The sequence below is a fragment of the Elusimicrobiota bacterium genome (genome assembly GCA_028718185.1).
In the GTDB taxonomy this organism is placed as follows: Bacteria; Elusimicrobiota; UBA8919; order UBA8919; family UBA8919; genus JAQUMH01.
Genome location: JAQUMH010000008.1, coordinates 1 through 57,671, shown reverse-complemented (window position 1 = coordinate 57,671; position 57,671 = coordinate 1). Strand labels below are relative to the sequence as shown.

Below are 57,671 nucleotides of genomic sequence, written 5' to 3'. Positions count from 1 at the left end.
GTCGGATAAAATTGATTTTAACCGTTCTATTGTTTTTATAAGGTCAAGGTATTCTGCATCAATTTTTTCCCGTTCCAGTCCGGTCAGTTGTACAAGTTTCATATCCAAAATCGCCTGTGCCTGGATTTTTGATAATTTAAACTCTTCCATCAGGTGGGTTCTTGCAGTATCGGCATCTTTTGATTCTCTTATTAATTTTACGATTTTATTAAGATTGTCTAACGCGATTTTAAGTCCTTCTAATATATGTGCTCGAGCTTCAGCTTTGGCAAGTTCAAATTTTGTGCGGCGAACAATTATTATTTTCCTGTGTTCAATATACTGGTAAAGCATTTCTTTTATATTGAGTACTTTAGGACGGTTGTTGATAAGCGACAGCATTATCACGCCAAAAGACGATTCCATCTGGGTATGTTTGAAGAGCTGGTTCAGGACAACCTGCGGGTTGCCGTCACGCTTTACTTCAATTACTAAACGCATACCTTCCCTGTCGGATTCGTCTCTTATGTCGGATATATCTTCAATTTTTTTATCTTTTACAAGGTCGGCTATTGTTTCTATAAGTACTGCTTTATTTACCTGGTATGGAAGTTCATTGACAATTATTGCCGTCTTCCCGCTTTTTATATCCTCTATTTCTGCTACTGCCCTGATTCTTATTGAACCCCGCCCTGTTGCAAAATAATCCTTTATTCCCTGCTTACCGAAAATAATACCGCCTGTCGGGAAATCCGGTCCTTTTATAATTTTGGAAAGTTCCGGAATATCTATTTCAGGATTTTCAATAACTGCGGATATACCATCACAGACTTCTGTTAGATTATGCGGCGGAATATTTGTTGCCATACCAACCGCAATACCGGATGAGCCGTTTAATAAAAGATTTGGAAGTCTGGCTGGCAATAGAAGCGGTTCTGTAAGCGAACCGTCATAATTAGGTCCGAAATCAACTGTATTTTTATCAAGATCGCCAAGCAGTTCTTCTGCAATCGGAGCGAGCCGGACTTCCGTATAACGCATTGCAGCCGGCGGGTCCCCGTCAACACTACCAAAATTTCCCTGACCTTCTACAAGCGGGTAACGGAGCGAGAAATACTGCGCCATTCTGACCATCGCATCATATACTGACATGTCCCCGTGCGGGTGATATTTACCTAAACAGTCTCCAACGACGCGGGCTGATTTCTTGTATGCTGTGTTATGTTTCAAACCCATTTCTTTCATCGTATAAAGTATACGACGATGAACGGGTTTTAAGCCATCTCTGACATCAGGCAAAGCACGACCGACAATAACGGACATCGAGTAATCAATATAAGATGTTTTCATCTCATCTTCAATATTGCGCGAGACTACCCTGTCCATATTAATCTGCTGCGGTATCGGTTCTGGTTTTTCCTGTTTTGGTTTCTCTGGTTTCTCTTTTTCTTCGTCTTTTTCTTTCTCAGCCATAAATTAAAGTCCCTTTTTTAAAAATTAAGTCAGCCTATAAATTGTGGCGGTCAACGACAATTTATTCGGCACCGCAAGGTGGTGCAGCTACAATAATCTGTCGCATAGCAATCCTGCCTCGTGACAAGGCGGGCGCCCGCTACGAACTATGCTTGCCCGCCATCGGTTTAGTGGCGGGACCTACCTACTATCTACTATCCCCTATTACCTGTCCTTAAATATCCAGATTCTTTACTTCGTGGGCGTGCTGTTCTATGAACAAACGGCGCGGTTCTACTTTGTCGCCCATTAGAGTTGTAAATATCTTATCGGCTTCTATTGCGTCTTCCAATTTTACTTGTAAGAGTTTCCTGTTTTTTGGGTCCATCGTAGTTTCCCACAACTGTGAAGGGTTCATTTCTCCAAGTCCTTTATACCGTTGTATAGATGTCCCTTTCCTGCCCAGTTCCATTACCGTATCAATCAACTGCCTGAAATTTTTTACATCTATATCTTCATTATTTGAATTTATTCTATATAACGGTTTTCCTCCGCCGTTGCCATAATCATCCAACTCTACATTTTCTGATTCCAGCTTCTTGACTACAAGGTCTAATTTTACAAGTTCCCAAAGATCTTTTACTTCGGTTCCAAGTTCTTCCTCGCTAATTTCAAGCGGTAATTCGCCGGCTGTTGCAAGTTTTTCAGTCATTTTTTCTTTTTTCTTCTTTAAATATTCCGCTTTAAAGTTTTTCCACTCTTTATCAGTATAAATATATTCGGGTTTATCTTCTGTTTCAACTTTGTAAAGCGGCATTTTTTCTTTTTTCTTAAATGCCAGATAATCATCCCAGGTGACGCCTTTCCTTATTAGTTTTTTAATGAGTGTTTCAAATTCAATAAGATTTTTCAGTATTCCTGAAAGTTTTTTAGAATCATATTCCTTTGAAGCTTTGCCCTTTTCAAGTTTAAATATTTTTAAGTTACTAATCCCTTCTTCTAAAAGCATACTTTCAAGTTTTTCTTCTGTTTCAACATAAATCTCTTTTTTATTTTTTTTCACCTTAAAAAGCGGCGGCTGTGCAATAAACACGTTGCCGTTTTGAATAAGCTGGGTCATCTGGCGGTAGAAAAATGTTAAAAGCAGCGTTCTGATATGAGCTCCGTCAACATCGGCATCGGTCATAATGATTACCTTGTGATACCTGAGATTGCTTATATCAAAATCCTCCTGCCCGATTCCCGCGCCAAGTGCAGTAATAAGCGTTCTTATTTCGTCATTGGCTAGCATTTTGTTAATTCGTGATTTTTCAACATTTAAAATTTTTCCTTTTAACGGAAGTATCGCCTGAAACTTTCTGTCACGTCCCTGTTTTGCAGAACCGCCTGCGCTGTCTCCTTCAACTATATAAATCTCGCATTTTGCAGCGTCCCGTTCCTGGCAATCGGCAAGTTTCCCGGGTAAAGACCCGCTATCCAGTGCGCCTTTTCTTCTTGTAAGCTCTCTTGCCTTTCTCGCTGCTTCTCTCGCCTCGGCAGCGACAACTGCTTTCTCCGTAATTTTATTCGCGACAGTCGGATTCTCTTCCAGAAAAGTTGAAAGCGCGTCACCGACTATTGATTTCATAATTCCTTCAACTTCATTGTTTCCTAATTTAGTTTTTGTCTGTCCTTCAAACTGCGGGTCGGGAATTTTTACCGAAATAACAGCAGTCAGTCCTTCACGAACATCTTCACCGGAAAGCGATACGTTTTTATCCTTAATCAGTTCTTTATTTTTTATATAGTCATTTATGACCCTGGTTAACGCCGAGCGGAACCCGGCAAGATGCGTGCCGCCTTCGTGTGTATTTATGTTATTTGCAAACGAAATAACATTTTCTGAATAACTGTCGCTATACTGGACTGCGACTTCAGCCGTTATCCCGTCTTTTTCCTTCATAAAATATATGGGGTCGGCATGCAGCGGGCTTTTGTTCATATTAAGATATTTTACAAATTGGACAATCCCGCCTTCATAAAAAAAGGTATGTTCTTTGTCTTCTCTTTCATCTATAATGGTAATTCTTGTTCCGGCATTTAAAAATGCAAGTTCGCGTAACCGACTGGATAATGTATCAAACGAATATTCTCTGGTAATAGAAAAAATTTCTTTGTCCGGCTTAAATGTAATTTTTGTGCCGATATCATCACTATTGCCTTTGACTTTCAGCGGTGCATCTGTCTTGCCTCTTAAATATTTCTGGTAGTAAATTTTGCCGTTCCTGTAGACCTCTGCTTCAAGATATTCAGAAAGTGCATTAACAACAGAAACGCCTACACCATGAAGCCCACCGGAAACTTTATATGAATCATGGTCAAATTTTCCGCCTGCGTGCAATTTTGTCATCACAATTTCTAACGCTGACATATTTTTATACTTCGGGTGCGGTTCAACGGGAATGCCGCGCCCGTCATCTGTTACAGAAACGGAATTATCATCGTGAATAACTACTTCTATCGTTTTACAAAAACCCGCAAGCACTTCATCAATAGCATTGTCTACAACTTCATAAACAAGATGATGGAGCCCTTCTGCCCCTGTTGAGCCGATATACATTGCAGGTCTTTTGCGGACGGCATCCAATCCTTCTAAAACTTGAATGTTAGACGCGCCATACTGTTCTGAATCTTTTTCTTTTGACATACTAAATTTTACTCCTGTATAATTTTAAGATTTTTTATTTTTTCATCGCCTAAAAAAGAATTAATCGCTTTTATTATTTTTCTTCTCATTAACATAATTTCATTTTTTATTACCGGGGATTTTACTAATATAATTACCGTATCTTTTGAACATTTTATAAGTTGAGCGTGCCTGGAAATTTTTGGACCTACAAATCCATCAAAAAATACTCTTAACGCATATCCGTCCGGATTAAAAGAACTCTTACTTAAAAACTTATCAACGCAGGCAGATATATGAACTACTTTTCCTTTTCTCACAAAATCACCCTCACTCCTATCTACCGTTAGGCAGGTTCGTTCGGGAACGCAAATGGTCGCTAATCTAACTCGAATTATTTTATCGCAAATTAAGCAAAGCTTTGCTTTGCAGCTACAAACCGGTTGATATTGTAGCCGCGGAGCGTTAGCTCTGCTAAACATTGAAATTCCTGTACATCAAGTTAGGCTTGCCGAAGGTCTGGCGACTACTACAAAATTATAATTAAATTGTAGTTTCACGCTCTCGGCGTGATAACATTGAAATTCTTATGTGTCATTCCAGAGTGTTTTAATCGGGAATCTTTGATTATTTCTTTATTCCAGCCGCATGGGCATAATTATATATAGATAATTTGGATCGTTAGCTGGCCTTAAAACACCGGGACTGACAGGTGTTGTAAATTCAAATATAACTTCATCGCTTTCGGCAACTTTTAACATATCTACTACATAATTTGGATTGTATGCAACATTGAACGGCTCGCCTTTGTAATCCGTTTCTATTTCATCATTACCTTCGCCCCGTCCCTGTTCCATTGAATATAACAGGATTTTTCCTTTATTTACAGAATATTTAATTGATGAAGTTCTGCCTGATGAAATAAGTGAGATTCTGTCTGTTGCGTCCAGAAGTTCCTTTGTATTTATTTTAATACTTCCTTTTTTCTCTTTTGGTATTACCTGATCGTAATTCGGGAAATGCCCGTCAATAATCCGGGAACGTAATATTGTATCGCCAATTTTAAATCCGACCTGGTTGTCAAACGCACCTATCTCCATTTCTTCACTTGAGGTATTTGATATAATTTTTAAGAGTTCTTCTACCGCTTTTGACGGAATTATAAAAGTAAATGAAAGCTTTTTATCAACAACGTTGTCTTTTGATATAAATGCTAACCGTTTGCCGTCTGTGGCAATCATCATTACCTTTCCTTTCTCTACAACAAAACAAACGCCGTTTAAAACGTACCTTGTTTCATCGGTTGATATGGCGAATTTTGTTTTAGTAATGATCTCTTTTACGATTGCTGTGCTGATTTGAAATGTTTTCCCGCCTTCAAAATCAATTGCAACCGGAAACTCTGTTTTTGGAATACCAACAATTGTAAATTTTGTCTTTCCTGCTTTTATAAGAACCTTTCCCTGGTCTTCAATAGTAATTTCAATTTCTTTATTATCAACCTTTCTTATAATGTCTGCAATTAATTTACCCGGAAGCGTTATTCCGCCTTCTTTTAATACTTGTGCTTTAATTATTGTTTTTGCTGCTACTTCTAAATCTGTTGCTGCAAGTATAAGCTGACTATCTTTAGCATCAAAAAGCAAATTTGAAAGTAATGGCAGCGTACTTCTTTGTGATACTGCTCCTGAAACAATCCCTATTCCTTTTAATAATTCATCCTTCATACAAATAACTTTCATCTTTGTTCCTCCTTTTTATTTGTTTTATTATGTTATTAATTTATCATAATAACCATCATAAGGGCTGTTAATATGTTAGTTATTTTTTTATTTGGTGTTTTCCCTTCTATAATTACTGGTTTTCAGATATTTATTAATGTTAGTTAATAGGTTGATAACTTAAGAAGTTAGTCGCATAACCAAATAAAAGCAAATTTTTTTGTACTTACTAACTATATTTAAAAATTACTAACATTTATCGAATAAGTATTTATTAGCACCGCAAGGCGGTGCGGCTACGAGATTTAATTCTATTACGATATTCATTTTTACTTAATATTCCTGATATCCTGGATTATTTTAGCGATATCTGATGAAAAAATCGGATCCTTTATTATAGCTTTTTCTACTCTATCATATGAATAAAGAACTGTTGTGTGGTCTCTGCCGCCAAAAGATTCACCAATTTCAATTGTTGAAAGTTCAGTAAGTTTTCTTGCAAGATACATTGCTATTTGTCTTGGGTGTGCAATGGCGTCTGTTCTTTTTTTACTTTTCAAATCTTTTATATCTAATGAGAAATGTTTTGAAACGATTTTTTGTATTTTTTCTATTGTTATTGGAGCATCTTCAATAGGACCTTTTATAATATCTTTAAGTATGGCTTGTGTCTTGTCAATAGTAACTTGACTTCCGGTAAGGTATGCGTGCGCGACTATTTTTATTAGAGCACCTTCTAATTCCCGGATATTTGCTTTTATATTTGAAGCAATGAAAAGGATAACATCTTCAGGCACGTGAATCCGCTCGTCAACTACTTTGCTTTTTAATATAGCTATCCTTGTTTCTAAATCGGGCGGAAGTATATCTGCAACCAAACCCCACTCAAATCTGCTTTTAAGCCGGTCCTGGAGCGTAATAATTTCTTTTGGCGCAGAGTCGGCTGACAGAACAATTTGTTTGCCGGAATCGTAAAGTGCATTAAATGTATGATGAAAAACTTCCTGAATTTGTTCTCCTTTACCGAGGAATTGAATGTCATCAATAAGAAGAGCATCAAGTGAACGATATTTTTGGTGAAACTGGGGCATTGTGCGATTTGGAATTGAAGAAATCATTTCATTGGCAAATTTTTCACAAGTGATATAAAGTATTTTTGCATAGGGATTTTTTTGTTTCATTTTATGCCCTATTGCATGGAAAAGATGTGTTTTACCAAGACCAACACCGCCATATATAAAAAGAGGATTATATGCTTTTCCTGGGTCATCTGCTACTGCAAGTGCTGCTGCCTGGGCAAATTTATTTGAACTGCCTACAATGAATTTATCAAATGTATATTTAGGATTAAACTGGGTATCTGAAAAAATTGTTTCTTCCTGGGCAAGAGGTATCGGTTCAATAGTTTGCTCAGTTCTTTTTAAAAATTCGTCGAGATTTTGCATTACGGTATAATCAATTTTAATAGATGAGCCAAGTTGTTTAGAAAGTTCTTTTTCAATTTTTTCCTGGATATTTCCTTTGAGCCAATCCACGAAAAATTTATTAGGTACTTCAATTGTGAATGCGGTTTCGTTAACTGAAACCGGTTTGGCAGGTTTTACCCACAGCTCAAAAGATTTTTCAGGAAGAGTCTTCTTAATAACTTCCAGACAGTTTTCCCACAATTCTTGCGGAGATTTGCTCATTATTTATTCCTTAAATAAAGTTATTAACATAGTTACTAACAATTGTGCATAACTTATTAGTAGTTCTTTTAGGTGTTTAGTTTTACCATATTTTATCAGGGAGTCTTACTTTTTAGCGAAACAAATATGTTTTGTTTTTGTATTATATTAAATGTTCAACAAGAAGTCAAGAGAAAAAATTTTAATAAATAAAAAATTTTCTTGACAAATATATTTAATTTTTGTAAAATGATATTTATGAAACAACAAGCACTTGTTATAGTAAAACCAGATGGTCTAAAAAAATCTTTAACCGGAAGTATCCTCATAAAACTTTCGGAGGCAAAGCTTGAAATTATAGGAGCAAAAGTTGTAAGCCCGAGCAGAGAACTTGCCGAAAAACACTATGCCCACATGAAGGATAAACCGTTTTTTGGAGAACTTGTCCAGTACATTTGCGGGGAAATACACAAAACCAAAAGAGTATTAGTTCTTTTATATGAGGGAGAAAATGCTATTGGAAAACTACGAGAAATAGCAGGCGCTACAAATCCTGAAGAAGCCGAACCGACAACAATACGTGGAGCATACGGCCGGATAACAACAAAAGGCGTTTATGAGAACGTTTTACACGTTTCAAGTTCTGATGATGAAGCCGAGCGAGAAATAAAACTATGGTTTTCGCCTTCCGAAGTTGTAAATGAAATCTACCCTACCAAAGAAGTCGTAAAAGAAAAGATTAAAGTGAAAGAATGGGCATAAAAAGATAGAATCGTAGAGTCAAAATGTCGTGGGATAGCGGGATTGTGGGATAGCAGAGTTGTAGCATTTGACTTTGATGCATCAATAAAGATATTAATTACAAAACAAAATCAGAACAAGATTGTTTTTTAAAACAATCTTATTTTTTTTTGCCGAGTATTCTAAATACTTTTGTACTACAAGCGGGACAGACACCTTGTAACGCTCTTCTGCCGCCCTTCATTTCAATTTCTTTTGCATCCTTAATTTCCACCTGCTTCTTACATTTCATACATCTTCCTTCTGCCATTTGAGTACCCTCCTTATAAAATTGTGTAATGTGAAATGTGTTATGTGTTATGTGAAACAAGAAACAAGAAGTAAGATTAGAATATAATCTTGAATCTTAGATCTTTAATTCCTTCCATTAGCATCTGCAATTATAACAATTATTTTATTTTTTTACAAGCTTAGATTTTTGGTGTAAAATGTTAACTATACGATTTAAATCTTCCAAAGAGTAACAGGAGATTATAATTTTACCTTTTTTACCCCTGTATTTTATCTCAACTTTTGTTCCGAGAATCTTCTGTAAGTCTTCCTCAACTGTTGTTATGTTTGCATCTTTTTTCAAAGTACTTTTTTTTGATTTTTGCGAAATTTTTTCAACATCCCTAACAGTTAATTGCTGGGCTATAATTTTCTCTAATAATAACCGTTGTTTTAACGGGTCGTCAATTGACGCGATTGCTCTTGCATGACCTTCTGTAATTTTACCTTCAGAAATAGCGTCCTGAATCTGTTTTGGTAGCGAAAGAAGCCGTATTATATTTGCAACCGTAGAACGGGATTTGCCGAGAGTTTTCGCTAAATCCTCTTGAGTCAGGTTAAATTCAGCCATCAATCTTTTATAACCTTTTGCTTCTTCTACGGGGTTCAAATCTTTTCGTTGAAGGTTCTCAATTAATGAAAGGACAAAGCTTTCTTTTTCAGAAAGAGTTTTTATTATAGCCGGAATTTCAGAAAGTCCGGCAAGCATAGAAGCTCTCCACCGCCTTTCACCTGCAACCAGCTCGTATGTCCCGTCTTTTCGTTTTGCTGAAACAATTATCGGCTGGGCAAGACCATGTTCCATAATAGAATCTGCCAAATTTTTAAGACCTGCCTCATCAAACTTTTCTCTTGCCTGGTATCTGTTAGGTTTAATTTTGTTTACAGGTATTTTTAGAGTACCTTCACCTTCTGCTGATGTGGAAGAAGAAAGAGCATTGCCGATTTCCGGTATCAATGCTTCCAACCCTTTCCCTAATGCTTTCCTCATAAAGTTCCCCCATTGTATAACACGAAGCAAGAAAAAAGATGCAAGATACAAGATTTAAGAAGTAAGATTAGATTAAAATCTTCAATCTTGAATCTTAAATCATTTTTTTTCTTTTTCAGATTCTTTATCAATCATTTCCTTGGCAAGATTTAAGTACGCTTCTGTTCCCCGTGAATGTTTGTCATAAAGTATAACAGGCTTCCCGAATCCCGGTGCTTCTGCTAAGCGAACATTTCTGGGAATGATTGTTTTATAAACTTTATCACCAAAATATTTTTTGATTTCTTCTATTACCTGGCCCGAAAGATTTAACCGTGCATCATACATAGTTAATAAAACACCTTCAACATAAAGTTGGTGGTTCAATGTTTTTTTAATTGCTTCGACGAGTTTAAGCAGCTGACCAAGTCCTTCCAAAGCATAATATTCACATTGAATCGGTATAATTACGGAATTTGCGACACAGAACGCATTAACAGTTAATAATCCCAACGATGGCGGGCAGTCAATAATTATATAGTCATAAACACTCTGAAACTTAGATAAAGCGTTTTTCAGACGGGTTTCACGGGACAACATATTTACTAATTCCACTTCTGCACCAACCAGGTCTAATCCTGAAGGTACAATCTCGCACCATTCGACATCAGTCGGTAAAATGGTGTCTTCTAATAAGCTATCGTCAATTAGTACATTATATATGCTGGAGGTGACTTCATCTTTTTTAATACCAAACCCGCTTGTTGCATTTGCTTGCGGATCCAAATCAATAAGAAGAGTTTCATAGTTAAGTGAGGCAAGAGATGCAGATAGATTTATCGCAGTAGTAGTTTTTCCTACTCCACCTTTTTGATTAGCAATAGCAATTACTTTACTCATAATATTTTGATGGTAAAAATGACACTGTAACAGATTTTCTTACGGTTTTTAGTTTTCTGATGATTACGCCGGATGATTTGAACATCAATTTAGAAGCTTTGACTACATCAGTATGTGAATACTTGTCTGATAAATATACCACTTCTTTGATTCCTGATTGTATTATAGCTTTTGCGCATTCGTTACAAGGAAATAACGCGGTATAAAGAATGCATCCTAAAAGATTTCTACCTGTACTGTTAAGGATTGCATTGAGTTCCGCATGACATATATACGGATACTTTGTATCTAAAAATTTTCCGCCGTTGTTCCAGGGAAACTTATCGTCGGAACATCCGGCCGGGAACCCGTTATATCCTACGCCGACAATTTTTTTCTGGGAGTTTACTATACATGCCCCGACTTGTGTGTTTGGGTCTTTGCTTCTATTAGCAGAAAGCAAAGATACACCCATAAAATATTCATCCCAGGATATATAATCAGTTCTTTTAAGTGTTTTTTTAGACATTTGTTTTCCACCTGTCATACTTCATAAAGGCGTTATACATTATTTGCTTTTTGTTCGTACCGTTTACACCGATTGCCCTGTCATCCCCATAATCGGATAAAATGAACCCGCCATTTTTTGTACCCCATTTGGTAAGTAGTTCTTTAGCTTCTGCTTCAATTTCTTCATTTGATTTAAACGGCAGAGTGTGTTGTATATCACAAAGGGATGAGAAACAAATTTTACCGGCAAATTTTTTACCGATTTCGTTTATTCCGTTTGTGAGCGGCTGCTGCATATTTAATACGTTACATCCGATTTCAATTAGAGAAGGTATAAGATTATTTATTTTGCCGCAAGAATGCATCCAGACATCCCAACCCGCCGCTTTAGCCGCAGAAAAAATCTTTTTGTATCGCGGCTTGAAAAATTCATCCCATAATTCAACGCTTATAAAAGAATTCAGTTCGGTACCCCAATCATCGGTAAAAAAAAGACCATTTATTTTATTTGGGAACCTTTTAGATATATTTTCTATTATTCTTATGTCAAATTCCACAATTCTATCTGCAAGATGACTTATTTTTTCCTTTTCAAGGTAAAGGTCGGTAAGAGTGTTTTCAAATCCACGTAATGAATGTATGCGTTCAAACAAGAGCATAAAAATTTCAGTTTTTACATATTTACCGTCGGTATCTTTGAATTTATTTTCCATTCCTTCGTAGAATAGATTGTTATCCGGGTCCGGCCATTTGAAAGTTGACAACTTATCCCAGCTTAAAAGCGGATGACCGGTAACCAGCCCCATGTTTTTAACTTCAGTCCTGCTCCACTCGCAATTCCATTCATCAAATGTTGTGTTTATGTCACGATTGCCGGCTCCTGTCTGGTTCCAGTTTACGACTGCAGTATCGCTTATACCCATAGCGCTAAACTCTACCGGTAAACGTTCCGGGTTACGGAAATGAATGGCATTACTTACTAATTCTTTAGATGATTGCATAAAATAAACTCTCAATAATAGTTAATGAAAGCTTTATTGTATAAAAAGAGAAATGATATGTCAAGCGAAAAAAATGTTTCACGTGAAACATTTGTATCATTAGATTTTAATCTGCCTACCAGCAGGTAGGTCTGTGTAATCTTATTTGTAACCTGCTTCGCTCTCGCGAAAGCGAGGCGAGTAGGTGTAATCAGAGATTGTTGGGTATTTTTTGAACAACAATCTCAACAGGTTAAATCATAAACATTTTTTACATTTTTAATTTTTACTTTTAAAAAACCACCAATTATCTGTCTTTTTTTAAATATTATATTGCCATCTATTTCAGGAGCCTGAAATTCGGCATGACCGCATTTGTCAGAATCAACAAGGACATTAAATGGTTTTCCAATACGGGCTTTGTTTTTTATATAAGTAATTTTTTGCTGGACTTCCATCAATTTATTAAGCCGTGCTTCTTTTATTTTTTGCGGTATAGTATTTTTTAAATCAAAAGCTACGGTTCCTTTTTGAGGTGAATAGGCAAATCCTCCAAGCCAGTCAAATTCAAGAGATTTAATATCATTTAATAGTTTAGTAAATATTTTTTCTGTTTCTCCGGGAAAACCAACCATTATTGTTGTTCTCAATACTATATTTGGTATCTTTTTCCTTAATTTTTCAATTGTATTGAAAATTGTACCGGAAGAGGACCTTCCCATCTGTTTTAATATAGAATCATCTGTATGTTGGATTGGGATGTCAATATATTTGCAGATTTTTTCGTTTCCGGCAATTGTTGAGATTAACTCATCTGTGAAATGTGCAGGATGAGTGTAAAGCAGTCGAATCCATTGCAAACCGCTGATTTTCACCATCTTTTTCAATAGAGTGTGGAGACATCGCTTTTTGTAGATATCGGAACCATACATAGTTATATCTTGTGCGATTAGAATTACTTCTTTTCTTCCTGTGACGGCAGCATTTTCTGCATCTTTAAGAATATCTTCTATTTTCCGGCTTCTATAGTTCCCGCGAAGCGCCGGAATAATACAGTAATTACACCTGTTATTACAGCCTTCGGCAATTTTTATATAGGCGTAACTTTTAGGAGTTGAAAATATTTTTGGTTCATTGGATATAACGAATTTTGGTGTCCCTATTTTTACAAAAGAGGAGGAAGGTAAATCAAACGAATTAAGTGCATTAAGAATATTTGAAAAATCTGAACTACCAAGAAGCATATCTATTTTAGGGAATTTTTTTAGCAATGCATCTTTTTCAAGCTGGGGTAAACATCCACAAACTACAAGTTTTTGGTGCGGGGACTTTTGTTTAGAAATTTCCGAAATCGTAGAATATGCTTCTTCTCTTGCCGATTCAATAAAAGCGCAGGTGTTTATTATAATGATATCAGCTAAATTATAATTAGCCAGAAAGGCGCAACCATTTTTTGCCAAGATTCCTGCAATTGTTTCAGAATCGACAAGATTCTTGGGGCAACCAAAAGAAATTATATTAACTTTTCTCATTGTTTCACGTGAAACATTTCAATCCAGCTCTTTGAAATTGTGTTATGATTTGTTCATATATGGAAATGTAGTTGCACGCCCTTGGCGTGCCATATGCGGGCAGTCCAAGGGTTCGAAACTACAATTATAAAAAGTTTCTTTGTAAATAGTTTTATGTCTCTTCAACAAAAACTATTTATCATCTAACCAGGCAGATTCTAAATCAGCAATATTCTTAAACTCAGACTGGTATCCCCAGAAAAGCGCTTCATCAAAGTTTTCTGTTTCTTTTAATTTAGTTAAAAAGTTATAAAACTTTAATTTTGCCCGTTTTTCAAGTAAAAAGGTTACTAATGAATCTGCTTGAAGATACCATAAGCTTACTTTTGATGTTTCTGCTGACAAAATATCAAAAGCTAAAAACTCCTGCATTGATATTCTCTTTGATTTGTCAAATTGCGGCTTTTCTATATTACTTACCTTGTTTTCTTCATACATAGCAACCCCTTCATTTATCCATTTAGAAATATTTACAGCTTTGTTATCCATAAAGTCATTAAAAATGAGGTGTGCAATTTCATGTGACAGTATATATTTTAAATGGTTACCTTCAAAAGTGTATATTTTTCTATCCATTACAAATCCACCGGACCATTCCGGTCTTTTAGTAAATTCCTTATACATTTGGGCATCTTTGTATATGTAAATTGGGAACCTTTCCGGTGGTTTAAAATTGTAAAGATTAGTATCAGCGATTATTGTGCTAAAAATTGTCTCAACCTGCTGGGAAAGTTCTTTTAATAATGGTTCATTAGATGAATAAATTATAAAGTGTGTGGTATAAATTTGATTTAAGCCGTCAGGTATAGTTAATGAAACATCCGCATAAGGCGCATTATCTGACTTTAGTCTTTGTACTATAATAATTTGTTCTTTTATTGATTCAACTTCTTCTTCATATTTTCTTTCTATTTTCGCATTTTTTAAATCAATAAATCTTGAAACCGTCATTAGAAAAAACCATAAATATATACCTACTACCACACCTATGGTTAATAGCCAGTACGAGCGTTCAATCTCAAATCCGAAAAGTTTCATGGAAAGGAATTATATAATATAACTTGATTTTAAGCAAGAAAATTCTTATAATGACCTAATATGAGGAAATTTAAGGTCGGACTTGCTTTAGGTGGTGGCGGTGCAAGAGGGATTGCACACATCGGTGTTTTAAAAGTCCTCGAAAAGAATAAAATCGTACCGGATTTTGTGGCTGGGACTTCTATGGGAGCAATTGTTGGTGCAATGTACTGTTGTGGGATGTCTGTTGAGGAAATGGAGAAAAAAGTAGCAGATTTTTTAAATACAGATATCTATAAAAATTTAAAATTTGATAGTTTATCAAAGGGCGATTCAAAAGATTTTTTAAAGAACGCCTTAGGCATTATAAAGGAAAAGGCGATGTTTTTTTTATCGGGTATAAAAATGGCATTTTTAGAGAAATCTGCAATAGATAGTATGCTCGAGTATTTTTTACCGGATATTGATTTTGTTGATTTGAAGATTCCATTTGCTTGTGTCGCAACAGATATCGCAAAAGGAGAAGAAGTTGTCATAAAAGAAGGTTCCATATTGGAAGCCGTTTCCTGCAGCATGTCAATTCCCGGAATTATGCCGCCTGTAAAATATAAAAACCATATGCTTGTAGATGGTGGTGCTGTCCGGCTTGTTCCGACAAAAGTAGTAAAGGATATGGGTTGCGATTTTGCAATTGGAGTAGATGTAAGTATCGGATTACATTCAATTACAGAAAATGAATTAAAAAATGCGTCTGATATAAATTACCGCACAAATGATATAGTTCTTTGCACATTAAGGCAGCTTCAATTAAAAGATGCAGATTTTATATTGTTTCCGGATGTAAAAAATATAAAATGGTTTGAAGTAAAGCGATTTCAGGAATGTCTTCTTGCAGGTGAAAATGAATCAGTATCAAAAATTTCCGAACTTAAAAAAACTATTAATATTAGAAGCTCAAAAACATTCTTGAAAAGAATATTTTGTAAACCATAGATAAAAAAAGTTTTTTTAGTATAATGAGATTGTTCGAAAATCTGACAATCTCTAATAAAAATATGATACTAACCGGTGTTGATATAATTGAAGTTAAAAGAATAAAAAAGATTATACAGACTAACAAAAGATTTCTGCAGAAAGTTTATACTCCGGTAGAAATTGAATATTGCAATTCCAGGAAGACCAAGTGGCAGCACTTTGCGGTAAGATTTGCCGCAAAAGAAGCTGTTTGGAAGGCGCTTGGTAAAAAAGATATATGGCACAGGGACATTATGGTAAGAAACACAAAAGACGGCAAACCGGAAGTCGTATTGGCAAAAAAATATAAAGATTTGGGAAAAAAAGTTTCGCTTTCGCTTTCACATACTGATGATTATGCCGTTGCAGTAGCGATATATAACAAATAGCACTCGTAAAATAGTTTTTAGAGTTCATAGAGTTTTAGAGTTTGTAGAGTTAATATGATAAAACCCTATAACCCTATAACCCTATAACGCTATAACCCAATTAGTTTCTTATTCATTCTGGTGAAAATATGATAAAACTAACCTCGAATTATATAAGGAATATCTTGCCGTCCCGCGCTTTGGATTCACACAAGGGCGACTACGGGCACACATTAATAGTGGCTGGTTCTAAACAGTTCACCGGTGCTGCTATATTATGCTCAATGGGTTGTTTGCGTTCCGGTAGCGGGCTAACAACACTTGCATTCCCGGAATCATTAAGTACCCAGATTACCAAACGATTACCTCCGGAGGTTATGACGCTACAGCTCCCTGATAAAGACGGGTTTATTTCACCTACAGCGACAAAGACAGTTTCAGATTTTACTACTGAAAGGAAAATCACAGCAATTGCTTTAGGGTGTGGGCTTTCAACTGAACCGGGCACTAAAATATTTGTTGAAAGATTTTTAATTAAAAATAAAATTCCGATTGTAATTGATGCGGATGGATTAAACAATATACAAAAAAATACAAAAATTCTTAAAAAATCTAAATCGAAAACTATTTTAACACCTCACCCGGCAGAATTAAGCCGCTTAACAAATATTTCTATAACAGAAATACAAAATAACAGAGAAAAAATTGCAAAAAAATTCGCATCAGAAAATAAACTAATATGTGTACTTAAAGGACATGAAACCGTAATTACAGACGGTGAAAAAGTATTTATTAACACAACCGGTAATCCTGGTATGGCAACCGGAGGCAGCGGCGATGTTTTAACCGGTATGATTGCGGGATTTATAGGGCAGATTGAAAATTTGTTGGACGCTGCTTGTCTCGGAGTTTACTTACACGGCCTTGCCGGTGATTTAGCAGCAAAAGATAAAACCCAGATTTCAATGTTACCGACAGATTTAATTGAAAGAATACCGGAAGCGATAAAAAATGTTATAGGGTTATAAAGTTATAGGGTTGTAGGGTTTGTAGCGGTCGCATTGCTATGCGACTGGGTGCTGTTTCTAAAAAATGAATAAAAAATTAATTTTTATTTTTTTCTTTTTATTTTCTTGCTCCGGATTATCTTACGGTGTTGACCTTCCTAAACCTACCGGTTGGGTTGCGGATTATGCCGGTGTAATTGATGATTCATCTTCACAGCAAATGAGCGCAATTATACAAGAACTGGAACAAAAAACCGGCGCTGAAATTGCAGTAGTAACGGTAAAAAATTTAGGAAACGATTCAATTGAAAATTTCAGTGTCCAACTTTTTAAAAGATGGGGTATCGGGAAAAAAGGAAAAGATAATGGTGTATTGCTTGCTGCTTCAATTGATGATAGGAAAGTAAAAATAGAAGTCGGTTATGGGCTTGAAGGAATTCTGCCGGATGGATTGTGCGGTGAAATTCTTGATACTTATGTTATTCCCAATTTCAAAGAAGGCGCGTATAGCAAGGGTTTAACAACCGGTGTTCTTGCTATTGCTTCTGTTATTGCAAAGGATGCAGGTGTTGAACTTACCGGCGGAACTATTGGTGTAAAGCAAGGCGGCAAATCAAGCCCATTAGGTATATTTTTCCAATTTTTATTTTTTATTATAATAATATATGTTTTTATCCGCCATCCATTTTTATTTCTTTTATTTTTAGGAACATCTGGCGGCCGCGGGTCAGGTGGTGGCGGTTTCGGTGGTGGTTTTGGCGGGTTTGGCGGAGGTATGAGCGGCGGTGGCGGAGCCAGTCGTGGTTGGTAGGAGGAGAAAATGGCAGATGTTTTAAATAAATTTGTTGAAGAAATAAAAATTATATACGGCGAAAATTTAAAATCAATTGTTCTTTATGGTTCAAAGGCAAGCGGAGAACATACTGAAAAACATTCTGATGACAACCTGCTTTTAATTCTTGGAGAAATTAAGTTCAGTGATTTAAAGTCAGTCGGTAAAACAATGAAATCCTGGATTAAAAACGGGAACCACCCGCCTTTGCTTTTTACAATTGAACAACTAAAAAAATCAACTGATGTTTTCCCAATAGAATTTCTCGACATGAAAGACAACCGTAAAATTTTATACGGAGAGGACCCGTTTAAAAATCTGGAAATAAAAAATACACATTTAAGACATGAATGTGAATTTGAACTCAAAGGCAAATTACTTAAGTTACGGCAAGGATATATGGTTTCCCAAAGTAAATCCGATGTCCAAAAACTGTTAATTAATTCCATTTCAACTTTTTTAATTATTTTCCGTCATATAGTCAGATTATTTAACATAACACCACCCGTGAAACGGCTTGACTCACTTAAAATATTATCAGAAAAAACTGGACTAAACCCATCAATTTTTGCTACAATATTCAATATGAAACAGGGAAATAGGGAAGCGTTGAAGCTTGACCCTGATTCAAGTATGGAGGAATACTTAAAAGAAATAGAAAAAATGGTTGACGTTGTTGATGCGTTATAGTATCGGAATTTTAATATTTGTAGTTGCACGCCCTTGGCGTGCCTGATTTGATGTACAGTAATTTCAATGTTATCACGCCGAGGGCGTGAAACTACAATTTAATTATAGTTTTGTAGTTGTCGCCAGACCTTTGGTAAGATTAACTTGTGAAACAGGAGGGAGGTCTTATGAAAAAAGTATGGATTATTTTAGGTGTTATTGTTCTTTTAGTGTTGATGTTAATCGGAACTTATATTGGCAATTACAACAAGTTAGTTACGCTTAGTGCGAGTATTGACGGGCAATGGGCGCAGGTAGAGAACCAGCTTCAGCGGCGTAACGACCTCATACCTAACCTTGTAAAAACAGTTAAAGGTTATATGACACACGAAAAAGAAGTATTTACCCATATCGCCGATGCCAGAGCGAAATTAGCAGGCGCAAAAACAGTTGATGAAAAGATTAAAGCAAACCAGTCACTTGATAGCGCTCTTTCCCGCCTTCTTGTTGTCGTGGAAAATTATCCTGATTTAAAAGCTAACCAAAATTTCATTCGTCTCCAGGACGAGCTTGCAGGCACGGAAAACCGTGTTGCAGTTGAAAGAATGAGATACAACGAAGTAGTTCTTGGTTATAATATTCTTGTAAAAAGATTTCCCAGCAATATAATAGCGTCCATGACCGGTTTTACCAAGAAAGACGCATATTTCAAAGCAGAAGAAGCCGCAAAATCAGTCCCCAAAGTAGAATTTTAGGTAAGACGGTTCTAAGGTTCTAAGGTTCTTGTGTTCTCATGTTCCAAAGATTTTTAAAACCTAATAATGAACCTAAGAACTTAAGAACATTAGAACATAAGAACGAATTTGCAGTTGTATTCGTGGAGAGGTCGCATAGCCCGGCTTAGTGCGCACGCCTGGAAAGCGTGTATACCGCAAGGTATCGAGAGTTCAAATCTCTCCCTCTCCGCCATGTACCATTCGCTACGCTCAGGTACAGGGCTTGCCATAAACTCAACGAAAGGAAACAAAGGACAAAAAGCATAAAACTACATATCTAACAACGTTCTTAATTGACCGATTTGGATATAAATGAGTTATATACAATAAAATGAAAAGTAAGGTAAAAAATGGAAAAAAATAAAATTATTGGTACATTATTAATAGGATTATCAGTATTAGTTATTATTGCGATGATAGTAAACAACCTTATTTTTTGGTTTATCGTAGATATTTTAGTGATATTGATATGCGGAATTAGCGGTGTAATATTAATAGAGCGAGTTGAATAAATTGGCAATAATATTATCGGGGACGTGCGGCTGTTCGACAATAGTGTTTTTTATTATTCCAAACTTGTTTTAGATAAGAAAAACTGCTTATTTTAACTGCAAACCAAAACTATCATTGAGGAAATAAAATGTTAATTTCATTTGTTGCATTCATCGTTGTATTTTCTATAATTGTACTTGTACATGAATTTGGACATTTTATAGCAGCAAGAAAGGCGGGTGTAAGAGTTTATGAATTTTCCATCGGCTTTCCTTTTAGTCCAAGAATCTTAAAACTTTTCAGTCACAAAGAAACAGAATTTACTTTGCGGTTATTACCTCTTGGCGGATTTGTAAGCTTCTCAAAAGAAGGTGATGAAGATGCAAAAGATTTATTCGGAGTTTGTCCTCTTAAAAGAGCAATGATTTTGTCAGCAGGTTCTTTTTTAAATATTATCTTTGCTTTTTTATTATTTATTCCAATATTTGTGATAAGTAAAGACCTCAATTTTATTGATGCTATATTTTTAAGTTCTAAAACTACCTGGGCGATGCTATCAGGGACTATTACCTTTCTTTTTAATGTTGTTTCTGGAAACGGTGTGGTAGAAGGAATATTAGGACCTGTAGGCATAGCTTCTTTGTCTGGTCAGGCGGCAAGCAAGGGCATTCTTAATCTCTTACATTTTACAGGTGTACTGAGTATGAACCTTGGTATAATGAACCTTATCCCACTTCCTGCATTAGATGGTGGACATTTATTTATGCTTTTAATAGAATCTATAAAGAAAAAACCTATAAGTTTAAAAACTTATCAGGCGATTAACTTGATGGGGCTGTCATTATTTGTTATTCTAACAATCATAATAACCTATAAAGATATTGTCAGATTAATAGCTTGAAAATAGGAAAAGAAGAAAGGGATAACTATTCTGTTAATGTCTGCAACAGACGGCTAACATGGTGCAAAATACTCAGAGCATAAATGTACTTCGTCTAAATTACCACACTTTAACTGCATTCAGTGCAAGTCAGCAATTTGTTTCAATCACAATAGTTAACAGTCATGCTTAAAAGATACTCAAACATTAAACCGGCTATTATTTATGTTATTTTTGGCTTAATCGCTTTGTGTTTTCGGTTTTATTTCAATTTTTCTCAAGATTTAATTCCGGGAGCCAATGGCGGGTATTATCCTCTGCAAGTAAGGTCAATTTTGACAAATGGTCAATTGGGTTTTTCTGATATGCCGTTGCTATTTTATTTAGACGCATTTTTAATAAAGACCCTTTCATTGTTTGGTTTTACAATTACGGATACGCTGATATTGAACTGGGTAAAAATAGTTGACAGTATTTCAATTCCTCTCTTGCTAATACCTCTTTATAAAATCATACGTTTGAATAAACCATCATCATTAAAATATTTTAACACGAGTATTATTGCTTTTTCAGTTCTTTCGTTTTCGCCGCTTATTCTTACATCGGATTTGCAAAAAAACGCATTAGCTATTGTTTTTCTATTTAACTTTCTTTATTACTTTCTAAATTATCTGCTTAAGAAAAAGGATATTATTCTCTCTGTGGCATTTTTAATTTTGACAGGTCTTACGCATTTTGGAACATTTATCTTTGCATTATTTTTTCTGTCAATATTCGCTTTATATTCCTACAAGAAGAAAGCAATAATTCCCTTAGTAATTATTGTTGGTGTTAGTATTGGTATAATCGCAATCTTTGATTTATCACGTTTTAACAGGTTACTTTCCTTTTGGACTGAGATTTTTGAAAGACCTGCCCTATTAAACGAAATGTTAGTACCTCCTGACTATTTGAATATTTTATTTTCTATATTACTTGCCATATTCGGCATAATCACTTTGAAGACAAAGGGCTACGTTTTAACGTCACTTCAAAAAGCATTAATTTTCGCTTCAATTATTTGCTTAATAGCTTTTTCATTTCCTTTGCTTGACGGAGAATATTTTAAAAGACTTAATCTATTGTTATTTATTCCTCAAATTTTACTAATAATTCAGATAGCTCCTGTAATCAGTGTTCGAAAACTTAAAACAATAAGTATTAGCCTTTTAATATTTACTTCCTTCTCAATACTATCTATTGCAGGACGCCCAAAAGAAGCAGTTATTGACCAAAGTGCATACGAGAATTTAAAAGAATTAAAATCTGTAATCAAAAGTGACAATCAAACTATAGTTATTGCAAGACATGGTCTTGAATGGTGGACAGCTTGGGTGTTGAAAACAAAAATCGGACAGGACAAGGCAATAGATAAAAACTTATTTGAAAAATATCGGAATATAATTTTTATTACCCAAATAAATGGCTTCAACAATGACAGGCAAAAAACACAGTTTCATGAACCGATAATTCCACTAAATGCCAAATTGATATTTGCATCAAATTATTTCAAAGCATTTAAAGTAGACAATGAAAAAAGGAGCATGAACTTCTAACAGAAAAAGGAAACGTTCTATACTGGTTGATATTGCTTACAATGGGATTATTAAAGTTGAATTTGCCGCCAAAAATTGATGGACATTTATTTGACTTTTTTGTATGATACTATAAAAAGGTCTTAACTTTTTTGTAGTGATACCACAAAAAGTAAATTTGTGGTTTTTGCTTGGCGGTTTTTTTGGAATAACTGGATAAATTTCTGTTGTCACGAAAATTTGAGGAAAACACAAATTAGATATGAAAAAAATACAAAAAAATATTTTAACAACCGGGTTGGTAATTGTTTTAAGTTTAATTTCGATTCTAATTTCTAGCCAGCGGAAATCTGTTAGTCAAAATATCATAACAAATATTGATTTATCAAAAATCAGGCCGGAAGTTAAAATTTACATAGACGAATTATACGATAGCGAAATTACATCTATAGAACACACAACAATGGGTATAGAAGAAGGTAGAAAAAGGCTCCCTGATAATCCGAAGGTTTTTGGAGCCGGAAGGTTCAAGGTCGTATTTAATAAAGACGGCGATAAAAAAGTAATAATTTTTCAAACAGAAGAAAAAGTCGGACATATAGCGAAAGTCGTTCCGGGCAAAACTGATATTGGTGGTTTTGTTGAAATTCAAAAAAATCCGGGGAGTGATAAGGCTGAAGGTATAACTCATACTACTAAGAGCATAAAAAATCAAAGCAAATTAAATAAATTCCAAGATTTAAAGTTAAATGAGTCCGAACTGGATTATTTGATTAGAACGTTATACAAAAAATTCAGAAGACCTCTTACAGATAGTCAAGCGGACAACTTAAATAGTGTTAAGGATTATGTGTTAGCTATTAAGTTCAGTTGTAAAACTGGAATTAATGAATATCATAATAGTTTAGTAGGTGAGTTAAGAAAATAATTTAAAAAATAAGGAGGTAGGGGTATGGCTAAGATAGTTGGTTTTGTGATTGTGGTTTTGGTTGTTGTTGTGTATTTTTTGGGGCGGAGTCCTAATATGAAGAAGTATGAATACTTAAAGGGACCGCAGATAAAAACTATGGCTAACCAGAAAATGCTTGTTGTGGAAGTTAAAGGGGATCCTAATATTGCTGCTGGTATTGCTTTTTCACAGTTATTCAAAACTTTTTACAAGATAAAAGGAAATGTTAAAGAAATGGTAATAAGTGCACCGAGAGCAAGATGGCCGAAAATAGTGACCACGCCGAAAGAGGAATGGGTAGGCATATATGGGTTAGCTATCCCTGATTCAGTTGAAAAATTGCCGGAAGCAGGTAATACACAAAAAATTGAGCCGAAAATAGTAACCTGGGAATATGGAACGGTTGCAGAAATTCTCCATATAGGTCCTTATAATGAAGAAGCTCCTACAACAGAAAAATTAATGGCTTTTATAAAAGATAAGGGTTATAAAGTAATTGATGTACATGAAGAAGAATATATAAAAGGACCGGGAATGTTTCTTAAAGGTAACCCAAAGGGATATTACACAATAATAAGATACCGTATCAAGAAAAAGTAGACAAATTAAGCAAAGCTTTGCTTTGCAGCTACAAACTAATTGATATTGTAGCCGCAGAGCGTTAGCTCTGCTGTACTTTAAAATTCCTATACATAAATTTAATGAATAAGTTTTTAATAATAAGTTGCCATGTTCTTTGGCGGGAATTGTGCCATTTTGCATCTATTTCAAAAAATACGTTTGATTTCAATTTTATAGAACAAAGTTTGCATAATACTCCGGATATTCTGCGAAAAAAGTTGCAGGATGCTATTGATAAAGCAGAAGATGATTATTCGGCGATTTTCGTCGGTTATGGGCTTTGTGGTAACGGGCTTGAAGGGATTGTTGCACGAAAAACAAAATTAGTTGTTATGAGAGGGCACGACTGCATTACTTTCCTTCTTGGTTCAAAAGAACGATACAAAGAATATTTAGAAAAACATCCCGGTACATACTGGTATAGTCCGGGTTGGATTGATACAGATACACAACCAAGTAAAGAAAGATACGAACAGGTATTGCAAACATACATAGAAAAGTACGGCAAAGATAACGCCGAATATCTTATGGAAGCAGAACAGGGATGGTTTAAAAGATATTCAAATGCCGCATATGTGGATTTGGGTTTTTATACTACGGAAGAATACAAGACATATACTAAAAAATGTTCAAAGTGGTTAGGTTGGAATAATGATTTTCTTTCAGGTAGTCCTAAACTGATAAAAGACTTTTTGGAAGGGAATTGGAATTCAGAAGAATTTTTAGTTGTCCAACCTGGTGAAATGATAGTTGCTTCTCATGATGACAAAATAATTCATGTAAGAAAATAATGGAGGAACAGTGACTGTTAAAAAACAATCTGATTCTGAAAAACTTTTGGCACAAGCATTAGATTTATCCAGTTTGATAGATTACCAGAAAGATTCTGTGGTAAGCAAGACAATAATAAATAAAAAAACGGGAACGGTTACCCTATTTGCTTTTGATAAAGGACAGGGGTTGAGTGAACATACAGCACCTTTTGATGCGCTGGTTTATATAGTTGATGGTGAAGCAGATATTACTATTTCCGGTAAATCTATCAATGTTCAACAGGGTGAAATGATTATAATGCCTGCAAATAAACCACACGCATTAAAAGCAGTGAAAAAATACAAAATGCTTTTAGTGATGATAAAGTCTTAGGGCTATGTCCTTGATTATTGGGAGAGAGAATGGTTTTAATTCATTGTAATTTTGTGTCTAAAATTCTTGGTATTTGGACATCAATGAATGTTTTGCTACCGCAACCGGAGAATACTCAAAAAGTGTTCACGGGTAAATATCCTACACTTTACCTGCTTCACGGTTTAGCGGACGATTATTCAACGTGGTTACGGAGAACTTCTGTTGAAAGATATGCGGAATCGCTTAATCTTGCGATTGTAATGCCGGATGCCGATAAGAGTTTTTACACGGATATGGCGAACGGGAATAAATATTTTACGTTTATCAGCGAGGAATTACCGGTTATAGCAAGGTCATTTTTTCCGTTATCAAGTTTAAGAAAGGATAATTTTGTTGCAGGGCTTTCAATGGGCGGTTATGGTGCGTTAAAGGTAGCGTTCAGGTGCCCGGATAAATTTATTGCCGCCGCGAGCCTTTCGGGAGTGACAGATATTGAAAGTACTTCGGCAAAAAGCGTTATGGGTGAGACAAGATATAAAAATATTTTCGGGGAAACAAGAAAAATTAAAGGAAGTGATAACGATCTTTTTTATTTAGCCGAGAAAATGGCTAAATTAAAGGGTCCAAAGCCGATGTTGTATCAATGCTGCGGGAAAGAAGATAAGTTTTATCAGGATAATGTCCGTTTTATGAAATTCGGTAAAAAATTATCTTTAAATTTGACTTATGAAGATGGACCAGGAGGACACAGCTGGGAGTATTGGGATAAAAATATCCAAAAAGTCCTTGCATGGTTACCGATAAAATCCTGCCATAAATAATATGACAAGTAAATCAGTTATTATAAAAAAAGATAGAGCACAGAAAATCAGATATAACCGCCATCCATGGATTTTTTCAGGAGCAGTTAATAGTGTTTCAGAGGGTTTAATGGCAGGAGATATTGTTTATGTTACCGATGATACTAAAAATATTTTTGCACAAGCAGCTTACAATCCAAACAGCGATATTCGTTTGAGGGTAATAGTCTGGAGTGAAAAAGAAAAAATTGATAATGATTGGTTTTTTGCGCATGTTAAAGATATATCAGAAAGAAAAGAGCGATTACTGGGAATATATGACTTACCGAATAATAAAAAAAATTACCGCGTGATTTATTCGGAATCTGATAATATTCCCGGACTGATAATTGACCGCTATGGTCTTGTTTTTGTATTACAATTCCAGACGTTTTTTGCGGATAAAAACAGGGATTTATGGGTTTCGATTATTAAAAAGATATGGAATCCATCCGCAATTTATGAACGAAGCGATGTTGAAGTACGGAAAAAAGAAGGACTTGTTGATTTACCAGCGGGTATTCTATATGGGACATTACCCGAAAAGTATTTTATTGAAGAAAATGGTTTCAAAATATTTGTTGATATACCTAACGGGCAAAAAACCGGTTATTTTTTGGATTTGAGAAATGCAAGAAGACGGGTTGAATATTGGTGCAAGATTCTCAATATAAAGTATTTACAAAATTATTTTGGTTATACGGGAAGTTTTAATCTTTATGCTGCCCGTGCAGGAGTTGAAAAGATAGAACATATTGACGTTTCGGAATCAGCTAACGATATTGCAAAAGAAAACTCAATAATAAATGGTTATGGAAAGAATATTAAAGTGATTACTGGAGAATCATTTGAGTATTTAACTAAAACTGATAATGGAAGTGTAGATGCTATTATCCTTGACCCGCCATCGTTTGTAAAGCATAGGGAAAAAATCAGGAATGCATTAGAAGGTTATGAGCGTTTAAATAATTTAGCTATAAGAAAACTGGTAAAGAACGGTTTGCTTTTCAGTTTTTGCTGTAGTTCTTATATATCCGAAGAAGATTTTCAAAAGGCACTTTTTAAATCAGCCACGATAGCCAATTGTAAAATAAAAGTTATTGAAAAATTTAGTGCAGATATTGACCATTCGTGGTCGTTAGATTTCCCCGAAGGCAGATACTTGCAATGCTGGGTTTTACAAAAGGTTAGTGTGTAAAAAATCACAAAATACTTAAATACTGTCATTAATTTACATTATTTGTCAGGTATGTAAAAAAAGTACTTGACAGATATTTGAACAGCTGTTATAATAATAGTAGCCACAAGCGTGTAAACCGCTTGTGGTAAAGAAGTTTTGAAAGAAACCTCATGCAAAATATGGAGGTGGATTATGAAAAAGATTTTAGGATTTTTATTTTTTATTGTATACTTTATATTTTTTACCTGTCTTTTTGCAGATGTTAAGATTTCTAAATTTACAGGTTCTGTTCTGGTGTTTCAGAATCAGGTCTGGGTTGCTGCAAAACCGGATATGGTTTTGAAACAGCAGGATAAAGTTAAAACAAGCCTGCTAAGCCGTTTAGAATTAATCATGGATGAAACCAGCCGCATCTGGGTTCACGAGAATTCTGAGGTAGAGATGAATTCGCTTGGCAACGAAAGCATGTTTAATTTAATACTTGGTAAAATCCGTGCCAAGATAAAACTTAAACAGGGCGGGAAATTCAGCGTGAAAACCCCGACTGCTGTTTGTGCGGTCAGGGGTACAGAGTTTATAGCTTCAGATAATGGTGTTCTTCAGGTTTTAGATGGAATAGTTGCTTTTTCAAATTCAAACGGCTCAGCAAATTCAGATGTACCTGCAGGACAATATGCCACAGCTGACGCAGGTGGAGGAGTTTCTGCGCCGGCACCTATTCCTAACGAGCAAATGGTTTTAATAAATCAGGAATGGTCAGGCTTTGAGGATATGAAGCAGGAGGGGAATTCACAACCGGCAGAAAAAGAACAAAAAGAGACTAAAAAAGAAGATTTGAAAAATGAAATGGCAGCATTACAGCAGGAGTTGCATACGATTGTTGCTGATATGAAATCAGATATTGAAGTAACAAGAGAGATTGTTAATGAAATAAAAGAAGCTGATTTCGCCACCGGACGCAGTTTAAAGGATATACATGGTAACCTTGTCCGTGTTGAACAGCAATTGCTTCGTCCGGATAGCCAGACAATGCAATTTCTAAACCTGACAAAAAGAGATAGTTATGTATACGGCGGAAAATTCAAATATGAAGGACCCTCTACCAGCAGATTAGATGTTCTCGAAACAAAAGTTACATTTAATAAACCGTTACCAAGCCAGATAACAGAATGGCCGGGTTTTATATCCGGTCAGGAAGCAGATACTTTTTATCCGCAGTCAGTTTATTGTAAAGTTACCAATCAGACAGATAAACTGGAATTGATAGGAGAGACAAGAGATAAAGGGCAGTTAGATAATGAAGGGAAAGTTCTTACTGGAAGAAGCATAATTATGGATACATATATAAATGGCTGGAAAATTGATGAAGAGTATGATGCCGGGGATAAAAGTATTTCAGCAAATGGTGAGGTTCCCGGTGATTTATGGGCTACTAATATTTCGCCAAATGTTAAGGTTGAGAAAGACGGGCAAACTAAGTATATTAACCTGTTTACAGAATCGTATGCTATTAACAATGAAGGGAAACTGCTTAATTTGAAAGATTTTACCTCTACATCGGAAAATCCTTTTACCGTGCTTAAAGAAGTAGCAGGTGAAATGATAGTAAGTGTTAGGGAAGGGAATACAGTTGATTCTATGGATTTTCTAAGTAAAGGCAATATTGATATTGTAATAACACCGGATATAGTTGTATCTATAGCACAGAAGTTAGCTACACAGGCTAGTGAAATAGCAGATTCAGTAAAGTAGTTTTTGTTCTATGAGTAAAAAAATTAAATTTTTAGTATTGTTTTTAGCGCTGATAATATACAGACTTGGCTATGTTTCTGCGGAGAGTTTTGAGAAAACTGCTTTAGGGCAGGAAGTTATAAATCTTGGTCTAAAATTTCTTGATAATCCCGGTGACTTCTTTTTTAATATCCACGCTAATAGTGAAGATTTTTCACCGGTTCTTTCTGATAAAAATGGTGCAATAAGGTTCAATCTATTCCCGGCACTCTTTCCTTTTACCTGGGCTAATCTAAATGTGAAAGCAAAACTTTTTAATGAACAAAAAGTTCTTCCACAAATTGATATAGTTGGTCAATATGGCGATATGATTGCTCTTCGCTTTATTTCAGGAGATGTTAAACCTTCGTTCAATGATTATTCTACAGGTTTAGTTTTTTCTAAATCTGCGACTGACGAAACAAAGCTTTATGGCGGGGTAAAATATTCAAGTGTCGGCATGGATGTTAAACTTTCTTCTTCTTCCGCTATTGAGTTTGGTGATTTTAGAGTATCAGAACTTAACTTTAAAGTTGCCGATATATTTGTATTTACAGGCTTGGTTCATCAAAAGGATATAAATGTACCTTCACTGCTTGCAGTTCAGATGGGATATGGGTTCAAGTATAAAAAAATCATTTCACGGATAATGGTTTCTAAAACTCATTTGGATTTAGGAATGGATATTTATCCTGAAGGGCTTTTTGTAATCCACCCGTTTATAGCATATCATTGGAATTTTTAGGAATATAAAACATGCAAATTAAAAAGATTTTATTAATGATAAGCATAATAATAAGTTCATCAATAAATAATTTTTATGGAGAAGTAAAAGTTGCACCATATTATTTGCTTCAATTTAATGAAGGTGCTTTTATTCCAAACATAAGTGATTGGAATTTTTCCATAAATTTATTAAGTGACTTAGGTGTGATTGTAAAACCGGAAGGCAAGCACTCGTTTGTTGGTTTTTATGAACTGAAATATACGGGTCCGGGACTTAAACGGGAAGAAGGCGAAAAATTTACAGACAGAACAATGGATCATTTAGGAGTAATAAGACATAACTACAAAATAAATGAAAATTATTCGCTAAAAAGTCAGGTTGACTATATGAAAGAATATAAAAGAACCGGTAGTAACGAAGTATGGGGAACCGGTCTTTACGATTTTAGCCGTTTAGGCGGCTTGATTTCCGTTGGCAGAAAGTTTTCCAGTGAATTATCAGCGTCAATTACCGGACAATATCACTTTTTGAATTTCCCTAATTATACTGACTTGCTTGCCGAATTTCAGGCTGGCGGCGCAAATGTGGAAAGTTCCACCGGCAAACAGAATCACTCACTTTACCAGACGGGTTTAGCAGTAGAGTATAATGTTAATCATTTTGGATTTGATATAATTATGCAAAATTACAGTAAACAAAAAATAGCAGTATCAATGGTTCAAGCAAACGGAACATATTACAGTTCTGACCTTCAGAAAGACATTATAATAAATTTGAGTGTCGGGCGCATGCAGAAATTATGGGAGAAGCTTTCGCTTAACCCTACGCTATGTTATAAAATTAAAAATTCAAACCAGAACTATCTTCATTTTGATTCAGTTGGTTCTACAGAAGTACCCAGATATTTTGGTGATTATTATGATTATACCCAGGTTATTTTCTCTATACCTTTCTCACTTGCTTTAGGAGAACAATGGGAATTATCAGCAAGTCCGGAATATGATATAAAAACCTATACCAAGCGTCCGCCGCAGGATGATAATAGTAATTTTTTAATGAATGAAAAACAGAAAAATAATCTTTTTATTTTAAGTTCCGGGTTTACTTTCAAACCGAATGCCGTTACCCGCACCACGCTTTTCCATGTTTTTCAAAGTCAAAGTTCCAATATGAAATTTGAAAAATACCTGCCATACAACTACACAGGAAACTACTTTGGCATAAAATTCGAATATACATACTAAATAATTATGAGTGAGGGAATCCCGCTATGCGGGACTGAAGAGCTTCCCGCCAATACTTTATGGCGGACAGAGCGAGTTCTAACGAGCGTCTCAAAGAAATTTGTTCCCGAGCGATTTTGGGGGTGTAGCTCAGTTGGGAGAGTGTCCCGATGTAACATCGGGAAGGTCAAATGGGGGTGTAGCTCAGTTGGGAGAGCGCTTGCATGGCATGCAAGAGGTCAGGGGTTCGACCCCCCTCACCTCCAATTTTTTACAAAAAGTATAAAATTCCCTAAGTACTAATTACTCAAACTCGCACTAATTACAATTATTTCCAACAAGTTTTTATTAAAACCACTAAATATAAAAAATAGTGGTTTTTTGTTAGTTGAAAATTTAACAAAAAAATTGTAATATAGTAACAATAAATTCTATATAAAAATGAAACTAACAAAAAATCAAACAGGGTTTTCATTATTGGAAATATTGATAACAACTATAATAGTTTGTTTATTGATGTATTATGCGGTAAAAGTTTATTATAAGAGTTCAACATTAGATGAAAAGACTAAGAAAGAGTTATCAGAGCAGAGTATAAATTCAAATAATTATCCGGGAATGGTTAAGGACTCAAAAAGTAAAATAGAGGACTCAAATAATAACACCAAGAAACAAGAAGAACAGATTAAACAGATAGAGTAAAATAAACATACAAAGAAATGCTGAAAAAGGAGACAATTAAAGTATTTTTGACTTGATATCTTGGAATTTTAATGTATAGCAGAGCTATCGCTCTGCCGCTACAATATTAACTGGTTTGTTGAAAACCTACTTGGTAGCTGCAAAGCGAAGCTTTGCTTAACTTGAAAAGGTGTTATTGACTTTCAAGAGGTAAGTTTATATAATTTACAGTATCGGAATTTAATCCGATACTTGATTACGCCGATTAAAGGCAGATTACACAGATAAATCAATTTCCCAATCTGTGTAATCTTGCGACGAAGTCGCTTAATTTACTATATGAGTTTAGTTAATATATTGAAAAAGTTTCCACAGGCAAGAGTACTAATAGTCGGTGATTTAATCCTGGATAGGTTTATTCATGGTGAAGTACGAAGAGTTTCACCTGAAGCCCCGGTCCCTGTAGTTGAAGTTAAAACAGAGACATATTGTTTAGGCGGAGCCGGTAATGTTGCCAATAATATTGTTTCACTTGGCGCTAATGCATCTTTATGCGGAATTGTCGGTAACGATTACACTGCCGAAGTCTTGTTAAAACAATTATTTGCCAAAAAAATTGATGCAAGCGGTGTATTTGTCAATAATAGTAATATAACGTCAGTTAAAACAAGAGTGATTGCCGGGCATCAGCAGGTTGTAAGATATGATAAAGAAACAATAACAGAACTATCGCCGGTTCTTACTAAAAAAATTCTGGATTTTGTAAGTAAAAAAATGCCGCATATAGATGCTATTTTGGTATCAGATTATGGTAAAGGAGTTATAACAAAAAAAATAATAGAGGAAATTATTAAACTGTCAAGAAGACATAAAAAAATTATCACAGTTGACCCAAAAATAGAACATTTTGCAAGATATAAATATGTTGATTGCATAACACCCAATATTTATGAAGCGATGTCCGGTATGCAGGTTGCAAAATTAAAAAATAAAACTGATTTTAGCGGACTTGGTAAAAGAATCTTAAAGAAACTTAAATGTCGCTCTGTTTTAATCACGCAGGGTGAATCCGGAATGACACTTTTTACATCTAATAGTGAAGTACACATACCTACTGTGGCAAAAGAGGTTTTTGATGTAAGCGGTGCTGGGGATACTGTAGTTGCAGTTTTAACACTTGCTCTTTCCTGTGGTGCTTCGTTATCTGATGCTTCAAAAATTGCGAATTATGCTGCCGGAATTGTGGTAGGCAAACTTGGTACTGCCACAGTTTCCCCGAAAGAATTACTTTCCGCGCTAAAGGGCGAGACTTCGTAACAGGTAGGAAGGTAGCTAAAAAACTTATCCTAAGAAAAATAAATTTATTAAAGAATTAGATAGAAAACTTAATTAACTAATTCTCTAATCCGCTAATCTCTGATTTTACAGGAGAAACAAATTGAAAATAATAGGCATTATTCCGGTTAGATATGCATCTACAAGATTACCAGGCAAACCGCTTATTAAAATTTTTGACAAACCAATGGTCCAATGGGTTTATGAGGCAGTATCAAAATCAAAACACTTAGATAAAGTTATAATTGCAACCGATGACAAAAGAATCTACGATTCTGCAAAAACTTTTGGAGCTAATGTTATTATGACACCGCAGTGTAATAGCGGAACAGACCGCCTGTCTTTTATCGCTAAAAAAATAAATTGTGATATTGTTGTAAATATTCAAGGGGACGAACCGCTGATAAAACCGGAAATGATCGATTCCGCGATTAAACCGATAGTAGGCAATAAGAATTTTCTTGTTTCAACGCTTGCCACCGATTTTAATAGTAAAAAAGAAATAGATAACCCTAATGATGTTAAAGTAATTATAGATAAAAATAATTTTGCTATTTATTTTTCACGGATGCCGCTTCCAAATGCATTGAAACATATAGGATTATATGTTTTCAGAAAAAGTTTTCTATTGAAGTTTTCTAAAATTAAACAAACACCGCTAGAAATTTCAGAAAGACTTGAACAATTAAGGATTTTAGAAAATGGTTACAAGATTTATGTAGTGAAAACCAAATATAATACAATAGGTGTTGACACGGCAAGTGATTTAAACAAAGTAAAAAAGTTTTTAGCAAATAATAATTTAACTTGATGTATAGGAATTTCAATGTATAGCAGAGCTATCGCTCTGCCGCTACACTATCAATTGGTTTGTAGCTGCCCGCCAACGGTTCAGTGGCGGGCTTAACTTTACTTGCAGGAGAAAATTATGAAATATAAACTGGCAATAATACCGCACACTCACTGGGACAGGGAATGGTATCAGACATTTCAGGGGTTCAGATACAGGTTGGTAAAAATGATAGATAACCTTCTCACTACTCTTGAAAATGAAAAACGGTTCAGCTGTTTTATGCTGGATGGGCAAACGATTGTGATTGAAGATTATCTGGAAATAAGACCGGAAAACGAAGAAAAATTAAAAAAATACATACAAGAAGGCAGGATACAAATTGGTCCATGGTATATTCTTCCGGATGAATTTTTAGTGAGCGGCGAAAGCCTTGTCAGGAATTTAATTTTTGGCGATAGAATTGCAAATAAATTCGGTAAAAAAATGAAAATAGGTTACCTGCCTGACCAGTTTGGCCACAGTATAGGTATTCCTAAAATTTTAAAGGGAAGTGGTATTGACTGTGCGGTTGTATGGAGAGGGGTCGGTGATGAGATAAACGATACTGAATTTTTCTGGCAGGGTGATGATGGAAGTAAAATATTTACGATTTATTTGATTTATGGTTACTGCAATGCCGTGGAATTGCCGCTACAAGATGAAGAACTACTGGATAAATTAAAGGTGATTTCCGAAAGGCTGATTCCACATGCAAAAAGTAACAATCTGTTGCTGATGAACGGTTGTGACCATCAGGAAGCTCAGGAGAAATTACCTGGAGTTTTGGAAAAAATCAAAGATAAACTGCCCTATGATTTTGAAATTACAAATCTTGAAAAACTAAAAAATGAAATTCTGAATAATGTGGACATAAATTCGCTTGCAGAATTTAAAGGTGAATTTCGCTCGCCTAAAAGGGCATACGTGTTGCCGGGCACTCTTTCTACCAGAGTAAACTTGAAACAGAATATTGATGAGATTGAAACTCTGCTTTCCAATTATGTCGAACCCTTATCTTCTTTTGTGCACCTTGAAGGTCTTTCCTATCCTGAAAATTATATTAATCTTGCGTGGAAGTATATGCTGCAAAACCAGGCACACGACAGTATATGCGGGTGCAGTATCGACCAAGTCCACAAGGAAATGGAAACAAGATTTAACAGCGCGAGGGAAATATGTAATAATTTATTAGATGAGGCCGCCGGATATATCGCATCGGAAATAAATACTGAAATTCCTGAAAGCAAAATGAAAATTGCAGTATTCAATTTCACCGGAAACAAAAGAAGCGAACTAATAGAACTTGATGTTAATAATGAAGATAAAAATATGGGGATATATAACAGTGACAAAAAAGAGTTATTTTGTGAAGAAACCGGTAACAAGATGAAATTTATGGCAGAAGATGTCCCGGGATTAGGATTTAAAACCTATTACTTGAAAGAAACAGATAAAAAACAGCAAAAGGTAAAAACTGATTTACAACCGGGGAAGAACTGTTTTGAAAATAAATATTATAAAATAAGTGTAAACAAAAACGGCAGTATAAATATTTCGGATAAAATAAATAAAGCAATTTTCAAAAACTGCTGTCAGGTTGAAGAGAGTGGTGATGCAGGGGATGAATATAATTATTCTCCACCACAAAAAGATACCCTCATTATGAAACCGGCTTCCGTAAAAACAAGATTTATAGAAAAAGGCAATCTTAAAACAACGCTTGAGATAACCGGTAAATACTACTTTCCGGAAAGTCTGTCTGATGACAGAAAATCCCGCAAGAAAAACAAAAAACTTTGCGTTATTAAAAACAGGATATCGCTTATATCTTCAATCTCGCGCGTAGAGTTTGAAACAGAAGTTGAAAACAATGTCAGTGACCACAGATTGCGGGTTTTGTTCCCGCTTCCGTGGAAAATACAAAAATCATCCGCAGCAAACCATTTCGGGATAATAGATAGAAGTACAACCGTACCGAAGGGAAACAAAGATTTCAAGGAAACACCTGTTGGGTGTTTCCCAAATCTTGGTTTTGTTATGGCAAAAAATAAGAATTACTCAGTATGTTTAAGCAACATCGGGCTAAAGGAATACGAAATTCTAAATAAAAAAGCGATTGCACTGACGCTTTTAAGAGGAATCGGCTGGATTGCAAAAAGGAACCTTGCATTGCGTACCGGATGCCCGGGACCTGAAATACCAACACCTGCAGCACAGATGCCCGGAAAACATATCCTGAAATATTCCTTCTCTTCAGGGCTTGATTTTATGCCGATTTTGCAAAGTTATAACTTCAGACAGCCACTGTTTTATAAAACTCTGGAACCCGCAAAAGATAAAACTCCCAAACTAAAAAATGAATTTTCATTTCTGGAAGTAGAACCCCAGGGAATAATTATCAGTACAATAAAAAAAGCGGAAAAAGGGAACAGCATTATAGTCAGAGTTTTCAATACGAAAGATATTGAACTGAATGCAACCATAAAAATTTATAAAAACTTCAAAAATATTTCAATAGTTAATCTGTTGGAAGAAAAAATAAAAGATTTAGAAACTAAAGACGGTAACATAAATTTTAAGATAAAGCCAAACGAAATTATCACCTTAAGTTTTAGTAATTAATTGTATAGAGATTTCAATGTTTAGCAGAGCTAACGCTTTCACCTCAGGTGAACCTACTCGGCTGCGGCTACAATATCAACTGTTTTGTTGAAAACCTACTTGGTAGCTGCAAAGCAAAGCTTTGCTTAACAGGATATAAAGGAGGTTGTTTGTATGGAGAAAAGCATTAAGGAAATCAATGAGTTAGTTAAGCAGGAATCGTTATTTGTATCAGAGGTTATGAATGAACTTGGGAAAACGATAGTCGGTCAGAGGTATTTGCTTGAACGGCTTCTTATAGGCATGTTAGCTGACGGGCATGTTCTTCTTGAGGGAGTTCCGGGTTTGGCTAAAACGCTTGCTGTTAAGACCCTTGCCCAGTCGGTTGATTGTAAATTTTCAAGGATACAGTTTACGCCCGATTTGTTGCCAGGTGATATTATAGGGACCATGGTGTTTAGTCCTAAAACATCCGATTTTTATGTAAAGAAAGGTCCCATCTTTGCAAATTTAATTCTTGCTGACGAGATTAACCGTGCTCCTGCTAAAGTTCAAAGCGCTCTTTTGGAAGCCATGCAGGAACGGCAGGTTTCTATCGGAGATAAAACATACCTGCTTGATGAGCCGTTTATGGTGTTAGCGACTCAAAACCCTATTGAACAGGAAGGTACTTACCCGTTGCCTGAAGCACAGGTTGACAGGTTCATGCTGAAGTTAAAAATAACTTATCCCGATAAAAAAGAAGAAAAAGAAATAATGGAAAAAGTTTCTTCAAACAGTTTTGAAGGAGTGAAGAAAGTAATAAATTCGGAAAGGATTAAAAAAGCCAGGGAATCTGTCCGGATGGTTTATATGGATGAGAAGATAAAAGATTATATTGTTAATATTGTTCTCGCCACAAGAAATCCGGAAGAATACAAGATTAAGGATTTAAAAAACATGATTTTATACGGTGCTTCACCCCGAGCCTCGATATATTTAGCGGAAACAGCAAGAGCATATGCATTTATTTCAGGTCGGGGATATATAACACCTGAAGATGTAAAAAATGTAGCTATGGATGTTTTGAGACATAGGATTATACTTACATATGAAGCAGAAGCAGATAATATTACTTCCGAAGATATTGTAAAACGGCTTCTTTTGGAAGTTGAGGTTCCATAAATGATTCATAGTGATTTATTTAAAAAAGTAAGAAAAATAGAAATTACTACCGGGAAAATCGTTAATGATATTTTTGCCGGTGAGTATAAAAGCGTCTTCAAAGGCAGGGGAATGGAATTCTCTGAAGTCCGAGAATACCAGGCAGGGGACGATATAAAAACTATAGACTGGAACGTCTCTGCGCGATATGGCAGTTTGTTTGTTAAAAAATTTGTTGAAGAACGGGAACTTACAGTAATACTTTTGATAGATGTTTCAAAATCCCAGGATTTCGGCACACAAAAATCTAAAATTGACTTGATAGCGGAATTATCCGGTGTTATAAGTTTCTCGTCTATGCAGAACAACGACAGGATTGGCGTTATTTTATTTTCTGATAAAGTGGAAAAGTTTATCCCTCCGAAAAAGGGTAAAAAACACTGTTTAAGAATTATTGACGAGGTATTATCTGCAAAGACCAAATCGGGGACGGATATTTACGGGGCGCTGGATTATCTGAATAGGGCAGTCAAGAAACGTGCAGTGGTTTTCCTTATTTCAGATTTCTTAGATACCGGTTATGATAAGTTACTGAGAGTTACCGCTAAAAAACACGATTTAATCATGATAAATGTCGGTGACCCTTTAGAATATAAATTACCGGATTATGGCGTTTTCCATTTCCTGGATGCCGAATCAGGCAAGGATATTTATGTTGATGCCAAAGATTATTTTTTAATAAAAAAACTCGAAGAATCAAAAAAGAATAATTACGAATATCTGGAAAAAATGGCAAAAAATCTTGCAATTGACAAACTTAATCTGCAAACAGATAAATCCTACATATTGCCCTTAATCAGTTTTTTTAAGATGAGAGAAAAAAGATTCAGATGAGAAAAACAGCTATTTTTATATTTTATATTTTATTTGCCGTCCAGTTACTTTATTCATTGTCATCCGACGCCTATATTCTGTGTTATACCGATAAAAAGAAAATGACAATCGGGGATAAGGTAAAATTAACGCTTATTTTTGAATACACGAAAGATATAAAATTCGGGCAATTTGACCCGGAAGAAAATCTTAAAAGTTTTGAAATCAAGAATTATAAGATTTCGAAAGAAAGGAAAAAATATTTTATATTCGGAAGGTATATAAAAAAATACGAATATATACTATCCACATTTACAACCGGTATATATGAAATTAACCCATTTGTTGTAAATTTCACCAATAAAGACGGGACACCGGCACAAAGCCAGACGAATTCACTTAAAATTGAAGTTACAAGCTTATTGGATAAAGAGAGTGCTTCTGATATACGCGACATAAAATCACCTGTCAACATAAAAAGAACCCCCATTTTTTACATAGTTGTTTTTGGAGTCCCGATATTACTTTTATCAGGGTATTTTATTTATAAATATTACTTTCGTAAAAGTGATATTTTACAGATGTTTACCAGGATTACAGACCCGTATAAGTATGCAACTGAAGAACTATCAAAACTTGAAAATATGGATTTAATAAAAAATGGTATGATAAAAGAATTTTTTGTAAGATTGACCCAAATAGTACGGGTTTACTTATCCAAGGTTTTTGATGTTAATATTACTGATATGACAACGTCGGAATCAGTGAAGGCACTACGTGAAAAGGGAGCGGACAAAAGATTTTTAATAAAACTACGGGAGTTTTTAGAATGTGCCGATCTGGTGAAATTTGCCAAGTATATACCTGAAGAAAAAGATATATACTTAAATTTTGAAAGTGCAAAAGATATAGTTGAAATAGTTAAACCTCCGGAAGTTCCGGATGAACAAGAATTAGAGGTTCCATAATGCGATTTTATTATCCGTATGTTTTAATATTAATTCCGGTTTTTATCGGAATACTGTATTATATTAAAAAGAAGAAATTAAAGAATGACTCCGGAATAATATTTTCAGATATAAATATTTTCGGTAAAACGAATCCGCCGTTCGGCAAGAAGATATTGGATGGTCTAAGGATTTTTGCCGTTATTTTCATTATTTTGGCATTGGCACGTCCTCAAGGCGGTGAAAAGTCATCGGAATTTACAAAAAAAGGATTAGATATAATTTTATGTATTGATACTTCAAGTTCTATGCGTGCAGAAGACTTCAAACCGCAAAACCGTCTTGAAGCTGCAAAAGATGTAGTAAAAAAATTCATAAAAGGCAGGAAAAATGACCGGATAGGTGTGGTTGTTTTTTCTGCTGTTGCTTTTACCCAGTGTCCGTTGACGACGGATTACGGTTCGTTACTTGATTTTATTGATAAGATTGAAATTGGGATTACCCAGACAGACGGGACAGCTATAGGGACGGCGATAATAACATCTGTTAATAGGTTAAAAGAGTCCACAGGAAAAAGCAAGATTATAATTTTACTTACTGACGGTAGGAATAATATGGGAGAAGTTGACCCTATTACGGCAGCGAAAGCAGCATCTGCATTCGGGATTAAGATTTATGCTATAGGTGCTGCGGGTACCGGTCCTGCGCCCTATCCCGTTGATGATCCTGTCTTTGGCAGAAGATATGTTTGGATAAAAGAAGACCTTGATGAGACAAAACTTTTACAGATTGCTAAAGAAACAGACGGCTTATATTTCAGGGCGACCGATAAATCATCACTGGAAGAAATTTATAAAAAAATTAACTCAATGGAAAAAACAGAGTTTAAGGTTGAAGAATATACCGATTTTAACGAACTTTATATCTGGTTTCTTCTACCGGCAGTTTTATTGTTCCTTATTGAAATTATGCTAAAAAATTTAGTTTTCAGGACGGTACCTTAAATGGGATTTTCAGCACCGGTTTTTATTTATATTTTAGTTTTTGTTATTGTATTCCTGATTATATTAGAATATTCGTCTGAAAAAAATAAAAGGGAATTTCTGAAAAAACTGTTTTCAGAAGATAATATCCAAAAACTTTTTGTAAGATATGATATCCGAATTATAGAGTTAAAGAAAGTTCTTAAAATTTCAGGGCTATTTTTCCTGCTTTTTGCACTTGCAGGTCCAAAATTTGGGGCAAAACTTGTCGATATTAAAAAACACGGTGTAGATGTAATAATAGCTATTGATGTTTCAAAGAGTATGCTTGCCCAGGATATTAAACCCAGTCGTTTAGAAAAAGCAAAACTTGAACTTAGTTTTATAATTGATAAACTTTCCGGTAACAGGCTGGGAATTATTGCATTTGCCGGGAAACCGTTTTTACAATGCCCATTAACGTTGGACACTTCTGCCAGTAAAATATTTATGGACTCAATAACTACCGACCTTATCCCTGTTCCCGGCACTGCTATCGGTGAAGCAATAGATTTAGCAGTAAAAAACTTTATAAAAGAGGAAAGAAAATACAAAGCGCTTATAATTTTAACCGATGGTGAAGACCACGAAAGCGACCCGCTGTCAGCCGCTCTTGCGGCAAAAAAGGAAGGTGTGAAAATATTTACTATCGGATTTGGGACATCACAAGGTGAATTAATACCGGATAAGGATGAAACCGGTAATGTAACCAATTACAAAAAGGATAAAAAAGGCGAGACTGTAATGACGAAGTTAGACGAACTTACTTTGCAGAAAATTGCTTATGAAACCGGAGGAAAATACTATCAGGCAACTGACGGCGAGATTGAAGTGTCGCGCATAACAGAAGATATTTCAAGTATGGAGACTAAACAGCTAAAAGCCCAAAAATATGAAAGGTACGAAGAAAAGTTTTATTATTTTGTATTAATTGGTCTGATATTGATACTTATTGAAATGTTTTTGCCTGACGGTTTCAAAAAAAGGATAAATATATGAAACGTATTGTGTTTATTATATTTTTAAGTTTATATTTCTCCGGCAGTTTATATTCTTCCATTAGAGGCAATTTAAGCAAAGGCAACAGTGCATTTAATAAAGAAAAATACGATGTGGCATTGGAAAAATATAAACTTGCAGAAACGGCTGACCCTAACTTGCCGGAAACAGCGTTTAATATAGGCGATGTATATTTTAAAACTGGTGCATATGAAGATGCGTTAAAGAATTATGAAAAAGCGACATATAGCAAAGATATTGCACTTCAGGGTAAAGCTTACTATAATATGGGGAATTCATTATTCAGGTTAGGTAAACTTCCGGAAGCGATACAACTTTATAAGAAGGCACTCGAATTAACCCCTAGTGATACAGACGCCAAATTTAATATAGAGTTTGCTCAGAAAAAATTAAAAGAAAATATTGATAAAAATTCCAAACAGCAGGATAAAGACTCACAGAGTCAGAAAGATAAAGATAAGGATAAGGGAAAAGAAAAAGATAAAGGTAAAGATAAAGAAAATAAAAAGAACGAAGAGAAGAAACAGCAAGAAAAAGACAAAAAAGAAGAAAAAAAGCAGGGTATGTCAAAAGAAGATGCACAGCGTTTGCTTGAATCTACCGGCGACGAAAAAAGACCCAAAGAAAAAGCAAACGTAAAAGTCCCGGTATTCGGTATGCCGGAAAAAGATTGGTAGAAATAAGAGTCAAATTGAAAGATTTAAAGATTAGAAAAATTAGAAATGTTTAAAATCTTTTTAATCTTTTGATGTCTCTCAAATTTTTTAATCGATTTTTAAGGAGGTAAGTATGAGTAAAATTAGAGTTGGAGTGTTTTCCCCGAATGATCCAAGACCTTGGGTAAGGGCAGAAAATGTGGATATGATGATTAAGTATGAAGGGTTTTTGGTTAGTGCACTTAAGAAAAAGGGCATTGAAGTTGTGCGTGGCGGTGACGGTTACCCGAAAGAAGACCAGATCGCGTGGAACACTAACCTTGTTAGAGAACATGCAAAAAAAATTGCCAGTGCTAATGTGGACGCCATTATCATAAATGAAGGTTCGTGGACATTTCCGTATGATTCGAGGGATGCGGTAACTGCATTTGCTAACGAACTTAAAGGTAACGACAAAGGCATAGCAAGAGTTTTAATTTATGCTTACAAAGATACGCAAGTTCCCGGACTTGTTGCAGGTATGGCAGTCGGCGGAGCACTTCAAAGGATAGGGTTAGCATATCAGATGGTTTATGGTAAGATAGATAAAGACCCGAAAGTAGTTCATGAAATAATAGATATACTTTCGTTCTATAAAAAGAGGAAAGAAGCGACATCAAAGGCTATTGAAGCGATTGAAAAACTCAAAAAGCAGAAGTATGTAGCGTTCGGCGGTATGAGTTTGAAAATGTGTACTACTACGGCGGATGTAGATTACTGGGCAAAAAACTGGGGGGTATCTTACGAGGCGCTTGACCAGTCGGAACTTAAAAAACAAGCTCTTAAAATGGTTGACTGGAGAGGTATTCCGGGCAAGTCTGCATATAGAATAAAAGACAAAAGAGTTGAACAAGCCGTAGATTACCTCTACAATAAAAAACATGGAAGTTTTGATTTTTCAAGGGCGAAATTTTCATCACTGGATATGTTTGTTTACCAGATTTCGTTCTATTATGCTGCGAAAGACCTGTTTGAGCTGTATGGCGGAACAGTAGGCGGAGTTAAATGCCAGGATGAACTTAGTGCTAATGATTGTACACAGTGCATATCGGCAGCTTTTATGAACAATGACATCGGTCCGGATGGCAAAGAAAAAAAGATTACACCTATTGCATGTGAAAACGATATGGATTCCGCTATGACACAACTTTGGCTATATCTTCTGTCAGGAAAGCCTTCGGGTTTCGGCGATTTCCGTGATGTTGAAAAAGGTCTGCTCGCTATTGTCAACTGCGGACAGCATCCTCCGTGCTTTTTTGGTAAAGAAACTGAAAGCAGCGTAAAAAAACTTGATTATGTGGAATATCTCGGGCAGGAAATATTTTATGATGCAGGCGGCTCTTCCGTCCGCGGAAGGACACCCGCAGGGGAGACTATCACAGTTGCTCGGCTTGCAAGGCAAAATTTACGGTATCATATAGTCGCCACAGTTATAAAAACCGTCAACGTGAAAAAGGAAGACCATAAAAAATATAATTTTTCCTGGCCTATTATTTTAGGGAAACTGCCGATTACCGACCGCCAGATAATAGACCTTTGGCCTTGTAATCATCTCGGTTTTGTTTATGGCAACTATTTACCGCACATTGTTGAAATGGCGGAGCGTCTTGACATCGGTTACACAATTTACGACGAAGCAGGGAAAAAATATACAAAAATCAGCTAAATTATAAAATACAGGAAGAAGTTTATGTAGTGGATTGCCCTTGGCAATCTGCAGTAAAAGGCCGATTCGGGGAGAAGATGAAGGTAGAGGGCGAGATTATTAGGGGGATAAAATGGGAAAGTTAGCGATTAATGGCGGGAAAAAGGTTAGAACACAAGAGTATCCTACATGGCCGGTATTCGGTGCTACTGAACGAAAAAACTTATTAAAGGTTTTCGACAGTGGTAAATGGTGGTATGGAGAAAATGTAAAAGAATTTGAAGCAAAATATGCAAAATTCCAAGACGCTAAATATGCCGTTGCCTGTTGTAACGGTACAATAGGATTGGAGATGGCTCTACTGGCATGTGGTGTAGGGGCAGGAGATGAAGTAATAGTTCCTCCATATACTTTTATGGCGACTGCAAGCGCGGTTTTAAGAGTAAATGCGATACCGGTATTTGCCGATATCGAGTTGGATACGGCTAATATTAACCCTAAAGAAGTTGAAAGGAAAATTACTTCCAAAACAAAAGCAATTATTCCCGTACATTTCGGTGGAATGCCTTGTGATATGGATACGTTAAAGAATATTGCAAAAAAACACAATATCAGAATTATTGAAGATGCCTGTCATTCCTGGGGTACTAAATATAAAGGTAAGGGAACCGGAGCGTTAGGAGATTGCGGCGTATTTAGTTTTCAGATGGGTAAAAATATTACAAGCGGCGAAGGCGGTATTTTTATTTCCGATAATAATGAAATTGCAGAAACAGCAAGAAGTTACCATAATTGCGGCAGAGGCGAGGGTAAAGGTTTTTATGAACATTATCTTCTTGGTAGTAATTTCAGGATGACGGAACTTCAGGCGGCAATTTTACTCGGACAATTAACCCGTTTAGAAAAGCAGACATTGATAAGAGAAAAGAACGGATATTTTTTGGATAAGAATTTGAAAAATATTCCCGGGATTTCTCTAATAAGAAGAAATCCGGATACCACGAGACAGGCATTTCATATGTATCTTTTCAGATTTGTAAGAGATAAATGGGAAGGTATCACAAGAAATAAATTTCTCGATGCTTTAATGGCAGAAGGAGTTCTTTGCCACAGCGGTTACCCGATTCCGCTTTATAAAAACCCTATTTTTATGAGGACCGGTGAAGGCAAAAAAAATTGTCCTATTTCCTGTCCTTACTATGGAGAAAAAGTGGATTATACAAAAGTCGTTTGTCCTAACTCGGAAACAATCTGCGAAGAAGCAGTTTATATTCCCCAGCGGATTCTTTTAAGCAATAAAAAAGGTATGCAGGATATAGTAGATGCAGTTACAAAAATATGGGAAAACAGAAGTGAACTGAAGTAGAATTATATACATTCGTTTCTTGCCTCTTTTTCCTTTCATCCTCTCCCCTTGCGGGAGAGGAAAGAGGTGAGGGGTATAGTAAGATTTTTAACAGGCAGTCTGAATTACAATAAAGCATTAATAAAAAGTAAAAAATGGAGATACATTTATGAAAGTTGGAGTATCAAAAATAGTAATAACACCCCCGGTTGGAGTTGATTTGTGGGGATACGGTTATTATATTAACCGGCGTTCGGTAGCCGTGCATGATGATTTATTTGCAAAAGCGGTCCTGTTTGATGACGGGAAAAACAGGTCTATGATTATTGTATGTGACCTTGGCGCTCTTGGCGAAGATTCTATCCGGGAATGCAAAAATGAAATTGTGAAATCAGTAAATATTAAAAAAGAGAATATTTGTATATGTACGACACATACACACGCAGGTCCTGTAACAGTTAACACGAGGGCAATCGGAACTTTAGATGAAAATTACTTAAAAGATTTAAAGAAAAATATTATCGAATCGGCAAAAAGGGCGGAATCAGATTTGGAAGATGTAAGAATCGGTGCAGCGAAAGGGGAAATAGATATAGGGTATAACCGGGTTATAGAAAATGGTCCGAAAGATAACGAGTTATTTGTTATGCGGATAGATAAAACAAGCGGAGGTACAAAAGCCGTCATTTATAATTATAACGCGCACCCTGTAAACAGCGGTTCTAATAATTTTCTGATTTCTTCTGATTGGCCCGGGCAGGCGAACCAGAATATTGAAAAAGAAATTGGTTGCATCCCGGTATTTTTACAGGGATATTGCGGCGATATAAATGTTAAAGATGACGGGAATTTTGAAAAAGCAAAAGAATATGGAAAGGATATATCCGATGAACTATTAAAAGTTTATAAAAATATCAAAGTAAAAGACGGGCTAAAAATTGATATGAAATCGGCTATTATTAATCTTCCTTTGCACGTTCCTACAATAGAAGAAGTTGACGAAAGAATGGAAAAATACTCAGACTGGAGAAAAAAAGATGTAAACTTTGAAAGGTTTATGCAGGAATGGAAAGAAGAAATAATGAACAAAGTAAAAAATAATTCAAGTAATTTATTGCCTGTTGAAATACAAATTTTAAAAGTCGGTAAAGATATTGTTTTTGCCATACAGCCTTCGGAATTGTTTACAAAAGTGGGTATGAAAATAAAAAAAATTGTAAGAGACAAAGGTTTTAAGAATGTTTTTGTAGTCGGATACGCAAATGATTATGTGGGATATATTCCCGATGAAGAAGACTTCGGAGATGGTCCCGGCCGGTTCCGCAACTATGCTGCGATGCGGGCTCCTATGTTTACCGGATTTTTCCGGTATGAAAAAAATGTAGGGGCAGTTTTAGTAGACGGGCTAAAATCTCTGTTAGAGAGTTTATAAAATAGTTTTTGTGCTTTTTCGAAAAAAAACTAATTTAAAAAAGAATGAAAAAAATATTAATATGTGTTTTTTTGTTTGCAACAGCTAAAGTATTTGCCGATGTAAACATAAATGCGTCAGTTGACAGGAATACAGTTAGTTTCGGCGAATCAATTACTCTGCAGGTCATTGTTTCCGGCGATGTGGCTAACATTCCAAAACCGGAACTTCCGCAACTTACTGATTTCAATGTCTATTCATCGGGCACATCGCAGAACGTGTCTTTTGTTAACGGCAAAGTATCATCATCCATAACATATAATTTTGTTTTATCACTGAATAAACCCGGGAAATATACTATTAAACCTGTAAGTTTAACAGTTGGCGGGAAAACATATTCGACAAACCCGATAAGTATTGAAGTTTTACCAGCCGGTTCCGCGCCACAGCAAAAACAAGTTGTAAATGTTGATGAAGATGAAGCTCGCGGGATTTTTGTCACGGCACAGTTAGATAAAAAAAAAGTTTTTGTTAACGAAGGATTGATTTATACTTTCAGGTTTTTTACATCAAGGAATTTACTTTCAAATCCGGAATACAACCCGCCAAATTATACCGGTTTCATTGTAGAAGACCTTCCGCCGCAAAGAAATTACCAGACAACAGTAAACGGGAAAACATATAATGTTATTGAAATAAAGTTTGAATTATTTCCTACTTCTGCCGGGACTTATAATTTAGGCGTAGCTTCTTTGCGGACAAGTGTTCAGGATTTTTCCGGTAATCCGGCCGATAATTTTCCTAATGATAGTTTTTTTAGCGGGATTTTTGGTTCAGGTAAATCAATTATTCTTAAATCAAAACCATTAACAGTTGAAGTAGTATCGCTTCCTGCATCAAATAAACCTGCAAATTTTTCAGGTACAGTCGGAAAGTATAATATTAGCGTAAATACCGATAAGTCAGAGGTTGAGGCGAATAATCCTTTAACTGTAAATGTAACTGTTTCGGGTGAAGGGAACATTAAGTCAATATCAGAGCCAAAACTTCCAAACATTATGGGTACAAGAAAATATGATACGATTTCTTCAGTCAATATATCCAAGACTAATTATAAAGTAAGCGGTTCAAAAGTATTTAAAACAGTTATTGTTCCCGAAAGAGCGGGTAATTTAATAGTTCCGGAATTGGATTTTTCATATTTTGACCCGGATAAAAAGGAGTATCAAAAAGTAAAATCAAGTGTTATACAGGTAAAAGTTATACCGTCTAAAACGCCGGTATCTGCCCAATTACCGGCTTTTGGCAGCGGAGTTAATGTTGTCGGTCAGGACATACGATTTATAAAAACTGAAATCGGAGAAAATACAAACAGTAAAATTACAAATAATTTATCAAATGGTTTGGTAATAATTTCGTTTTTATTTCTCATAATTTCCGCCGGTTATAATAGATATAACTTTTTTATGTCTAAGAATTATGGACTGATTAAAAGTAAAATAGCGTTCAGGGAATTTAATAAGGGTATCGATAAGATGCACAAGCGGTCGATAGAAATTAAGGATTTTTATGGAATAGTTTTTGAGTTGATTGTAAAGTATATTTCGGACAAAACAAAGGTTACTCTATCAGGTATGACTTTTAATGAGATGGAAGAGGTTTTGACACAGAAAAATCTTTCACAAAAGGACATAAAAAAAATCAGGGATATTCTTGAAGAAGCGGATTTTATCAGGTTTACGCCTTCGGCAGCTCAAAAAATAGATTTTAAAGAAGAAGCAAAAAGAATTAAAGATGTAATTTACGATATTGACAAAGGATGGAAGTTATGAAGAAAATATTGATTCTTTTTCTCGTATTTTTAGGCAGTATCCAGATTTTAAGGCCGGTTCAGACCCTGCCTGTTAAGCTCAATTCAGTTAAGCAAGGTGACGAGACAAGCTTGCCTGTCGAAAAGGCAGGTCAGGACAATTTTATTTTAGGATGCGATTCGTACAAAAAGGGCGATTACCAGGAAGCATTAAATAAATTTAAATTATTGGAAAAGGAATATCCAAACGCAAATACTTTTTATAATATTGGTAATACCTATTTCCGGCTGGGTAAAATAGGTATGGCGCTTGTTTATTACGAGAAAGCCCGTAAAATCTCCCCTTCTGATGAAGATGTTAATTTTAACATAAAATTTCTCGCCAATATGATAAATGATACAGATTATGAGCAAACATTAATTTCGAAAATTAATATATCCCTGGTTAAATTGGTTTTTTCTATCTCTCTTTTCGTTTTTACAATTATTATTTCCATAAAATTGATTATTCCGCAAAAGCGGATGTTTTGGCTTTTTACTATTTCTTTTATTTTTTTTGGTTTATGTTCAGCTTTATTTTTAATAAAATACCGTCAACAGAAACAGATAGAAGCAGTCGTTATAAATAATGCAGAGATAAGGTCCGGACCCGATAATAGTTTTAAGGTAAACTTTACGCTTCCCGAAGGTAAAAAAGTGATGGTTTTGGAAACTTCAGATGACTGGATTGAGGTAGGCGTCAAGTCTATGGGTATAAAGGGCTGGCTTGAATCAAAATATATCGAAATTATTTTTAACGGAAATATTATTTAATTGATAAATTGCACAAAATTAAGTAAAATGACACTATTGAAAAAGTTCGATAGTCTTACCTTGAATTTACATACCATGTAATAATTGTAGCTGCACGCCCTTGGCGTGCTGTATTTGAGAAGTTTGTAACCGATATTTAATGTTCGTCTACAAAATTTATGAATAAAGAAATCAAAGTTGGTAATATATTAATCGGCAAAGATAATCCGGTTGTTTTAATTGCGGGTCCTTGTGTTATTGAAGCAGAAAAAATTGTTTTTCAAATTGCAGGAGAACTTCAGAAACTCACCCAACAGTTGAAAATCCCTTTTATATTCAAAGCGTCATATGATAAAGCGAACAGGTCATCCATAAAATCATTCAGGGGTACCGGAATTAAAAAAGGACTGGAAATATTAGCAAAGGTTAAATCTAAATACAATATACCAATTCTGGTAGATGTTCACTGCACAAAAGATGTTTTAAATGTTTCAAAGATTGCAGATATAATTCAAATACCTGCATTTTTGTGTCGACAGACTGATTTATTGCTTGCTGTTGCAAAAACAAAAAAGCCGGTAAATGTAAAAAAAGGCCAGTTCCTTTCACCTCACGATATGAAGAATGTTATAGAAAAGATTGAATCAGCAGGTAATAAAAAAATATTATTAACAGAAAGGGGAACAAGTTTTGGGTATAATAATCTTGTAGTTGATTTTCGTTCTCTGGTTATAATGAAAAATTCCGGCTATCCTGTAATTTTTGACGCCACTCACTCAGTTCAACTACCGGGCGGGCTTGGCGATAAAAGCGGCGGCCAGAGAGAATTTGTTCTACCGCTTTCTAAAGCGGCAATTGCAGTTGGGATAAACGGACTTTTTTTGGAAGTTCATCCAAATCCTCAAAAAGCACTTTCAGACGGCGCTAATTCTTTAAAACTCTCAGAAATGGAAAAATTTTTAAAAGAAGTGTTTTTAAGGCAGAATTAAGAAAAAAGAAGTAAGAATTAAGATTAAAAGATTAGAAAATTAGAGAACATGAGAACGGTAGGACATAAGAACTAAAATAAGGAGAGGTAAAGTATGAAAAAATTATATGTTGTTTTAGTTGTTGGGTTTTTTATGTATGGTTGTTCGTCACTCCAATGGAGACCGAATCCTGATTATGTCCAATTAGCAGTGAGTAATAATGTTGAGGTATTTAGAACGAAGCCCGAAAAATCATTTAAAGAATTGGGGATTATTGAAGTTGGGGCTAATAGTAAAAATGCCTGTGTAGAAAAAGCTATAAACCAAGCAAAGAAGGTTGGCGCGGACGCAATATTTATAACGTCTGAGATAACCAACCCACCCCAAAATACTTTCGATTCGTTGTTTGCATTAAAAGCAATTGCCTTAAAATATAAATAAGGAATAGGGGGGAAAATGAAATGTTATAATTGTCAGCTGGAGAATAAGGAAACAGCAAAAATATGTAAAAATTGCGGTGCCGATTTAACATATATCCCTTGGCGCCCAGGCTGGAAGTGGCACTTAAAAATACTTGGGATAATTTATGCAATTGTAGTAGTTTTGTTTTTCATTGCCAGATTTTTCCTTAATAAGTTCGACAGAAATCTGCCTACTTGGGAATCGGAATACCCAATGATTGAAAAACAAGAACCAATCAAAAATACAAAATAATAAAAGTATTAATTTACCTTTCTTGCGTTCTGAATGCAGGTTGGTGAAACGGAGGTCTTATGCGGTGTTCTAATTGTGATGCAGAGGTGAAAGAAGGTTCGAGATATTGCGGTAGTTGCGGGACAAATTTTTTGCTTACAACATCAGCGTGGTTGCTTAGAAGGACAGTTGCGGGAGCTATTGCCGGTTGCGTTGGATGGTTCCTTTCTTCAGTGATATTTAACATCATAGCAAGTGATATTGGTGAACCGTCTTATGTCATAATAAGGACTATTGTATCGGCTGTTTTTATCGGTGTAGTTATTGGTGTTTTGGAAAAATCGACTCGCAAGATAATTTTCGGACTTATCGGAGGAATTATCGGAGGTGTATTAGGCGGTCTTATTGCCACTTTTATTTTGAAAAATGATGTACCAATGTGGTTATTTGTTCCTGAAAAAGCAAAAAACCTTGAATTTTCGTTATATACAACAGCTAATGCTGTTATATGGTTGATAGTCGGTGCTTTTATAGGATTTTTTACATCTCAGAAAAAAAGAGGTATTTCTGCATTTATCGGCGGCGCTTTAGGCGGTGCTATAGGTGGCGCGGTTGGGTGGGAGATATTTTTGCGATTGAGATATGAATCAACTTCTGCAATAATGTTTACTGTTGCCGATATGCTTTACGGCGGCATAACATCAGGCTTGATATTTCTTTTTATAGGGATGAGTGAAAGGTTTTCACCTGTTACTGAAGGTATGAATTTAGATGAAAGCATGATGATATGCGTAATATGTCGCAAAGAAACACCCGTAAGCGGCTATTGTATTAATTGCGGAAATATTTTGAAAGCACCTAAAGTTGTAAATCCGCGACGATACGGGGCTTTACATCGTATTTCAAATGTGTTCAGGTTTCTTGGACGGTTTATTTTAATTATCGGGTTAATAATGGCTACAAGTTATTTCGTGGTTTTATTACCAAAAAGTATTTTTCTATCTTCACTGGGTTTGATTGGCATATCAGCTGTTTCATATATGATTTTTGTTACGTTTAATGCAATTGCGGAAACTATTTTAGTTTTTCTGGATATTGAGAACAACACAAGAAAATTAAGTGAAAAGTAAAATATGATTATTTAAAAATCTTTTTAAGATGTCATTGCGAGGAATCCCGATGTTTGGGATGACGAAGCAATCTCAGAATTACTTTATAGAAAAGAAAGATTGCCGCACCCTTCGGGTTCGCAATGACAGTCAAAAAGGGACTTTTTTAACGCTCTCAAAGATATGGAAAATTGGAAAAATATTTTAAAAAAGGCAAGCAAGATTAAACTACTCGCGACCGATGTTGATGGTGTTTTAACTGATGGCAGAATTATAGTTTTAAACAGCGGGGAAGAAGTAAAATTCTGGGATGTATATGACAGGTTTGCGTTTAGTCTTATAAAAAATTATGCAAAAGATTTAAAAATAGCATGGATTACCGGCAGAAAATCACAACAAGTAGAGGATAGAGCAAGAGAAGTAGGTGTTCACTATTTATATCAGAAAAAGATGGATAAAATGTCTGCGATTAATGAAATTTTGAAAAAAGAAAATTTATTAATCAGCGAGATTGCTTTTATTGGTGATGATTTGGTGGATTTGCCGGTCCTTTTAAGATGCGGGTTTTCAATCTGTCCTAAAAATGCTTCCGATGAAATAAAAAAATCAGTTGATTACATAACTAATGTAGAAAGCGGGAAAGGTGTTTTTAGAGAGGTAGTTGAGATAATTTTTAAATCACAGGGATTATGGGAAAAAGTATTAAAGCATTATCGTGCTTGATTTTGATGTTTTTTTGTTTTGCTTCTTGTAGTGATGAGAAGAAAGATAAATTTTTTGTAAGAGATGAGTTCCCCGACCAGGTTATCAGAGATTTTACTATAAACAAATATGAACTTGAAACTCGCAAGTGGGATTTTTTTGCTGTTCGCGGTGATGTTTACGAAAAGAAGAAAAAAGTAAATGCTAAAAAAATAAAAATGAGCTTTTATGAAGCAGGAAAAATAAGTTCTGTTGTTTCCGCTGATAAAGCAATCTTGCAAACAGAAACCGGCGACATAAAAGCTGAAGGCAATGTAATTATTTTTTCTTTATTAAAAAATACAACCATTTTCGTGGATTCGTTAAGTTATTTTGAAAAAGCAGGAAAAATGTTTTCAGATTCTTTTGTCCGGCAGGAAAAACCCGATACTACGATTACGGGTTATGGTCTGGAAGCAAATACTGATTTATCGGATATTACAATTTTAAAAGATGTAAAAGCAGTAGTAAGAAATGAGAAAAAAAAGTGAAGCGATGAATTATAATATTCTATTTATTGTCTTACTGGTGTGTTTCTTTACTAATATTATTTATTCCGGTGAGCCGATAATGATTACCGGTGATAGGACTAAAATATTGCAGAAGGGCGATATAGTGGAGTATATCGGTAATGTAAAACTTGTTCAGGAGAATATTAAAGTTAAAGCCGATGAAATGAAGTCAAACGAGCGGACCGGTATTATAACAAGTTCAGGTAATATTTGTGTTCAATATTCCAGCGGCACAACCGAAACATACACATGGGGAAATACAGCAGAATATAACAAGAATACCGGCAGCGGAGTTATTTTAGGGAATGTTAAGGCTAAAAGATTTTTATCACAGAATACAACCAGTGTTATGGAGTTAACTTCAGAGAAACTTGAAATTTTTAATTATGGGGAAGATTTTCATGCAACAAAAAATGTTTATATTCAATATTCAAGCGCTACAACAAATACAAATGTCTGGGGAGAAACAGCTGAATTTAACAAAAATAGCGGTAGCGGAGTTATTTTAGATAATGTAAAGGTTAAAAGATATTTATCACAATGCACGACTGATTTTATAGAAATGACCTGCGAGAAACTGGAGATTTTTAATTTTGGAGAAAATTTACATGCAATGAAAAACGTTAATTTTTTTAAGGAACAAACTAAAACACAGAGTGATGAAGCAATTTACGACCAGAAGGCAGGCACACTTTTACTTTTGGGCGGTCCTCCAAAATTGACAAGAGTAGAGGATAAAAATTCCTCTGAATATACCGGCGATAAGATTTTATTAGAGATAGAAAAAGAAAAAATTACCATTTCAGGCAATACAAAGACAAAAATGATTACGCAGTGATTATATGCGCGAATAAATGTGAGTATTTGTGATTACTTATTCGTGAGATGTTAGAAAATTCGTGACCATTCGTGTTCCCGAGCGAAGTGAGGGTTAGTATGCAGTTAAAAGTTGAAAATATTGTGAAGGCTTATTCAGGACGCAGAGTGGTTAATAATATCTCTCTGCATGTTAATGATTCTGAGATTGTCGGTCTTCTTGGACCTAACGGTGCCGGGAAAACCACATCATTTCATATAATGGTAGGTTTAACGAAAGCGGATGAGGGTCATATATTTTACAATTCAGAAGATATTATAAATTTTCCCGTTCATTTACGTGCCAGAAAGGGTATTGTGTATTTATCCCAGGAATCATCAATTTTCAGGGGACTTACAGTCGAAGAAAATGTTCTTGCTATACTTGAGATGATTGATACGGATAAAGAAAGACGACATGAAAAATGTGAAATATTATTAAAAAAGCTGGGGATTCACCATCTTAAGGACAGATGTGCCTATAATCTTTCCGGTGGGGAGAGAAGGCGAACTGAAATAGCGCGGGCTTTGGTAGTAGAGCCGCATTTTATACTTTTGGATGAGCCGTTTGTCGGGATAGATCCAATCACAATAGCCGATATTCAGTGTATAATAAAGGACCTTAAAAAATCGGGCATTGGTGTTGTTTTAACCGACCATAATGTGCGTGAAGCACTGGAAATAATTGACAGAGCGTATATAATATATGACGGTAAAGTTCTCATAGAGGGTTCTGCACATCAACTTTTAAAAAGCGACGAAGCGAGAAAAATATATCTTGGCGAAAAGTTCAAAATGTGAAATTATTGATTTTTGCTGCAAATGTTTGTATATTGAATGCAGTTAAGGAGGATTATGTTTGTTAATATCAGGACAATAAAAGTAAAAGTATCGGAAACAGTTCTGGAACACATAAAGGAAAAATTGTTAAAAAGTAAAAAGTACTTTCCAAGAATAGAAAAGATCGAGGTATTTCTCACCAAACAAAAATATCTCTGTGTTGCCGAAATTATAATTAATGTCATAGGTCAAACGATAAGGATAAGCCAATCTTCGACAGATTTTCGTTCCGCATTCGACTTGGCTGCAGATAAGGTTGAGCAACAACTTAGAAAACAAAAAGAAAAATTAAAAAAACATAGAAAATCGACGAACCTTTTATTTGAAGATAATTATGAACAACAAGAAAAAATGCCGTTAGATTTGGATATCAGTAAATTTATTCCTAAAATATTAAGTATTGAAGAAGCAATAGAGGAGATGGATGAAAATGAGTATATGTTTTGGATTTTTATAAATAGAGCCACTAAAAAACTGTCGGTTATTTATAAAAAAATTAATTTAAAATATGGTTTGTATGAAATTGACAAGAGGAGTAATGCTGTAAAATAAATATTATAAAATGCGTCGAGCATAGTTAAAAAAAGATATCTTTTAGGAGGGTTTTCATGATGAAGATTTTGGATTTTTTGTCAGAAAGTTGTGTTCTAACGGAATTAAAGGGAAAAACAAAAAAAGAAGTTATCGCGGAACTTGTCGGTGTTCTGGCAAAGAAGAAACTCGTTAAAGATGTTGAAAAAACAGTAGAAGCTATTTTAAAGAGAGAAAGTGCAGGTTCTACCGGAATCGGGCAAGGTGTTGCTATACCGCACGCTAAAAGTGAAGATGTTTCAAAAATAGTTGCTTCATTGGGTATATCTAAAACAGGTGTTGATTTTGATTCTTTGGACGGTGAACCGGTATATATAATATTTTTAATGGTCGCACCACCTGCTTCAATAAGCGAGCATTTGCAGGCAATCGCCAAAGTTTCACGTATTTTAAAAGATAAGTACTTCAGGCAGTCGCTAAGAGATGCCCAGGCAGCGCAAGAAATTATTAAATTAATAAAAGAAGAGGATGCCCTGTAATATCGAAATATTTGCAATAATAATATGGAAAAAAGTATTACCATAAGAAACATTTTTGAAAATAAAGAAACAGAATACGCGCTCGAGATTATTTCAGGAGAAGAAGGGCTTGACAGGAAAATCGTTGTGCCTGAGATAAATCGTATGGGGCTCGTATTAACCGGGTTTTTTGATTATTTCCCTTATCAGCGGCTTCAAATAATGGGTTTATGCGAGATAACATATTTGAAATCACACACGGTAAGTAAGGATGTTTTCAAAAAAATCTTTTCATATGAGATTCCGGCAATAATGGTAACAAGGAATCTTGACGTTCCGTCAGAATTTTTAAAATTATCAGTTGAACACAAAATACCTATTATTAGATCGGTTATGGAAACCGGCAGGTTATCGACAGAATTAACATTATATCTTGAAAGTGTACTTGCCCCGTCTGTTATCAAACACGGTGTTTTGGTTAATGTATCCGGTATGGGTGTTTTGATTTTTGGTGATTCTTCCATTGGTAAATCTGAATGCGCTTTGGAACTTATAAAAAGAGGGCATATACTTGTTGCCGATGACGTTGTTGAAATTAAAAGATATTCCAGCGAAATACTTATTGGATTTGGTGAAGAACTTATTAGGCACCATATGGAAATAAGAGGTGTCGGAATTATTGACATAAGAAATCTTTTCGGAATTTTTGCAGTTATGGATTCAATAAAAATTGAATTAGTTGTTCAACTTGAACAATGGACAGGCGAAAAAGAATATGATCGTCTCGGACTTGACGAAAAATACACCGAAATACTCGGTGTTCGTATTCCGGAAGTAACCATACCTGTCAGGCCGGGTAGAAATACTGCTGCTATTATTGAAGTTGCTGCTATGAATCAGCGTCTTAAGCTGAGAGGTTATCATGCCGCCCAGGATTTAAATGAACGGCTTATTAAAATGATGAAAGATAAAAAGGAATAATGGACACACAATTTTTTATTATTACAGGCATTTCAGGCGCCGGAAAAAGTCAGGCAATAAAATGTTTTGAAGACCTGGGTTTTTTCTGTATTGACAATTTACCGCTGTTTTTAGTTGATAAATTTGTATCGCTTAGTTCAAGTTCAAAAGACAGCAGGTTTAAAAAGATAGCGCTTGGTATAGATATAAGAGAGGGCGAAGATTTATCAAATTTTCCAAGGATAATATCCAACTTGACCATCCGCCCGAGGATACTGTTTTTTGATGCATCTGATGAAACGATAGCAAGGCGATTCAGTGAAACGCGTCGAAAACATCCTCTTGGAAAACTTGTTATTGAAGCAATAAAAGCAGAGCGGGTTATTTTATCAGATATAAAAGCACAAGCAGCCAAAGTTATAGATACGTCCGGTATGAACCTTCAGGAGTTAAAAGAAACAATATCAAATTTATTGAAAATTTCAAAAAAAGCGGAAATGCGTATTACTGTCATATCGTTTGGTTATAAGTACGGTATTCCTACAGACGCCGACATTGTTATGGACGTAAGATTTTTACCTAATCCTTATTATGTCAAAGGGCTTAAAAATAGTACAGGTAACGAAAGAAAAGTGAAGAATTATATAATGGGTTTTGAAGATACAAAAAAATTCATAAAATTATTTTTCCCCATGATATTAAATATAATTCCAAAATATATTAAAGAAGGCAAATCTTATTTAACAATAGCACTTGGCTGTACCGGCGGGCATCACAGGTCTGTTGTACTGGCAAATCTTTTAAAAAAGCATTTAACAGATAGAAAATTCTCTGTAATTTTGAAACACAGAGATATTGATAAATAGTTTTTGTCCCTATTGTACCAGGACAAAAACTACTCCGAACTTGATTCGGGGTCTGACAATCAACCAAAATCTGAAAAGTTGATAAGATAATTTGATGTACAGGAATTTCAATGTTTAGCAGAGCTGACGCTCTGCGGCTACAACATCAGCTGTTTTGTTGAAAACCTACTTGGTAGCTGCAAAGCGAAGCTTTGCTTAACTTGATGTATAGGAATTTCAATGTTTGTAGTTGTAGTTGCACGCCCTTGGCGTGCCTAATTTGAGTTTTTTGGGGGAAAGTATGTCGCAGGATTCATCGCCATCATCAAAGAGAGGAAAGAAATATGCAGTAAAATTTACAGGTGATGAATATACTTTGCCTGATTTTTACGGAGAAGACAGGTTGGTAATATTGG

Annotated in this window: 58 protein-coding genes and 2 tRNA genes (1 of these 60 running past the window's edge); 48 read left to right on the top strand and 12 right to left on the bottom strand. The window is 35.2% G+C overall.

Translation table 11 applies throughout. From position 1 onward, the window contains the following. The 5 genes from gyrA to dnaA form a co-directional block, all read right to left on the bottom strand. Window positions 1-1,365: the 5' portion of a DNA gyrase subunit A gene (gene gyrA / locus PHE88_09845; protein ID MDD5688117.1), read on the bottom strand. 1,101 nt of this gene lie to the left of the window's left edge; 1,365 of the gene's 2,466 nt are visible here — the first part of the coding sequence; it begins with the start codon at window positions 1,363-1,365; its stop codon lies beyond the left edge, outside the window. A 301-nt stretch (window positions 1,366-1,666) separates the two neighbouring features. Continuing rightward, window positions 1,667-4,117 (bottom strand): DNA topoisomerase (ATP-hydrolyzing) subunit B, encoded by a 2,451-nt coding sequence (gene gyrB, locus PHE88_09840; GenBank protein ID MDD5688116.1) that lies wholly within the window; start codon window positions 4,115-4,117, stop codon window positions 1,667-1,669. Window positions 4,118-4,125: 8 nt separating this feature from the next. Continuing rightward, window positions 4,126-4,416 (bottom strand): DUF721 domain-containing protein, encoded by a 291-nt coding sequence (locus PHE88_09835; GenBank protein MDD5688115.1) that lies wholly within the window; start codon window positions 4,414-4,416, stop codon window positions 4,126-4,128. A 315-nt stretch (window positions 4,417-4,731) separates the two neighbouring features. Further along, window positions 4,732-5,838, bottom strand: coding sequence for a DNA polymerase III subunit beta (dnaN, locus tag PHE88_09830; protein ID MDD5688114.1), 1,107 nt, complete (start codon window positions 5,836-5,838; stop codon window positions 4,732-4,734). 308 nt (window positions 5,839-6,146) lie between these two features. After that, window positions 6,147-7,505 carry a chromosomal replication initiator protein DnaA gene (dnaA, locus tag PHE88_09825; GenBank protein MDD5688113.1) on the bottom strand — a complete coding sequence of 453 codons (1,359 nt, stop codon included), beginning with the start codon at window positions 7,503-7,505 and terminating at the stop codon, window positions 6,147-6,149. A gap of 237 nt (window positions 7,506-7,742) precedes the next feature. Between dnaA and PHE88_09820 the strand changes: the two genes are divergently transcribed. Further along, window positions 7,743-8,246 (top strand): nucleoside-diphosphate kinase, encoded by a 504-nt coding sequence (locus PHE88_09820; GenBank protein ID MDD5688112.1) that lies wholly within the window; start codon window positions 7,743-7,745, stop codon window positions 8,244-8,246. Window positions 8,247-8,385: 139 nt separating this feature from the next. On the opposite strand, the gene PHE88_09815 is transcribed toward PHE88_09820, so the two are convergent. The 7 genes from PHE88_09815 to PHE88_09785 all read right to left on the bottom strand — a co-directional run bounded on the left by PHE88_09815 (window position 8,386) and on the right by PHE88_09785 (window position 14,503). Then, window positions 8,386-8,535, bottom strand: coding sequence for a DUF5679 domain-containing protein (locus PHE88_09815; protein ID MDD5688111.1), 150 nt, complete (start codon window positions 8,533-8,535; stop codon window positions 8,386-8,388). A 144-nt stretch (window positions 8,536-8,679) separates the two neighbouring features. Further along, window positions 8,680-9,546, bottom strand: a complete 867-nt coding sequence (locus PHE88_09810) for a ParB/RepB/Spo0J family partition protein (protein MDD5688110.1) — start codon at window positions 9,544-9,546, stop codon at window positions 8,680-8,682. Window positions 9,547-9,645: 99 nt separating this feature from the next. Continuing rightward, window positions 9,646-10,425 (bottom strand): AAA family ATPase, encoded by a 780-nt coding sequence (locus tag PHE88_09805; protein ID MDD5688109.1) that lies wholly within the window; start codon window positions 10,423-10,425, stop codon window positions 9,646-9,648. Next, window positions 10,418-10,933 (bottom strand): dCMP deaminase family protein, encoded by a 516-nt coding sequence (locus PHE88_09800; GenBank protein MDD5688108.1) that lies wholly within the window; start codon window positions 10,931-10,933, stop codon window positions 10,418-10,420. The genes PHE88_09805 and PHE88_09800 overlap by 8 nt, the downstream gene beginning before the upstream one ends. Beyond that, window positions 10,926-11,915 (bottom strand): uroporphyrinogen decarboxylase family protein, encoded by a 990-nt coding sequence (locus PHE88_09795; protein ID MDD5688107.1) that lies wholly within the window; start codon window positions 11,913-11,915, stop codon window positions 10,926-10,928. Before PHE88_09795 ends, PHE88_09800 begins: the two co-directional genes overlap by 8 nt. Before the next feature lie 224 nt (window positions 11,916-12,139). Next, entirely contained in the window at window positions 12,140-13,426 is a 1,287-nt protein-coding gene (rimO, locus tag PHE88_09790) for a 30S ribosomal protein S12 methylthiotransferase RimO (protein MDD5688106.1), read from the bottom strand. A gap of 171 nt (window positions 13,427-13,597) precedes the next feature. Further along, window positions 13,598-14,503, bottom strand: coding sequence for a peptidase MA family metallohydrolase (locus tag PHE88_09785; GenBank protein MDD5688105.1), 906 nt, complete (start codon window positions 14,501-14,503; stop codon window positions 13,598-13,600). A gap of 60 nt (window positions 14,504-14,563) precedes the next feature. Here PHE88_09785 and PHE88_09780 point away from each other — a divergent pair, with 60 nt between their 5' ends. The 47 genes from PHE88_09780 (at window position 14,564) to rapZ (ending at window position 57,276) form a co-directional block, all read left to right on the top strand. Then, window positions 14,564-15,475: a patatin-like phospholipase family protein gene (locus tag PHE88_09780; GenBank protein ID MDD5688104.1), complete on the top strand. Its 912-nt coding sequence runs from the start codon at window positions 14,564-14,566 to the stop codon at window positions 15,473-15,475. 23 nt (window positions 15,476-15,498) lie between these two features. Beyond that, window positions 15,499-15,885, top strand: coding sequence for a holo-ACP synthase (gene acpS, locus PHE88_09775; protein ID MDD5688103.1), 387 nt, complete (start codon window positions 15,499-15,501; stop codon window positions 15,883-15,885). 128 nt (window positions 15,886-16,013) lie between these two features. Continuing rightward, entirely contained in the window at window positions 16,014-16,892 is an 879-nt protein-coding gene (locus PHE88_09770; protein MDD5688102.1) for an NAD(P)H-hydrate dehydratase, read from the top strand. Window positions 16,893-16,956: 64 nt separating this feature from the next. Next, window positions 16,957-17,682: a TPM domain-containing protein gene (locus tag PHE88_09765; protein MDD5688101.1), complete on the top strand. Its 726-nt coding sequence runs from the start codon at window positions 16,957-16,959 to the stop codon at window positions 17,680-17,682. A 9-nt stretch (window positions 17,683-17,691) separates the two neighbouring features. Continuing rightward, entirely contained in the window at window positions 17,692-18,393 is a 702-nt protein-coding gene (locus tag PHE88_09760) for a hypothetical protein (protein ID MDD5688100.1), read from the top strand. 167 nt (window positions 18,394-18,560) lie between these two features. Beyond that, a complete protein-coding gene (locus PHE88_09755) occupies window positions 18,561-19,127 on the top strand; it encodes a LemA family protein (GenBank protein ID MDD5688099.1) in 567 nt (188 codons plus the stop codon). Between the two features lie 124 nt (window positions 19,128-19,251). Next, a tRNA-Ser gene (locus PHE88_09750) sits at window positions 19,252-19,341 on the top strand. A gap of 157 nt (window positions 19,342-19,498) precedes the next feature. Further along, window positions 19,499-19,660, top strand: a complete 162-nt coding sequence (locus PHE88_09745; GenBank protein MDD5688098.1) for a hypothetical protein — start codon at window positions 19,499-19,501, stop codon at window positions 19,658-19,660. Window positions 19,661-19,788: 128 nt separating this feature from the next. Continuing rightward, window positions 19,789-20,541, top strand: a complete 753-nt coding sequence (locus tag PHE88_09740; protein ID MDD5688097.1) for a site-2 protease family protein — start codon at window positions 19,789-19,791, stop codon at window positions 20,539-20,541. Window positions 20,542-21,221: 680 nt separating this feature from the next. Then, window positions 21,222-22,115, top strand: coding sequence for a hypothetical protein (locus PHE88_09735; GenBank protein MDD5688096.1), 894 nt, complete (start codon window positions 21,222-21,224; stop codon window positions 22,113-22,115). A 241-nt stretch (window positions 22,116-22,356) separates the two neighbouring features. Further along, on the top strand, window positions 22,357-23,022 hold the full coding sequence (locus PHE88_09730) for a hypothetical protein (GenBank protein MDD5688095.1): 666 nt from the start codon (window positions 22,357-22,359) through the stop codon (window positions 23,020-23,022). A gap of 24 nt (window positions 23,023-23,046) precedes the next feature. Further along, window positions 23,047-23,643, top strand: coding sequence for a GyrI-like domain-containing protein (locus PHE88_09725; GenBank protein ID MDD5688094.1), 597 nt, complete (start codon window positions 23,047-23,049; stop codon window positions 23,641-23,643). A 101-nt stretch (window positions 23,644-23,744) separates the two neighbouring features. Beyond that, on the top strand, window positions 23,745-24,455 hold the full coding sequence (locus tag PHE88_09720; protein MDD5688093.1) for a DUF1638 domain-containing protein: 711 nt from the start codon (window positions 23,745-23,747) through the stop codon (window positions 24,453-24,455). Between the two features lie 10 nt (window positions 24,456-24,465). Continuing rightward, the gene (locus PHE88_09715; GenBank protein ID MDD5688092.1) at window positions 24,466-24,810 is read left to right on the top strand and encodes a cupin domain-containing protein; all 345 of its coding nucleotides are present in this window, start codon (window positions 24,466-24,468) and stop codon (window positions 24,808-24,810) included. A 29-nt stretch (window positions 24,811-24,839) separates the two neighbouring features. Beyond that, entirely contained in the window at window positions 24,840-25,613 is a 774-nt protein-coding gene (locus tag PHE88_09710; protein ID MDD5688091.1) for an alpha/beta hydrolase family protein, read from the top strand. A gap of 1 nt (window position 25,614) precedes the next feature. Continuing rightward, complete coding sequence (locus tag PHE88_09705) at window positions 25,615-26,829, top strand: class I SAM-dependent rRNA methyltransferase (GenBank protein MDD5688090.1); 1,215 nt, start codon at window positions 25,615-25,617, stop codon at window positions 26,827-26,829. 174 nt (window positions 26,830-27,003) lie between these two features. Then, the gene (locus PHE88_09700) at window positions 27,004-28,563 is read left to right on the top strand and encodes a FecR family protein (protein ID MDD5688089.1); all 1,560 of its coding nucleotides are present in this window, start codon (window positions 27,004-27,006) and stop codon (window positions 28,561-28,563) included. A gap of 10 nt (window positions 28,564-28,573) precedes the next feature. Next, on the top strand, window positions 28,574-29,326 hold the full coding sequence (locus PHE88_09695) for a hypothetical protein (GenBank protein ID MDD5688088.1): 753 nt from the start codon (window positions 28,574-28,576) through the stop codon (window positions 29,324-29,326). A gap of 11 nt (window positions 29,327-29,337) precedes the next feature. Next, a complete protein-coding gene (locus PHE88_09690) occupies window positions 29,338-30,552 on the top strand; it encodes a hypothetical protein (GenBank protein MDD5688087.1) in 1,215 nt (404 codons plus the stop codon). Window positions 30,553-30,724: 172 nt separating this feature from the next. Then, a tRNA-Ala gene (locus PHE88_09685) sits at window positions 30,725-30,797 on the top strand. A 175-nt stretch (window positions 30,798-30,972) separates the two neighbouring features. Next, entirely contained in the window at window positions 30,973-31,233 is a 261-nt protein-coding gene (locus PHE88_09680) for a type II secretion system protein (GenBank protein MDD5688086.1), read from the top strand. A gap of 318 nt (window positions 31,234-31,551) precedes the next feature. Then, window positions 31,552-32,529 carry a D-glycero-beta-D-manno-heptose-7-phosphate kinase gene (rfaE1, locus tag PHE88_09675; protein MDD5688085.1) on the top strand — a complete coding sequence of 326 codons (978 nt, stop codon included), beginning with the start codon at window positions 31,552-31,554 and terminating at the stop codon, window positions 32,527-32,529. Window positions 32,530-32,650: 121 nt separating this feature from the next. After that, window positions 32,651-33,358, top strand: a complete 708-nt coding sequence (gene kdsB / locus PHE88_09670; protein ID MDD5688084.1) for a 3-deoxy-manno-octulosonate cytidylyltransferase — start codon at window positions 32,651-32,653, stop codon at window positions 33,356-33,358. A gap of 117 nt (window positions 33,359-33,475) precedes the next feature. After that, window positions 33,476-36,001 (top strand): glycoside hydrolase family 38 C-terminal domain-containing protein, encoded by a 2,526-nt coding sequence (locus PHE88_09665; GenBank protein ID MDD5688083.1) that lies wholly within the window; start codon window positions 33,476-33,478, stop codon window positions 35,999-36,001. A gap of 153 nt (window positions 36,002-36,154) precedes the next feature. Beyond that, a complete protein-coding gene (locus PHE88_09660; protein MDD5688082.1) occupies window positions 36,155-37,144 on the top strand; it encodes an AAA family ATPase in 990 nt (329 codons plus the stop codon). Beyond that, complete coding sequence (locus PHE88_09655) at window positions 37,145-38,017, top strand: DUF58 domain-containing protein (GenBank protein ID MDD5688081.1); 873 nt, start codon at window positions 37,145-37,147, stop codon at window positions 38,015-38,017. After that, window positions 38,014-38,964, top strand: a complete 951-nt coding sequence (locus PHE88_09650) for a hypothetical protein (protein MDD5688080.1) — start codon at window positions 38,014-38,016, stop codon at window positions 38,962-38,964. The genes PHE88_09655 and PHE88_09650 overlap by 4 nt, the downstream gene beginning before the upstream one ends. Beyond that, on the top strand, window positions 38,964-39,947 hold the full coding sequence (locus PHE88_09645) for a VWA domain-containing protein (protein MDD5688079.1): 984 nt from the start codon (window positions 38,964-38,966) through the stop codon (window positions 39,945-39,947). The genes PHE88_09650 and PHE88_09645 overlap by 1 nt, the downstream gene beginning before the upstream one ends. Further along, complete coding sequence (locus PHE88_09640) at window positions 39,948-40,964, top strand: VWA domain-containing protein (protein ID MDD5688078.1); 1,017 nt, start codon at window positions 39,948-39,950, stop codon at window positions 40,962-40,964. It begins immediately after the preceding gene. Then, window positions 40,961-41,662, top strand: a complete 702-nt coding sequence (locus PHE88_09635; protein MDD5688077.1) for a tetratricopeptide repeat protein — start codon at window positions 40,961-40,963, stop codon at window positions 41,660-41,662. Before PHE88_09640 ends, PHE88_09635 begins: the two co-directional genes overlap by 4 nt. Before the next feature lie 112 nt (window positions 41,663-41,774). Beyond that, window positions 41,775-43,346, top strand: a complete 1,572-nt coding sequence (locus tag PHE88_09630; protein ID MDD5688076.1) for a hypothetical protein — start codon at window positions 41,775-41,777, stop codon at window positions 43,344-43,346. A 112-nt stretch (window positions 43,347-43,458) separates the two neighbouring features. Then, window positions 43,459-44,691, top strand: coding sequence for a DegT/DnrJ/EryC1/StrS family aminotransferase (locus PHE88_09625; GenBank protein MDD5688075.1), 1,233 nt, complete (start codon window positions 43,459-43,461; stop codon window positions 44,689-44,691). A gap of 148 nt (window positions 44,692-44,839) precedes the next feature. Further along, on the top strand, window positions 44,840-46,102 hold the full coding sequence (locus PHE88_09620; GenBank protein MDD5688074.1) for a neutral/alkaline non-lysosomal ceramidase N-terminal domain-containing protein: 1,263 nt from the start codon (window positions 44,840-44,842) through the stop codon (window positions 46,100-46,102). A gap of 44 nt (window positions 46,103-46,146) precedes the next feature. Then, the gene (locus tag PHE88_09615; protein MDD5688073.1) at window positions 46,147-47,913 is read left to right on the top strand and encodes a BatD family protein; all 1,767 of its coding nucleotides are present in this window, start codon (window positions 46,147-46,149) and stop codon (window positions 47,911-47,913) included. After that, complete coding sequence (locus tag PHE88_09610) at window positions 47,910-48,704, top strand: tetratricopeptide repeat protein (GenBank protein ID MDD5688072.1); 795 nt, start codon at window positions 47,910-47,912, stop codon at window positions 48,702-48,704. The genes PHE88_09615 and PHE88_09610 overlap by 4 nt, the downstream gene beginning before the upstream one ends. A gap of 158 nt (window positions 48,705-48,862) precedes the next feature. Next, the gene (kdsA, locus tag PHE88_09605) at window positions 48,863-49,672 is read left to right on the top strand and encodes a 3-deoxy-8-phosphooctulonate synthase (protein MDD5688071.1); all 810 of its coding nucleotides are present in this window, start codon (window positions 48,863-48,865) and stop codon (window positions 49,670-49,672) included. A 93-nt stretch (window positions 49,673-49,765) separates the two neighbouring features. Then, a complete protein-coding gene (locus tag PHE88_09600; protein ID MDD5688070.1) occupies window positions 49,766-50,092 on the top strand; it encodes a hypothetical protein in 327 nt (108 codons plus the stop codon). Between the two features lie 15 nt (window positions 50,093-50,107). Beyond that, the gene (locus PHE88_09595; GenBank protein ID MDD5688069.1) at window positions 50,108-50,365 is read left to right on the top strand and encodes a hypothetical protein; all 258 of its coding nucleotides are present in this window, start codon (window positions 50,108-50,110) and stop codon (window positions 50,363-50,365) included. Window positions 50,366-50,424: 59 nt separating this feature from the next. After that, a complete protein-coding gene (locus PHE88_09590; GenBank protein ID MDD5688068.1) occupies window positions 50,425-51,474 on the top strand; it encodes a zinc ribbon domain-containing protein in 1,050 nt (349 codons plus the stop codon). A 162-nt stretch (window positions 51,475-51,636) separates the two neighbouring features. Next, window positions 51,637-52,176: an HAD hydrolase family protein gene (locus PHE88_09585; protein MDD5688067.1), complete on the top strand. Its 540-nt coding sequence runs from the start codon at window positions 51,637-51,639 to the stop codon at window positions 52,174-52,176. Beyond that, window positions 52,143-52,685, top strand: coding sequence for an LPS export ABC transporter periplasmic protein LptC (gene lptC, locus PHE88_09580; protein ID MDD5688066.1), 543 nt, complete (start codon window positions 52,143-52,145; stop codon window positions 52,683-52,685). Before PHE88_09585 ends, lptC begins: the two co-directional genes overlap by 34 nt. Then, a complete protein-coding gene (locus tag PHE88_09575) occupies window positions 52,669-53,544 on the top strand; it encodes an LptA/OstA family protein (GenBank protein MDD5688065.1) in 876 nt (291 codons plus the stop codon). The genes lptC and PHE88_09575 overlap by 17 nt, the downstream gene beginning before the upstream one ends. Before the next feature lie 98 nt (window positions 53,545-53,642). After that, complete coding sequence (gene lptB / locus PHE88_09570; protein ID MDD5688064.1) at window positions 53,643-54,362, top strand: LPS export ABC transporter ATP-binding protein; 720 nt, start codon at window positions 53,643-53,645, stop codon at window positions 54,360-54,362. Between the two features lie 54 nt (window positions 54,363-54,416). Next, window positions 54,417-54,953, top strand: a complete 537-nt coding sequence (gene raiA, locus PHE88_09565) for a ribosome-associated translation inhibitor RaiA (GenBank protein ID MDD5688063.1) — start codon at window positions 54,417-54,419, stop codon at window positions 54,951-54,953. 56 nt (window positions 54,954-55,009) lie between these two features. After that, the gene (locus PHE88_09560; protein ID MDD5688062.1) at window positions 55,010-55,471 is read left to right on the top strand and encodes a PTS sugar transporter subunit IIA; all 462 of its coding nucleotides are present in this window, start codon (window positions 55,010-55,012) and stop codon (window positions 55,469-55,471) included. A 24-nt stretch (window positions 55,472-55,495) separates the two neighbouring features. After that, window positions 55,496-56,431, top strand: coding sequence for an HPr(Ser) kinase/phosphatase (gene hprK, locus PHE88_09555; protein ID MDD5688061.1), 936 nt, complete (start codon window positions 55,496-55,498; stop codon window positions 56,429-56,431). Beyond that, a complete protein-coding gene (gene rapZ, locus PHE88_09550) occupies window positions 56,431-57,276 on the top strand; it encodes an RNase adapter RapZ (GenBank protein MDD5688060.1) in 846 nt (281 codons plus the stop codon). The genes hprK and rapZ overlap by 1 nt, the downstream gene beginning before the upstream one ends. Window positions 57,277-57,671 lie beyond the last annotated feature (395 nt).

What these genes read in the sequence shown, in the direction of transcription:
- gyrB (MDD5688116.1), bottom strand. Translation starts at nt 4,117, where the DNA reads ATGTCAAAAGAAAAAGATTCAGAACAGTATGGCGCGTCTAACATTCAA.
- dnaN (MDD5688114.1), bottom strand. Translation starts at nt 5,838, where the DNA reads ATGAAAGTTATTTGTATGAAGGATGAATTATTAAAAGGAATAGGGATT.
- dnaA (MDD5688113.1), bottom strand. Translation starts at nt 7,505, where the DNA reads ATGAGCAAATCTCCGCAAGAATTGTGGGAAAACTGTCTGGAAGTTATT.
- PHE88_09820 (MDD5688112.1), top strand. Translation starts at nt 7,743, where the DNA reads ATGAAACAACAAGCACTTGTTATAGTAAAACCAGATGGTCTAAAAAAA.
- PHE88_09815 (MDD5688111.1), bottom strand. Translation starts at nt 8,535, where the DNA reads ATGGCAGAAGGAAGATGTATGAAATGTAAGAAGCAGGTGGAAATTAAG.
- PHE88_09810 (MDD5688110.1), bottom strand. Translation starts at nt 9,546, where the DNA reads ATGAGGAAAGCATTAGGGAAAGGGTTGGAAGCATTGATACCGGAAATC.
- PHE88_09805 (MDD5688109.1), bottom strand. Translation starts at nt 10,425, where the DNA reads ATGAGTAAAGTAATTGCTATTGCTAATCAAAAAGGTGGAGTAGGAAAA.
- PHE88_09800 (MDD5688108.1), bottom strand. Translation starts at nt 10,933, where the DNA reads ATGTCTAAAAAAACACTTAAAAGAACTGATTATATATCCTGGGATGAA.
- PHE88_09795 (MDD5688107.1), bottom strand. Translation starts at nt 11,915, where the DNA reads ATGCAATCATCTAAAGAATTAGTAAGTAATGCCATTCATTTCCGTAAC.
- rimO (MDD5688106.1), bottom strand. Translation starts at nt 13,426, where the DNA reads ATGAGAAAAGTTAATATAATTTCTTTTGGTTGCCCCAAGAATCTTGTC.
- PHE88_09785 (MDD5688105.1), bottom strand. Translation starts at nt 14,503, where the DNA reads ATGAAACTTTTCGGATTTGAGATTGAACGCTCGTACTGGCTATTAACC.
- PHE88_09780 (MDD5688104.1), top strand. Translation starts at nt 14,564, where the DNA reads ATGAGGAAATTTAAGGTCGGACTTGCTTTAGGTGGTGGCGGTGCAAGA.
- acpS (MDD5688103.1), top strand. Translation starts at nt 15,499, where the DNA reads ATGAGATTGTTCGAAAATCTGACAATCTCTAATAAAAATATGATACTA.
- PHE88_09770 (MDD5688102.1), top strand. Translation starts at nt 16,014, where the DNA reads ATGATAAAACTAACCTCGAATTATATAAGGAATATCTTGCCGTCCCGC.
- PHE88_09765 (MDD5688101.1), top strand. Translation starts at nt 16,957, where the DNA reads ATGAATAAAAAATTAATTTTTATTTTTTTCTTTTTATTTTCTTGCTCC.
- PHE88_09760 (MDD5688100.1), top strand. Translation starts at nt 17,692, where the DNA reads ATGGCAGATGTTTTAAATAAATTTGTTGAAGAAATAAAAATTATATAC.
- PHE88_09755 (MDD5688099.1), top strand. Translation starts at nt 18,561, where the DNA reads ATGAAAAAAGTATGGATTATTTTAGGTGTTATTGTTCTTTTAGTGTTG.
- PHE88_09745 (MDD5688098.1), top strand. Translation starts at nt 19,499, where the DNA reads ATGGAAAAAAATAAAATTATTGGTACATTATTAATAGGATTATCAGTA.
- PHE88_09740 (MDD5688097.1), top strand. Translation starts at nt 19,789, where the DNA reads ATGTTAATTTCATTTGTTGCATTCATCGTTGTATTTTCTATAATTGTA.
- PHE88_09730 (MDD5688095.1), top strand. Translation starts at nt 22,357, where the DNA reads ATGAAAAAAATACAAAAAAATATTTTAACAACCGGGTTGGTAATTGTT.
- PHE88_09725 (MDD5688094.1), top strand. Translation starts at nt 23,047, where the DNA reads ATGGCTAAGATAGTTGGTTTTGTGATTGTGGTTTTGGTTGTTGTTGTG.
- PHE88_09720 (MDD5688093.1), top strand. Translation starts at nt 23,745, where the DNA reads ATGAATAAGTTTTTAATAATAAGTTGCCATGTTCTTTGGCGGGAATTG.
- PHE88_09710 (MDD5688091.1), top strand. Translation starts at nt 24,840, where the DNA reads ATGGTTTTAATTCATTGTAATTTTGTGTCTAAAATTCTTGGTATTTGG.
- PHE88_09705 (MDD5688090.1), top strand. Translation starts at nt 25,615, where the DNA reads ATGACAAGTAAATCAGTTATTATAAAAAAAGATAGAGCACAGAAAATC.
- PHE88_09700 (MDD5688089.1), top strand. Translation starts at nt 27,004, where the DNA reads ATGAAAAAGATTTTAGGATTTTTATTTTTTATTGTATACTTTATATTT.
- PHE88_09695 (MDD5688088.1), top strand. Translation starts at nt 28,574, where the DNA reads ATGAGTAAAAAAATTAAATTTTTAGTATTGTTTTTAGCGCTGATAATA.
- PHE88_09690 (MDD5688087.1), top strand. Translation starts at nt 29,338, where the DNA reads ATGCAAATTAAAAAGATTTTATTAATGATAAGCATAATAATAAGTTCA.
- PHE88_09680 (MDD5688086.1), top strand. Translation starts at nt 30,973, where the DNA reads ATGAAACTAACAAAAAATCAAACAGGGTTTTCATTATTGGAAATATTG.
- rfaE1 (MDD5688085.1), top strand. Translation starts at nt 31,552, where the DNA reads ATGAGTTTAGTTAATATATTGAAAAAGTTTCCACAGGCAAGAGTACTA.
- PHE88_09665 (MDD5688083.1), top strand. Translation starts at nt 33,476, where the DNA reads ATGAAATATAAACTGGCAATAATACCGCACACTCACTGGGACAGGGAA.
- PHE88_09660 (MDD5688082.1), top strand. Translation starts at nt 36,155, where the DNA reads ATGGAGAAAAGCATTAAGGAAATCAATGAGTTAGTTAAGCAGGAATCG.
- PHE88_09655 (MDD5688081.1), top strand. Translation starts at nt 37,145, where the DNA reads ATGATTCATAGTGATTTATTTAAAAAAGTAAGAAAAATAGAAATTACT.
- PHE88_09650 (MDD5688080.1), top strand. Translation starts at nt 38,014, where the DNA reads ATGAGAAAAACAGCTATTTTTATATTTTATATTTTATTTGCCGTCCAG.
- PHE88_09645 (MDD5688079.1), top strand. Translation starts at nt 38,964, where the DNA reads ATGCGATTTTATTATCCGTATGTTTTAATATTAATTCCGGTTTTTATC.
- PHE88_09640 (MDD5688078.1), top strand. Translation starts at nt 39,948, where the DNA reads ATGGGATTTTCAGCACCGGTTTTTATTTATATTTTAGTTTTTGTTATT.
- PHE88_09635 (MDD5688077.1), top strand. Translation starts at nt 40,961, where the DNA reads ATGAAACGTATTGTGTTTATTATATTTTTAAGTTTATATTTCTCCGGC.
- PHE88_09630 (MDD5688076.1), top strand. Translation starts at nt 41,775, where the DNA reads ATGAGTAAAATTAGAGTTGGAGTGTTTTCCCCGAATGATCCAAGACCT.
- PHE88_09625 (MDD5688075.1), top strand. Translation starts at nt 43,459, where the DNA reads ATGGGAAAGTTAGCGATTAATGGCGGGAAAAAGGTTAGAACACAAGAG.
- PHE88_09620 (MDD5688074.1), top strand. Translation starts at nt 44,840, where the DNA reads ATGAAAGTTGGAGTATCAAAAATAGTAATAACACCCCCGGTTGGAGTT.
- PHE88_09615 (MDD5688073.1), top strand. Translation starts at nt 46,147, where the DNA reads ATGAAAAAAATATTAATATGTGTTTTTTTGTTTGCAACAGCTAAAGTA.
- PHE88_09610 (MDD5688072.1), top strand. Translation starts at nt 47,910, where the DNA reads ATGAAGAAAATATTGATTCTTTTTCTCGTATTTTTAGGCAGTATCCAG.
- kdsA (MDD5688071.1), top strand. Translation starts at nt 48,863, where the DNA reads ATGAATAAAGAAATCAAAGTTGGTAATATATTAATCGGCAAAGATAAT.
- PHE88_09600 (MDD5688070.1), top strand. Translation starts at nt 49,766, where the DNA reads ATGAAAAAATTATATGTTGTTTTAGTTGTTGGGTTTTTTATGTATGGT.
- PHE88_09595 (MDD5688069.1), top strand. Translation starts at nt 50,108, where the DNA reads ATGAAATGTTATAATTGTCAGCTGGAGAATAAGGAAACAGCAAAAATA.
- PHE88_09590 (MDD5688068.1), top strand. Translation starts at nt 50,425, where the DNA reads ATGCGGTGTTCTAATTGTGATGCAGAGGTGAAAGAAGGTTCGAGATAT.
- PHE88_09585 (MDD5688067.1), top strand. Translation starts at nt 51,637, where the DNA reads ATGGAAAATTGGAAAAATATTTTAAAAAAGGCAAGCAAGATTAAACTA.
- lptC (MDD5688066.1), top strand. Translation starts at nt 52,143, where the DNA reads ATGGGAAAAAGTATTAAAGCATTATCGTGCTTGATTTTGATGTTTTTT.
- PHE88_09575 (MDD5688065.1), top strand. Translation starts at nt 52,669, where the DNA reads ATGAGAAAAAAAAGTGAAGCGATGAATTATAATATTCTATTTATTGTC.
- lptB (MDD5688064.1), top strand. Translation starts at nt 53,643, where the DNA reads ATGCAGTTAAAAGTTGAAAATATTGTGAAGGCTTATTCAGGACGCAGA.
- raiA (MDD5688063.1), top strand. Translation starts at nt 54,417, where the DNA reads ATGTTTGTTAATATCAGGACAATAAAAGTAAAAGTATCGGAAACAGTT.
- PHE88_09560 (MDD5688062.1), top strand. Translation starts at nt 55,010, where the DNA reads ATGATGAAGATTTTGGATTTTTTGTCAGAAAGTTGTGTTCTAACGGAA.
- hprK (MDD5688061.1), top strand. Translation starts at nt 55,496, where the DNA reads ATGGAAAAAAGTATTACCATAAGAAACATTTTTGAAAATAAAGAAACA.
- rapZ (MDD5688060.1), top strand. Translation starts at nt 56,431, where the DNA reads ATGGACACACAATTTTTTATTATTACAGGCATTTCAGGCGCCGGAAAA.